Annotated in this window: 73 protein-coding genes and 2 tRNA genes (1 of these 75 only partly in view); 47 read left to right on the forward strand and 28 right to left on the reverse strand. The window is 50.8% G+C overall.

The features are described from left to right. The coding region (locus tag KIS29_02745) for a hypothetical protein (GenBank protein ID MBX8639240.1) at positions 1–460 on the reverse strand (460 nt) is incomplete at its 3' end. Next, a complete protein-coding gene (locus KIS29_02750; GenBank protein ID MBX8639241.1) occupies positions 457–771 on the reverse strand; it encodes a hypothetical protein in 315 nt (104 codons plus the stop codon). The genes KIS29_02745 and KIS29_02750, both read right to left, overlap by 4 nt. A gap of 165 nt (positions 772–936) precedes the next feature. Here KIS29_02750 and KIS29_02755 point away from each other — a divergent pair, with 165 nt between their 5' ends. Next, positions 937–2,580, forward strand: a complete 1,644-nt coding sequence (locus KIS29_02755; protein ID MBX8639242.1) for a DUF262 domain-containing protein — start codon at positions 937–939, stop codon at positions 2,578–2,580. A gap of 389 nt (positions 2,581–2,969) precedes the next feature. On the opposite strand, the gene KIS29_02760 is transcribed toward KIS29_02755, so the two are convergent. Together KIS29_02760 and KIS29_02765 are read right to left on the reverse strand one after the other, a co-directional pair. After that, the gene (locus tag KIS29_02760) at positions 2,970–3,371 is read right to left on the reverse strand and encodes a type II toxin-antitoxin system VapC family toxin (protein ID MBX8639243.1); all 402 of its coding nucleotides are present in this window, start codon (positions 3,369–3,371) and stop codon (positions 2,970–2,972) included. Beyond that, a complete protein-coding gene (locus KIS29_02765; GenBank protein ID MBX8639244.1) occupies positions 3,368–3,574 on the reverse strand; it encodes a hypothetical protein in 207 nt (68 codons plus the stop codon). Before KIS29_02765 ends, KIS29_02760 begins: the two co-directional genes overlap by 4 nt. 429 nt (positions 3,575–4,003) lie before the next feature. Here KIS29_02765 and KIS29_02770 point away from each other — a divergent pair, with 429 nt between their 5' ends. Both KIS29_02770 and KIS29_02775 read left to right on the forward strand, forming a co-directional pair. After that, complete coding sequence (locus KIS29_02770; GenBank protein MBX8639245.1) at positions 4,004–4,237, forward strand: antitoxin; 234 nt, start codon at positions 4,004–4,006, stop codon at positions 4,235–4,237. Next, positions 4,224–4,616: a type II toxin-antitoxin system VapC family toxin gene (locus tag KIS29_02775; protein MBX8639246.1), complete on the forward strand. Its 393-nt coding sequence runs from the start codon at positions 4,224–4,226 to the stop codon at positions 4,614–4,616. The genes KIS29_02770 and KIS29_02775 overlap by 14 nt, the downstream gene beginning before the upstream one ends. Before the next feature lie 219 nt (positions 4,617–4,835). On the opposite strand, the gene KIS29_02780 is transcribed toward KIS29_02775, so the two are convergent. From KIS29_02780 to dapA, 6 genes are all read right to left on the reverse strand, one after another. Continuing rightward, the gene (locus tag KIS29_02780; protein ID MBX8639247.1) at positions 4,836–5,279 is read right to left on the reverse strand and encodes a PIN domain-containing protein; all 444 of its coding nucleotides are present in this window, start codon (positions 5,277–5,279) and stop codon (positions 4,836–4,838) included. A 365-nt stretch (positions 5,280–5,644) separates the two neighbouring features. Next, on the reverse strand, positions 5,645–6,610 hold the full coding sequence (locus tag KIS29_02785; protein MBX8639248.1) for a Dam family site-specific DNA-(adenine-N6)-methyltransferase: 966 nt from the start codon (positions 6,608–6,610) through the stop codon (positions 5,645–5,647). A gap of 579 nt (positions 6,611–7,189) precedes the next feature. Further along, complete coding sequence (locus KIS29_02790) at positions 7,190–8,653, reverse strand: hypothetical protein (GenBank protein MBX8639249.1); 1,464 nt, start codon at positions 8,651–8,653, stop codon at positions 7,190–7,192. Between the two features lie 408 nt (positions 8,654–9,061). Further along, positions 9,062–9,976, reverse strand: a complete 915-nt coding sequence (locus KIS29_02795; GenBank protein MBX8639250.1) for an NAD-dependent epimerase/dehydratase family protein — start codon at positions 9,974–9,976, stop codon at positions 9,062–9,064. A 33-nt stretch (positions 9,977–10,009) separates the two neighbouring features. Next, a complete protein-coding gene (purC, locus tag KIS29_02800; GenBank protein ID MBX8639251.1) occupies positions 10,010–10,915 on the reverse strand; it encodes a phosphoribosylaminoimidazolesuccinocarboxamide synthase in 906 nt (301 codons plus the stop codon). A gap of 162 nt (positions 10,916–11,077) precedes the next feature. Next, positions 11,078–11,962, reverse strand: coding sequence for a 4-hydroxy-tetrahydrodipicolinate synthase (gene dapA, locus KIS29_02805; protein ID MBX8639252.1), 885 nt, complete (start codon positions 11,960–11,962; stop codon positions 11,078–11,080). A 90-nt stretch (positions 11,963–12,052) separates the two neighbouring features. On the opposite strand from dapA, the gene KIS29_02810 reads away from it, so the two are divergent. The 5 genes from KIS29_02810 to KIS29_02830 are packed head-to-tail and all read left to right on the forward strand — an operon-like array spanning position 12,053 to position 14,861. Further along, positions 12,053–12,307 (forward strand): MoaD/ThiS family protein, encoded by a 255-nt coding sequence (locus KIS29_02810; GenBank protein ID MBX8639253.1) that lies wholly within the window; start codon positions 12,053–12,055, stop codon positions 12,305–12,307. Between the two features lie 2 nt (positions 12,308–12,309). Further along, positions 12,310–12,735, forward strand: coding sequence for a molybdenum cofactor biosynthesis protein MoaE (locus KIS29_02815; GenBank protein ID MBX8639254.1), 426 nt, complete (start codon positions 12,310–12,312; stop codon positions 12,733–12,735). Next, positions 12,729–13,169, forward strand: coding sequence for a cyclic pyranopterin monophosphate synthase MoaC (gene moaC, locus KIS29_02820; GenBank protein ID MBX8639255.1), 441 nt, complete (start codon positions 12,729–12,731; stop codon positions 13,167–13,169). Before KIS29_02815 ends, moaC begins: the two co-directional genes overlap by 7 nt. Further along, positions 13,156–13,656 carry a molybdenum cofactor biosynthesis protein MoaB gene (locus KIS29_02825; protein ID MBX8639256.1) on the forward strand — a complete coding sequence of 167 codons (501 nt, stop codon included), beginning with the start codon at positions 13,156–13,158 and terminating at the stop codon, positions 13,654–13,656. The genes moaC and KIS29_02825 overlap by 14 nt, the downstream gene beginning before the upstream one ends. Further along, on the forward strand, positions 13,653–14,861 hold the full coding sequence (locus KIS29_02830; protein MBX8639257.1) for a molybdopterin molybdotransferase MoeA: 1,209 nt from the start codon (positions 13,653–13,655) through the stop codon (positions 14,859–14,861). Before KIS29_02825 ends, KIS29_02830 begins: the two co-directional genes overlap by 4 nt. A 24-nt stretch (positions 14,862–14,885) precedes the next feature. On the opposite strand, the gene KIS29_02835 is transcribed toward KIS29_02830, so the two are convergent. From KIS29_02835 to KIS29_02845, 3 genes are all read right to left on the reverse strand, one after another. Beyond that, the gene (locus KIS29_02835) at positions 14,886–15,308 is read right to left on the reverse strand and encodes a UPF0179 family protein (GenBank protein MBX8639258.1); all 423 of its coding nucleotides are present in this window, start codon (positions 15,306–15,308) and stop codon (positions 14,886–14,888) included. A 270-nt stretch (positions 15,309–15,578) separates the two neighbouring features. After that, the gene (locus KIS29_02840; protein MBX8639259.1) at positions 15,579–15,830 is read right to left on the reverse strand and encodes a hypothetical protein; all 252 of its coding nucleotides are present in this window, start codon (positions 15,828–15,830) and stop codon (positions 15,579–15,581) included. 36 nt (positions 15,831–15,866) lie between these two features. Beyond that, positions 15,867–16,619, reverse strand: coding sequence for an APC family permease (locus KIS29_02845; GenBank protein ID MBX8639260.1), 753 nt, complete (start codon positions 16,617–16,619; stop codon positions 15,867–15,869). Positions 16,620–16,681: 62 nt separating this feature from the next. Here KIS29_02845 and KIS29_02850 point away from each other — a divergent pair, with 62 nt between their 5' ends. Further along, positions 16,682–16,948 (forward strand): hypothetical protein, encoded by a 267-nt coding sequence (locus tag KIS29_02850; protein ID MBX8639261.1) that lies wholly within the window; start codon positions 16,682–16,684, stop codon positions 16,946–16,948. Between the two features lie 653 nt (positions 16,949–17,601). Here KIS29_02850 and KIS29_02855 read toward each other — a convergent pair. From KIS29_02855 to KIS29_02870, 4 genes are read right to left on the reverse strand one after another with little or no spacing between them, the layout of a single operon-like run. After that, complete coding sequence (locus KIS29_02855) at positions 17,602–18,669, reverse strand: NAD(P)-dependent glycerol-1-phosphate dehydrogenase (GenBank protein MBX8639262.1); 1,068 nt, start codon at positions 18,667–18,669, stop codon at positions 17,602–17,604. Between the two features lie 39 nt (positions 18,670–18,708). Further along, positions 18,709–19,035: a 4a-hydroxytetrahydrobiopterin dehydratase gene (locus KIS29_02860; protein MBX8639263.1), complete on the reverse strand. Its 327-nt coding sequence runs from the start codon at positions 19,033–19,035 to the stop codon at positions 18,709–18,711. A 36-nt stretch (positions 19,036–19,071) separates the two neighbouring features. Beyond that, on the reverse strand, positions 19,072–19,353 hold the full coding sequence (locus KIS29_02865; protein ID MBX8639264.1) for a hypothetical protein: 282 nt from the start codon (positions 19,351–19,353) through the stop codon (positions 19,072–19,074). Then, a complete protein-coding gene (locus tag KIS29_02870) occupies positions 19,350–19,805 on the reverse strand; it encodes a transcriptional regulator (protein MBX8639265.1) in 456 nt (151 codons plus the stop codon). Before KIS29_02870 ends, KIS29_02865 begins: the two co-directional genes overlap by 4 nt. A gap of 101 nt (positions 19,806–19,906) precedes the next feature. On the opposite strand from KIS29_02870, the gene KIS29_02875 reads away from it, so the two are divergent. The 3 genes from KIS29_02875 (at position 19,907) to KIS29_02885 (ending at position 21,737) form a co-directional block, all read left to right on the forward strand. Continuing rightward, positions 19,907–20,341, forward strand: a complete 435-nt coding sequence (locus KIS29_02875) for a hypothetical protein (GenBank protein MBX8639266.1) — start codon at positions 19,907–19,909, stop codon at positions 20,339–20,341. A gap of 68 nt (positions 20,342–20,409) precedes the next feature. After that, on the forward strand, positions 20,410–20,640 hold the full coding sequence (locus KIS29_02880) for a hypothetical protein (protein ID MBX8639267.1): 231 nt from the start codon (positions 20,410–20,412) through the stop codon (positions 20,638–20,640). A gap of 149 nt (positions 20,641–20,789) precedes the next feature. Continuing rightward, a complete protein-coding gene (locus KIS29_02885) occupies positions 20,790–21,737 on the forward strand; it encodes an HNH endonuclease (GenBank protein MBX8639268.1) in 948 nt (315 codons plus the stop codon). A 190-nt stretch (positions 21,738–21,927) separates the two neighbouring features. Here the strand turns inward: KIS29_02885 and trxA are convergent, their stop codons facing one another. Next, entirely contained in the window at positions 21,928–22,275 is a 348-nt protein-coding gene (gene trxA / locus KIS29_02890) for a thioredoxin (protein MBX8639269.1), read from the reverse strand. A 62-nt stretch (positions 22,276–22,337) separates the two neighbouring features. After that, positions 22,338–23,390 (reverse strand): deoxyhypusine synthase family protein, encoded by a 1,053-nt coding sequence (locus tag KIS29_02895; protein MBX8639270.1) that lies wholly within the window; start codon positions 23,388–23,390, stop codon positions 22,338–22,340. Between the two features lie 199 nt (positions 23,391–23,589). Between KIS29_02895 and ribA the strand changes: the two genes are divergently transcribed. Continuing rightward, positions 23,590–24,288 (forward strand): GTP cyclohydrolase II, encoded by a 699-nt coding sequence (ribA, locus tag KIS29_02900; GenBank protein ID MBX8639271.1) that lies wholly within the window; start codon positions 23,590–23,592, stop codon positions 24,286–24,288. Here ribA and bcp read toward each other — a convergent pair. Further along, positions 24,279–24,731: a thioredoxin-dependent thiol peroxidase gene (gene bcp / locus KIS29_02905; protein MBX8639272.1), complete on the reverse strand. Its 453-nt coding sequence runs from the start codon at positions 24,729–24,731 to the stop codon at positions 24,279–24,281. The genes ribA and bcp overlap by 10 nt on opposite strands. A gap of 105 nt (positions 24,732–24,836) precedes the next feature. Here bcp and KIS29_02910 point away from each other — a divergent pair, with 105 nt between their 5' ends. The 6 genes from KIS29_02910 (at position 24,837) to KIS29_02935 (ending at position 31,499) form a co-directional block, all read left to right on the forward strand. Then, the gene (locus KIS29_02910; protein ID MBX8639273.1) at positions 24,837–27,617 is read left to right on the forward strand and encodes an FAD-binding protein; all 2,781 of its coding nucleotides are present in this window, start codon (positions 24,837–24,839) and stop codon (positions 27,615–27,617) included. Between the two features lie 57 nt (positions 27,618–27,674). Then, positions 27,675–28,157 (forward strand): HAD family hydrolase, encoded by a 483-nt coding sequence (locus KIS29_02915; GenBank protein MBX8639274.1) that lies wholly within the window; start codon positions 27,675–27,677, stop codon positions 28,155–28,157. Positions 28,158–28,470: 313 nt separating this feature from the next. Next, complete coding sequence (locus KIS29_02920; protein MBX8639275.1) at positions 28,471–29,268, forward strand: glycosyltransferase; 798 nt, start codon at positions 28,471–28,473, stop codon at positions 29,266–29,268. Positions 29,269–29,300: 32 nt separating this feature from the next. Continuing rightward, the gene (locus KIS29_02925) at positions 29,301–29,984 is read left to right on the forward strand and encodes a glycosyltransferase family 2 protein (protein ID MBX8639276.1); all 684 of its coding nucleotides are present in this window, start codon (positions 29,301–29,303) and stop codon (positions 29,982–29,984) included. A 116-nt stretch (positions 29,985–30,100) separates the two neighbouring features. Then, the gene (locus tag KIS29_02930; protein MBX8639277.1) at positions 30,101–30,649 is read left to right on the forward strand and encodes a TATA-box-binding protein; all 549 of its coding nucleotides are present in this window, start codon (positions 30,101–30,103) and stop codon (positions 30,647–30,649) included. 1 nt (position 30,650) lies between these two features. Beyond that, positions 30,651–31,499, forward strand: coding sequence for a TatD family hydrolase (locus KIS29_02935; GenBank protein MBX8639278.1), 849 nt, complete (start codon positions 30,651–30,653; stop codon positions 31,497–31,499). Between the two features lie 4 nt (positions 31,500–31,503). On the opposite strand, the gene KIS29_02940 is transcribed toward KIS29_02935, so the two are convergent. Then, the gene (locus tag KIS29_02940) at positions 31,504–31,791 is read right to left on the reverse strand and encodes an acylphosphatase (protein MBX8639279.1); all 288 of its coding nucleotides are present in this window, start codon (positions 31,789–31,791) and stop codon (positions 31,504–31,506) included. 60 nt (positions 31,792–31,851) lie between these two features. On the opposite strand from KIS29_02940, the gene truA reads away from it, so the two are divergent. From truA to KIS29_02955, 3 genes are read left to right on the forward strand one after another with little or no spacing between them, the layout of a single operon-like run. After that, a complete protein-coding gene (gene truA, locus KIS29_02945; GenBank protein ID MBX8639280.1) occupies positions 31,852–32,640 on the forward strand; it encodes a tRNA pseudouridine(38-40) synthase TruA in 789 nt (262 codons plus the stop codon). A 7-nt stretch (positions 32,641–32,647) separates the two neighbouring features. Beyond that, on the forward strand, positions 32,648–33,184 hold the full coding sequence (locus KIS29_02950) for an AAA family ATPase (GenBank protein MBX8639281.1): 537 nt from the start codon (positions 32,648–32,650) through the stop codon (positions 33,182–33,184). After that, on the forward strand, positions 33,175–33,807 hold the full coding sequence (locus KIS29_02955) for a CDP-alcohol phosphatidyltransferase family protein (GenBank protein MBX8639282.1): 633 nt from the start codon (positions 33,175–33,177) through the stop codon (positions 33,805–33,807). Before KIS29_02950 ends, KIS29_02955 begins: the two co-directional genes overlap by 10 nt. Here the strand turns inward: KIS29_02955 and KIS29_02960 are convergent. The 3 genes from KIS29_02960 to KIS29_02970 form a co-directional block, all read right to left on the reverse strand. Further along, positions 33,764–34,846 (reverse strand): DNA primase large subunit PriL, encoded by a 1,083-nt coding sequence (locus KIS29_02960; GenBank protein ID MBX8639283.1) that lies wholly within the window; start codon positions 34,844–34,846, stop codon positions 33,764–33,766. The genes KIS29_02955 and KIS29_02960 overlap by 44 nt on opposite strands. A gap of 65 nt (positions 34,847–34,911) precedes the next feature. Further along, the gene (locus tag KIS29_02965) at positions 34,912–35,178 is read right to left on the reverse strand and encodes an elongation factor 1-beta (protein ID MBX8639284.1); all 267 of its coding nucleotides are present in this window, start codon (positions 35,176–35,178) and stop codon (positions 34,912–34,914) included. Between the two features lie 9 nt (positions 35,179–35,187). Further along, positions 35,188–35,358: a DUF1610 domain-containing protein gene (locus tag KIS29_02970; GenBank protein ID MBX8639285.1), complete on the reverse strand. Its 171-nt coding sequence runs from the start codon at positions 35,356–35,358 to the stop codon at positions 35,188–35,190. A 280-nt stretch (positions 35,359–35,638) separates the two neighbouring features. Here KIS29_02970 and KIS29_02975 point away from each other — a divergent pair. The 4 genes from KIS29_02975 to KIS29_02990 all read left to right on the forward strand — a co-directional run bounded on the left by KIS29_02975 (position 35,639) and on the right by KIS29_02990 (position 38,394). After that, positions 35,639–35,746, forward strand: a tRNA-Lys gene (locus tag KIS29_02975). A 239-nt stretch (positions 35,747–35,985) separates the two neighbouring features. Then, a complete protein-coding gene (locus KIS29_02980) occupies positions 35,986–36,909 on the forward strand; it encodes a branched-chain amino acid transaminase (GenBank protein MBX8639286.1) in 924 nt (307 codons plus the stop codon). A gap of 185 nt (positions 36,910–37,094) precedes the next feature. Then, complete coding sequence (locus tag KIS29_02985) at positions 37,095–37,418, forward strand: ribbon-helix-helix protein, CopG family (GenBank protein MBX8639287.1); 324 nt, start codon at positions 37,095–37,097, stop codon at positions 37,416–37,418. A 13-nt stretch (positions 37,419–37,431) separates the two neighbouring features. Continuing rightward, positions 37,432–38,394, forward strand: coding sequence for a cell division FtsZ family protein (locus KIS29_02990; GenBank protein MBX8639288.1), 963 nt, complete (start codon positions 37,432–37,434; stop codon positions 38,392–38,394). 3 nt (positions 38,395–38,397) lie between these two features. Here the strand turns inward: KIS29_02990 and KIS29_02995 are convergent, their stop codons facing one another. After that, on the reverse strand, positions 38,398–39,099 hold the full coding sequence (locus KIS29_02995) for an RNA methyltransferase (GenBank protein MBX8639289.1): 702 nt from the start codon (positions 39,097–39,099) through the stop codon (positions 38,398–38,400). Between the two features lie 216 nt (positions 39,100–39,315). On the opposite strand from KIS29_02995, the gene ftsZ reads away from it, so the two are divergent. The 6 genes from ftsZ to KIS29_03025 all read left to right on the forward strand — a co-directional run bounded on the left by ftsZ (position 39,316) and on the right by KIS29_03025 (position 43,739). Beyond that, positions 39,316–40,425, forward strand: coding sequence for a cell division protein FtsZ (gene ftsZ / locus KIS29_03000; protein MBX8639290.1), 1,110 nt, complete (start codon positions 39,316–39,318; stop codon positions 40,423–40,425). 74 nt (positions 40,426–40,499) lie between these two features. Then, positions 40,500–41,036 carry an NUDIX domain-containing protein gene (locus KIS29_03005; protein MBX8639291.1) on the forward strand — a complete coding sequence of 179 codons (537 nt, stop codon included), beginning with the start codon at positions 40,500–40,502 and terminating at the stop codon, positions 41,034–41,036. A 272-nt stretch (positions 41,037–41,308) separates the two neighbouring features. After that, positions 41,309–41,920 (forward strand): hypothetical protein, encoded by a 612-nt coding sequence (locus tag KIS29_03010; protein ID MBX8639292.1) that lies wholly within the window; start codon positions 41,309–41,311, stop codon positions 41,918–41,920. 182 nt (positions 41,921–42,102) lie between these two features. Beyond that, entirely contained in the window at positions 42,103–42,360 is a 258-nt protein-coding gene (locus KIS29_03015) for a protein translocase SEC61 complex subunit gamma (GenBank protein MBX8639293.1), read from the forward strand. A gap of 41 nt (positions 42,361–42,401) precedes the next feature. After that, positions 42,402–43,241 (forward strand): transcription elongation factor Spt5, encoded by an 840-nt coding sequence (locus tag KIS29_03020; GenBank protein ID MBX8639294.1) that lies wholly within the window; start codon positions 42,402–42,404, stop codon positions 43,239–43,241. A 24-nt stretch (positions 43,242–43,265) separates the two neighbouring features. Further along, complete coding sequence (locus KIS29_03025) at positions 43,266–43,739, forward strand: 50S ribosomal protein L11 (GenBank protein ID MBX8639295.1); 474 nt, start codon at positions 43,266–43,268, stop codon at positions 43,737–43,739. Between the two features lie 377 nt (positions 43,740–44,116). Here the strand turns inward: KIS29_03025 and KIS29_03030 are convergent, their stop codons facing one another. Then, positions 44,117–44,743 (reverse strand): hypothetical protein, encoded by a 627-nt coding sequence (locus KIS29_03030; GenBank protein ID MBX8639296.1) that lies wholly within the window; start codon positions 44,741–44,743, stop codon positions 44,117–44,119. A gap of 306 nt (positions 44,744–45,049) precedes the next feature. On the opposite strand from KIS29_03030, the gene KIS29_03035 reads away from it, so the two are divergent. The 5 genes from KIS29_03035 (at position 45,050) to KIS29_03055 (ending at position 48,313) form a co-directional block, all read left to right on the forward strand. Then, the gene (locus tag KIS29_03035; protein MBX8639297.1) at positions 45,050–45,688 is read left to right on the forward strand and encodes a 50S ribosomal protein L1; all 639 of its coding nucleotides are present in this window, start codon (positions 45,050–45,052) and stop codon (positions 45,686–45,688) included. Positions 45,689–45,696: 8 nt separating this feature from the next. After that, the gene (locus tag KIS29_03040; protein ID MBX8639298.1) at positions 45,697–46,548 is read left to right on the forward strand and encodes a 50S ribosomal protein L10; all 852 of its coding nucleotides are present in this window, start codon (positions 45,697–45,699) and stop codon (positions 46,546–46,548) included. 38 nt (positions 46,549–46,586) lie between these two features. After that, positions 46,587–46,895 (forward strand): 50S ribosomal protein P1, encoded by a 309-nt coding sequence (gene rpl12p, locus KIS29_03045; GenBank protein ID MBX8639299.1) that lies wholly within the window; start codon positions 46,587–46,589, stop codon positions 46,893–46,895. Positions 46,896–47,136: 241 nt separating this feature from the next. Beyond that, positions 47,137–47,415, forward strand: coding sequence for a hypothetical protein (locus KIS29_03050; protein MBX8639300.1), 279 nt, complete (start codon positions 47,137–47,139; stop codon positions 47,413–47,415). Next, a complete protein-coding gene (locus KIS29_03055; protein MBX8639301.1) occupies positions 47,351–48,313 on the forward strand; it encodes a transcription initiation factor IIB in 963 nt (320 codons plus the stop codon). Before KIS29_03050 ends, KIS29_03055 begins: the two co-directional genes overlap by 65 nt. Before the next feature lie 9 nt (positions 48,314–48,322). Here KIS29_03055 and endA read toward each other — a convergent pair whose 3' ends face one another. After that, positions 48,323–49,387 (reverse strand): tRNA-intron lyase, encoded by a 1,065-nt coding sequence (gene endA, locus KIS29_03060; protein MBX8639302.1) that lies wholly within the window; start codon positions 49,385–49,387, stop codon positions 48,323–48,325. A gap of 97 nt (positions 49,388–49,484) precedes the next feature. Here endA and KIS29_03065 point away from each other — a divergent pair, with 97 nt between their 5' ends. From KIS29_03065 to KIS29_03100, 8 genes are all read left to right on the forward strand, one after another. Beyond that, on the forward strand, positions 49,485–49,766 hold the full coding sequence (locus KIS29_03065; GenBank protein MBX8639303.1) for a hypothetical protein: 282 nt from the start codon (positions 49,485–49,487) through the stop codon (positions 49,764–49,766). Between the two features lie 23 nt (positions 49,767–49,789). After that, complete coding sequence (locus KIS29_03070) at positions 49,790–50,128, forward strand: Lrp/AsnC family transcriptional regulator (GenBank protein ID MBX8639304.1); 339 nt, start codon at positions 49,790–49,792, stop codon at positions 50,126–50,128. Positions 50,129–50,333: 205 nt separating this feature from the next. Then, positions 50,334–50,588: a UPF0147 family protein gene (locus KIS29_03075; GenBank protein MBX8639305.1), complete on the forward strand. Its 255-nt coding sequence runs from the start codon at positions 50,334–50,336 to the stop codon at positions 50,586–50,588. 4 nt (positions 50,589–50,592) lie between these two features. Beyond that, a tRNA-Gly gene (locus tag KIS29_03080) sits at positions 50,593–50,663 on the forward strand. Between the two features lie 128 nt (positions 50,664–50,791). Beyond that, positions 50,792–51,022 carry an antitoxin gene (locus tag KIS29_03085; GenBank protein MBX8639306.1) on the forward strand — a complete coding sequence of 77 codons (231 nt, stop codon included), beginning with the start codon at positions 50,792–50,794 and terminating at the stop codon, positions 51,020–51,022. A 1-nt stretch (position 51,023) separates the two neighbouring features. Continuing rightward, the gene (locus KIS29_03090; protein MBX8639307.1) at positions 51,024–51,407 is read left to right on the forward strand and encodes a type II toxin-antitoxin system VapC family toxin; all 384 of its coding nucleotides are present in this window, start codon (positions 51,024–51,026) and stop codon (positions 51,405–51,407) included. A 307-nt stretch (positions 51,408–51,714) separates the two neighbouring features. Beyond that, a complete protein-coding gene (locus tag KIS29_03095; GenBank protein MBX8639308.1) occupies positions 51,715–51,981 on the forward strand; it encodes an AbrB/MazE/SpoVT family DNA-binding domain-containing protein in 267 nt (88 codons plus the stop codon). Then, positions 51,941–52,414, forward strand: coding sequence for a PIN domain-containing protein (locus tag KIS29_03100; GenBank protein MBX8639309.1), 474 nt, complete (start codon positions 51,941–51,943; stop codon positions 52,412–52,414). Before KIS29_03095 ends, KIS29_03100 begins: the two co-directional genes overlap by 41 nt. A gap of 220 nt (positions 52,415–52,634) precedes the next feature. On the opposite strand, the gene KIS29_03105 is transcribed toward KIS29_03100, so the two are convergent. Continuing rightward, a complete protein-coding gene (locus KIS29_03105) occupies positions 52,635–53,084 on the reverse strand; it encodes a glyoxalase (GenBank protein MBX8639310.1) in 450 nt (149 codons plus the stop codon). 450 nt (positions 53,085–53,534) lie between these two features. On the opposite strand from KIS29_03105, the gene KIS29_03110 reads away from it, so the two are divergent. Together KIS29_03110 and KIS29_03115 are read left to right on the forward strand one after the other, a co-directional pair. Continuing rightward, complete coding sequence (locus tag KIS29_03110) at positions 53,535–53,771, forward strand: AbrB/MazE/SpoVT family DNA-binding domain-containing protein (protein ID MBX8639311.1); 237 nt, start codon at positions 53,535–53,537, stop codon at positions 53,769–53,771. Then, on the forward strand, positions 53,758–53,772 hold the 5' portion of the coding sequence (locus tag KIS29_03115; protein MBX8639312.1) for a PIN domain-containing protein. It continues 372 nt past the right edge of the window; the window shows 15 of its 387 coding nt (coding positions 1–15); its start codon is at positions 53,758–53,760; its stop codon lies off the right edge, out of view. Before KIS29_03110 ends, KIS29_03115 begins: the two co-directional genes overlap by 14 nt.

A 53,772-nucleotide genomic window follows, 5' to 3' on the forward strand; every position in this document is an offset into this window, starting at 1 on the left:
CAATCATGTCGTATTCGCCGTCAACCGTGCCGTCTATCTGCAGTACCCATCTGCCGAGCAGCTGTTTGAGCCTGTCGCCGCCCTTCTCATGTATGTTTGCAAAGACTTCAAGCGCTGTGCTGGAGAGGCGCCTGACATGCCTCTCCGATATGCCTATATCCAATGCGCGTGCAATCTCACTGCAGCTGCGGCCGCCAATGAAGCGCATTGTCGCCGCTGACGCCATCACATCATTGGCATAGGTGCAGTGCCCGTTGACAATGTTTTTCAGCCTCCCGGAACGGAAGACAATGCGGGGGTGGCCATTCCCGCATTGTCTCATGTGCTCGACAGCGACGAAGCAGCCCATATCCGCCGATCTGACGTTCCTTCTCTTCGTCTTGTACGCCAGGAGTTCGGACGAGCACACCGTGCATTCAGTGGACTCCGTGGTGAAGTGCAGTTCCACCAACAGAATCACTTGAATCTGAGCAGCAGCTTCTTCAGTTTCATGTCATTCTCAATGATGATCTTCGTGATGGGCCACACATCTGTCTCCACGCCCATCTTCTTCAGTATGCGCTGCATCTCGACATCCGTCAGTTCCGTGTCTATGAGCCTCCGCACATACGGGAGGAGCTGCTCGGGTGTCAGCTCCTGTATGGACTTCGGACTCTTTCCGAGATAGCCCACATATTTCATCACGACCTTGCCGCCAACCCTCTTTGCATCCCACAGTTCGTAGTACTCCCTGCCTGCCTTCGTCCTTCTCTTCTTCGGATATACGGTCATAACAGTAGTATATACTACTAACTATTTAGACTCTTCGGTCCGAGCACACTGGCAATTCAAAAATCGAATCAAAAACGCTTATTTTCCTAACCCTTTATGGCCGCCATAGGTGTCGACATAGGGTTGAAATACTCGATCAGATGCTCAGAGATGATTGCGATGACGATCAAGCAGCCCGAGATTCAATCTAAGAAGTATCATCACTTGATTTCAGACATAGAGCAAGGTTACCTGAAAATCCCCAAATTCCAGCGCGACTTCGTTTGGAAGGTTGACCAAGCAGCATCCCTGATTGACAGTGTGCTAAAGGGCTATCCGATCGGTACGTTCATTCTTTGGAAGACTCGAGAAGAGCTTCGCCATTACAAGGAGATCGGAAAAGCCAAACTCCCCGAAGTTCCGAAAGGAGATGCAGTCACGTATGTCTTAGACGGCCAGCAACGTATAACGGCCCTCTTTGCAACTCGCATGGGTCTGAGAGTGGACCGCGAAGGAAAGAAGATAGACTTTGGCTCAATCTTTGTCGACCTCTCGCTAGACCCCCAAACCAGCGATTCTCTTACCACGACTGAGCATGACGTGGGTAACCTCATTTCCGTGAAGGATCTCTTGACTGGGTCTATATCCGACTTTGCTGGTTCTTATCCGAAGCGCGATCTTGAGAGGATCGACCTCTACAGATCCCGTCTCACTGGTTATGACTTCTCGACAGTTGTAATATCTGACCACCCGATTGATGTTGCGGTCGATGTGTTTACCCGCATCAACACTGCCGGCACGGAGCTCACACTCTTTGAGATAATGGTCGCCAAGACGTATGATGAGACCAGACGTTTTGACTTGGCGGAACGGTACAACCTTCTGGTTGAGGGCGATGGATTCGAGACCAAATGTCTCAGGGACGCAGGATTCGAAACTATCCATGACATAACCGTACTTCAATGTATTTCGGTTTGTCTTTCCAAAGAGGCTCGCAGGGAGACCATCCTCAAACTCGAGAAGACCAAATTCATAGACTCTTGGGACGATGTTGTAGATGGAATATTCTCGGCAGTGGACTACATTTCGACCAAGTTTAGAATTCCCGTCTCTGGCCTTCTTCCCTACGATTCACTATTAGTTCCATTTACCTATTTCTTCACACAAATGAAAGGAAATCATCCATCTGCGGCCCAAGACAAGCTCCTCTCTCAATATTTCTGGCGAGCTGCCCTGTCGGGGAGATTTACATCAGCCACGGAAACCAAGTTAGGGGCTGACGTTAAGAGAATGGATCTTATCCTCAATGAAACGACTCCGGACTATTCGGACTATGATCCCATCGAGATCGATGTTGATTCTCTCAAACAGACCTACTTCTCGGCGGGGGAGAGTTTCTCCAAGGCGATCTTATGTCTTTACGCCTATTTTGAGCCAAAATCATTTCGTAACGACTCGAAGGTCAAGCTTGACAACTCTTGGCTAAAGATAAGTACGAGCAAGAATTTCCATCACTTTTTCCCTAAGGCTTTCTTGAGAACGCAAACTTTACCCAGTGGGAAACACTGGGACGACTGGGAAATGAATGTCGTCCCGAACATCACCTTAGTCGACGATTATCTTAACAAGCGTGACATTGGCGCCAAGCCCCCAAGCAAGTACATTCGGGCCTTTGCCAAGACTAACCCACGCCTCGAATCAACACTGAAGAGCCATCTTATCGGTGACCTTGGGGAGTTTGGAGTCTTGAATGATGACTACGAGAAGTTTCTTACAAAGCGGTCAGAGTTAATTTCAGACGCACTGAATGCGCGAATCAACCCTCCGTAGTCTGCGGAGGCACTGTCCATACTCGTTTGCAAACTCACTTACATGCCATACCATCAAATAGGCTGAGTCATCCTTACTTCGGATCTTTGTTTACAATGAAGAAGGAAAAGAGTTTTGAGTCACGCTACTAGTCATATGGAGAAATGGGATAAATAGCAGGCCATGCACTATCCGGCCTCAATTGAATTCTTTATCAACGGACGTAAACGCACCAAAGGGGCCGAATCCCTCCACGCCCGCCATGTTAAGGCAGCTGTCGACCTATTGGTTCCGCTGCTGTTTTGAGTCAAGGGTTCCAGCCCTTTTGATCCCACGTCTCCATTCCACAACTTGACTTGGGAAAGGAGCGAGCACTGCGTGCTGACAAAATATGAGCTGTCCTGATACCGTCAAAAACTCAGCATTTCGAGATTTGTTTCCTTTTCAATGACTGCAAAGTGCCTGATGTCGTTGGTCAATATTACACATCCGCTATTCAGGGCCTGTGCTGCTATGAGTATGTCCATATCGGGAACTCTCCCGCCCTTTAATGAAAGCCTTGCCATCATATCAGAAGCAGTTCTTGAGTCGTCATGAGTAAAAGGCAATGTTGCTGCATTGTTGAAAAACGCGCTAACCTCCTTATAATGGGATTTCAGGCTTTTCCCTTCTGAAAACCTTTCGCCCATCAATACTTCGTATGCGCATAATGAGCCAGTATAGATCTCGTCTGCCTTTTCAATTGCAAGAAGGACCTTGGTGTTGTTGGCAAACAACTCTATTATAGCCGAAGAATCGAGAAACAGTTTCACAGTCTCGCCTTGAGACCACTTCTTACCTTCAACACTGCCTTATGCAGTTCCAGAGCTTCATTCCTGTCGATCAAACCCGCGAATTTCAAAATGGACACTTTGTTGGTCTGCTTTGTGCTATCAGCCAGCTCAGAGAGAAGTTCGGAAAAGCTCTTGTTTCCCTTGATTCTAATGAGTTTTTCGTAGGCCTGGTCGTTGATCATAATTGTCTTAATATTACCACCTTAGTGTTATATGTATACAATCTGTATACAGTCTGTATACAATCTGTATATTTAGCTATCCCTCTTTATTCCCGCAAAACAGTCCTCTTCGAAATTCGGAAAGAGGGGAGGAGCCTGAAAGGATACGATGTAAACGCGCTTCTTGAGTCGAGTCCCACCACGCCCGCTCTGTTCAGGCGCGCGCCCGTTTATTTCTTCGATTTCCCCTTCGAGTCGAAAGGCATAATTCAGTCCTTACTTTCCGCTTAGGAGAGTCGTCTTCTAAAAAGATTGGATGTTGCCTGTTTCGATCCTGTCAGTAGTCTTCTGTTGCCCAAACACAGAATCCAGCCTGCCAGAAAACCGGACCGTGCGTTCGGCAGGCCCATGCCAAGTGATATAAGTGTGTGCACACATACACATACTTGTATGGCAACGAAAAATATCTCCATCACAAATGAAGCATACGAGTCACTGAAACGAGAAAGGAGGGGGAATGAAAGTTTCACTGAAGTCATCCTCAGATTGGCCCATACGAGGGGCAGCCTGTCAGATTGCTTTGGGATCTGGAAGCTGACAGATCATGAGGAGACCAAAATCAATATGGAGCTGTCGAAGGGATGGCAAGCGATGAGGGAGAGGATCAGGAATGAAGTGCCTTGACACAGACTTCCTGATAGCCATCCTGAGAGGGAAACCTGAGGCAAGGGGCAAGCTCAGAGAGCTGGATGACGAGGGTAGGCAGGCAACCACGATAGTAAACTCGTTCGAGCTCTTCTATGGCGCTCACCGCTCAAGGGATAAGAAAGGAAGCGTACGGAAGGTGAAGAATCTTCTGGAAAGACTTGACGTACTTCCACTGAGCATGGAATCTTCGGAGCGGGCGGGAGAAAACTCGGCTTACCTGGCTTCACAGGGGGAATCTGTCGACTTTCGAGATGCCATGATAGCTGCTGTTGCAGTATCGAATGGTCTTACGCTGGTAACAAACAATAAGAACCATTTCTCACGCTTCCAAGACTTGGAACTTGAATCATGGTGAAGGACAATGAGCGGAAGTTTCTCCACGAGAAGTGTTCACTTCATTCACAGACTTCGGCTCCGCTGGACAAATGCATCTCAAGCGTGACACTGTGTAAACGCATTAAGAGAACCGAATCCCGCCACGCCCGCTGGGCAATGTACGGAGTCCGGGATTCGACAGACTGCTACCTGGCCAATTGCAGCGATCTGTACAGAAAACAGTATGGAATCGATACGGTCAAAACAAGAGGCAATGATCTTCAATCTGCTCTTGCCGTTCCGGATGCAGTTTATAACCCAGTGTCCTGAAATCGGAATCGAATGCGAACACGTCAGTTATCCCGAGAGCGTCCATGGCTACTGAACTTGAGCAGTCTGCAAAACTCAGCATCCTGTCTTTGAATCTGAGGAGCTTTTCCAGTGCGAGGGAAAAGTCGTTCTCGCCAATCCGGAGGGTCTTCACGTTTGAGCTCTGAGCGACAGACCCGGCAAAGCGCGCGGCCAATTCCGTTCCCTTCCTGATCCTCAACAGGGTATATGTTTCTGCAAGAACGTAATCCGTTGTGATCATCTTACCGAATTCGCCGGACGATATGGCTTCGAGGAAAGCTATTGCAGGAGCATGGTTGATGTTGTCGGCCACGGCGAGAGCATACCATGCGCCAGTGTCGGCGAATATCATTTTTGCAGCCGTAAATTATGATATCATTATCAGTCGATGTCTTTTCCTTCCTGCCTGCCTTTCCTGTCATTGGAAACGCCCTGAAAAATGGATCTTTAACATCAACATTGTCTGAGAGCAAATGCGATTTCAGTGCTTCTCTTATGACTTCCTGCAGGGTCTTGTGCTCGTCAGTGGCCCTCTTTTTCAGGAGAAGATGCTCCGCTTCTGGAATCTCGGCCTGAACTAGTTTCATAATTAATGAACCATTTTCCACATATCTCAATATATTGGAGTTACTGAAAAACCGGCTGCCAAAGCACCGGGCCGGTTTGCAATTTTCAACATTGTTTGCCTTCCAGTCGCACAGGGATTGTGCCACCTTATCAGAAATTGCGAATCAGAAGTTCAAGAGCGCCGGTCCGGCCGGAACCGTTGCAGTTTATTGCACGCAGGGCCTTCAATTTTTCATAGTAATAATTATGTCCCGCAGGTCTCGTCCTGTCGAAGAGCCTTTTGACGAAAGCCGAATCAGCATTGCTCACAACAACCTTGCAGCCTCTTTCCGTTAGTATGCTGACAATCTCAGCAAGCCTTGCCTGATCGGCTCCGGTAAACAGAGAGGCGTTGTAACCTGTAAAACCCCTGTTGCTGTCAGAGTAGTAAGGCGGATCGAGATAAACAAAATCGTTCTTTCCTGCATTCTGAAGAAGTACTTCGGCATAATCACGCCGAAGCAACTCGATCCCCTCCCTGTTCAATAGGGCATGAATATTCCTGAGGTTCTTTTCATGGAACAGTGTAACGTCCGGGTAGTCCCCGTAAGGGACGTTGAACTCCCCTTTGCTGTTGACCCTGTACAGGCCGTTGAATGAGGTCTTATTCAGGAAAATAAACCATGCGGCCCTTTCGACAGGACTGGACTCAAGACCGGGCGGTAGTGAGCGGATACTGGTATAGAATAATTTTTTGTCTGATCTGCTGTTACGAATAGCCCTGAAATCCCTTTGAAGTCCTGTGAGCTGCCCGATGAGGTTGCCCAAATCATCGCGTATCACCTCATATGCGTTGATCAGATCGGCATTCAAATCAGAGACTGTTGCCTTCAGGGATGGTTTCAGGTACGCCAGGTGAAAAAAGACGGATCCGCCACCCAGGAAGGGCTCAAAATAGCGATTGAAGGATTTCGGAAAATAGCACTCCAGGCGCCTGATGAGCTGAGTTTTGCCCCCTGCCCACTTTACAAACGGAGTGCACTTCGGCACATCATGAGGAATGCGGTGCGTCGCCCTGCCACGGCGGCTGCTCATTGCCGGGACCGAAGCATGGAGCAATCTGGTTCCGCCTGACATCGAATCTTTACTCCCCGGGATAACTCGCACCGTCCTCAGGAAACTTTTCGGTATATTCAGTCTTATCCCTGACTGCGGTTTGCGGCATCGGCAGCAGGAGCGGCCTGCCTCTGTTCCTCAAATATCATATTCCGCTCAGCCGGTCTCCTGCCGCCTGGTATTACCGTTCAACACCACCGGACAGACTCGTTCTGCCTGAATGCATCCCGACAGTATGCCGTTAAACCATGGCATCGTGCATCAGCCCGTCGGAGAACCGGACATGCTCGCACCTGCAGAACGCGGGGAATTGCCCGCATGTGGGGCAGGCTCCGACGCTGTCCGTGGGCCTTCCGCACTTACAGAACCTGGCATGAGGCATTTACCGCACCGGCTTTGCTGTATCTGTTAATGGCCTTTCGAAATGATTAACTTTTTCGTTCTACCTGCATTGCCCCTTAATTAGGCTGCTTCCCGTTTGCAGGGCAAAAACAATGCTGTGAAAATGATCTGCCGAATTTCAGAATAATGCCAGTCCGGAAGCGAAACTGCAGAGGAGCACGGCCATGTCAGGCTGCTGGGGGCAAATGACGCAGCATGTCAGTCCATCAGGACATAAAAGTCGAGAAACCGGTTTGGGCTGGAAAAGAGCGGAAGCGGCGAATACTCCCATGAATGGTTTCTTGACCTCATTATGAAGACGCGCATCTCATCTGCCGTGTTCAGATTGCTGTAGGCAACCCGAAGCGCTGCCAAAAGCGACTCTCTCTTCTCGGCGAACAGCCTCTTCAGCGAAGTGAACGGAAGGGCAAGTCTGTTCTCGAAGCAGGACTTAACCGTCTCCACCGCATCCGGTCCCCGCGTTGAACCGTTCATGACATCCATCAGCAGCGGGTAATGCAGTGAAATGTAGAAATTGTTCTCCTCACAGAGGAGCGCAGCACGATAATCCGGATACTGCCTGAACACTTCGGAATTTAGCAGGAGCGGAGTTCCGATTTCGCCCTTTTCGGGATAGTCGAGGCTCTTCACAAAATCGTCATATGCAGCAACAGCCGAACGAAGCGAAGGAAGCAGGAGCGTCTGCGAGCCATGCCGTTCAGAGAATTTCTTCACGACGGCCGCCATAATCTTCCTTCTGCGTATTATGTCCGACTTCATCGATGCGGCCTGATCGTCGGGAATGAACTTCAGCAGGCTGTTGAGGTTGAAAGAATTTGCATGCCTTATCAGTGTGCACTCCATCAGTTTACCTGAAGGCAGATCCGCTCCGTTCTTCAGCCTGACGGAAAATTCCTCGTTTGACACGGCATCGGTGAAGAGGGCGCTATTTTTCCTGAAACGTGAAATTGTGAAGAGCGAATTTCTCTGGTTCAGGACGCTTTCAAAGATCGGTCTCACCCTGTCGCTCATGAGCCGCCTGAATTCGGCAAAATACCATTCAGGCGGAAGAAGCTCGACGGCAGGAAGGACAAACCTGGAATTGAACCACTGGAGAAATTCCATTTCCCTGACAGCAGGATCGGCAAGAGCCCTGACCTGCTCCTCCCCGGAATACATACCGTCAAACCTCTTTCCGGCGCTTTCCGCAGTTCCCGGGAAAACAAGGGAGGAGGCCCTGTAAATCTCCGCTTCGGCCTGAAAATGACTGTTTATGGAGGCATAGATGCTCCTTTCCTTCAGAATTCTCGAATAGCTGTCGAGAAGCATCGGCCTGAATACAGGATAGTTCCTGATTACCATCTCATCCAGGTATCTGTGGCCCTTTTCGGATGCTTCATTCAGGAGATCCAGCAGCTTTTTAAGGGCTTCCTTCGCAGCCTCCGGAGAAAAAGAGTGTTTCTGTATCTTCGTCCCGAAAAGTAGCTTTACGAGATTGTCTGCGAGTGTGTCCCTGCCTGCAGGCGTATAACCGCTGTCCAGCGCGTTTTCAACGGACGACCTGATTTCATTTTCAGAAATCTTCTGTGTGTTCTGAAAATACACGTAGAGCACAAACTCTGCAAGCAGCAGGGGATCTGCGGAAAGTGCAGCGTCAAGGTCGGCCGGCTTTTCCTGAGGCATGATACAACATGAGGGCCAGTTTGCGGTCATTAATTAACATTTGCGGAGAAACGGCTGCAGAATGCACGCCCTGGATTGAAGGGGAATAAATTCCCATGCCCTTATGTGCCTGCGTTCCGGCCTGCGTGTTTGACTGCCTGCAGCAGCGTGCAGGAGTCGGCCATCAATGCGGAGGCACAACTGCGGCCATCGCTTTGCCATGGGACGGGACGCTGTCTATGCACAGTGAAATCAGCGCAGAACTCACTCAATTGCACAGGAAGAGCATTTCGGACATGAAAGGCCTCCTTCCCGGCCTGCACGTGAATGCAGGCCCGTGAAATAACATGGACCTGCGGCGGGTGTCGGATTCCGGATGCCGGAGCGCATTAGAAAACTTGCGGCCGGATCGTGCAGAGTTCCGGGCGCTCAGCCGCTCAATTCACTTATCAGTTTCCTGAGACCCTCTTCGACAGTTGTTTCTGCTGTAAAATTGAGCTCCCTCTTTGCTCTGGAGGTGTCGGCGAGTGTCCTGAAGATGTAGTTCCTGATAGGGTTCTTCACATACTCAGGCTCAAGTTTCCTGCCCGTGGCCTCCGAAATCATGGATACCATCTGGTTAAGCGATGTCTCCCTCCCCGTTCCTACGTTGTAGACGCCGTTGACAATCTTCGATCTGGCAGCCGCTATGTTTGCCTTTGCAATGTCATCGGCAAAGATGAGATCTCTCGTCTGTTCCCCGTTTCCGTAAATCAGGGGCCTTCTTCCCTTTCCGTCAAGCTCAAGCGCGTCCCAGAGAAACTGCGAAATCATATTGGCTATCTTTCCCTTCTTCCTCTCGCCGATGCCGTAAACGCTGAAATAACGCAGGAATACTATGCCGACGCCGGTGACAGCAGAAAACGAATTTCCGAGATTTTCCATTGCCAGCTTTGATGCGGCGTACATATTCGGTGCGGCTGTTATGAACTGATCTTCCCTTGAAGGGAGCGGCAGACTCCCGTAAATGCTGGAAGTGGATGCTGCCACAACCTTTGAAACATTTTCGATCTCCGCGTTCCTGAACACGTTGATGCTGCCTATGGTATTGACAGCGACGCCCTCTGTCGGATCGGGATAGAACATGGGCGAAGATGATGCTGCCGCCTGATGGAAAACGTAATCGCACCCGCCGATTGCCTTTTTTAGCGCCTTGGGGTCCATAATGCTCCCCTTCACGAAATCGACATCCGGATCGTCGCATCTCACTATGTCGATGCCGGCTACATCCCAACCCCTCTTCCTGCAGGCTGCTGCAATACGCGCGCCTATAAGTCCGGATACGCCTGTGACCAGTGCCCTCATATTTTCACTTCCTTTTTTTATTCGTGCGGCGAATCAGCTGAAGGATTCGCCTGTTATTCTTTCAAACATGTCGGTGTACAGTTGCGTTGTCTTCTTAACGATGTCCCCGGGGAGAGCAGGTATAGGCGGTTCCGGTTCATGCGCCGATCTCGATGCTTCCAGTTTCGAGTAGTAGCCCGTGTTCCTGTAATACTGCCTGACGAATTCCTTGCTGAGTTCCTCTATCTTCCCCTGCGCATATGCATCAAGATCCCACCATCTGTCTTCATCGCAGGTCCCGAAGGTGTCCACGAGGACGGGATTCCTCACCCTGTCGAGGGCGAATTCCTTTTTGCCGTCGACATGTATCAGGCCCCTTTTTCCCACTTCCTCCTGAACTGCAGTGTCTATGTTCAGTATCAGAGTGCGGATCTTATCCAGCTCTTCTGCAGAAAGGCCAGATATTGACTTTGCCTCTTCAAAAGAAAGATGCCTGTCCGTTTTCTCAAACTTGGTCGTGAGTTCAAAATAGGGCTGAGGGAGTTCTTCACCGTAGCTGACTGCATGGCCCGGCGGAAAGCCGAGTTCAGCCGCCTTCACTTCTCCCTTTGCGACACGATCCATCAGGCTGCCGGCTGCGTAGTATCTCATCACGAATTCAAGCGGTATAAGATAATGTCTCGTTTCGCCGTTGATCTTTGCATAATCGGTTATGACATCGAAGCGTCTCACGCGCATCCTGTTGGATGCGACGAGTTCGGTAAAATGTGTGTTGACGCCCATATCTTTGACGAACTGAAACCAGAAAGCGCTGGTCCTGCAGAGCGACTCACCCTTATGGGGCACCGTCACTGGTATGATCTTGTCGAATACAGATATCTGATCCGTAAAAACGAACTCAAGCGTCGAAGAGTCCACTGCATATACCTCTTTGACTTTGCCCTTTCTGAGAAGCTGCAAATAATTCACCGCCTTTTTGAGGTTCTTTCAGCGTCCATAAAATTGGTGCTTATTAACTATTGCCTAGAAACAGCGGACAGCGGTTCTTCCGCGAAGTCTGTGCGCGGCTGACGCAACGGCAAACGCAGCATCGGCTGGCTTGCATTGCAGCGCAGAATGATTTCAGATGGCACCCTGTGACTTGAGTTCACGTTTCAGCCTGGCGGTTTCCTTTTCGGTCATGTGCCTGAGCGGCGGCCTTACGAAACCGGCATTCACGCCTTTCAGTTTCATAGCCTCCTTAATCGGCTGAATGCGCGGATCTGTCAGGAGGGCCCTCAGCCCGGAAATCCTTGACTGGATTGTCATTGCCTTTGAAAATTCGCCGTCCTGGAAAAGTCTGTAAAGGTGCACGTAGCTTTCAGGGAATGCATTGGAATAACCGCTCACGCATCCGTCCATGCCTGTGATGAGGCCGGGAAGGAAGTAGTCGTCCGTGCCGCAAAAAACTATCCTGCCGTCTGGCTTTCCGTAAACAAGCTGCTGAAGGTTTCTGAAATCGCCGCTGCTGTCCTTTATGCCTATAATGCTGGAATGTTCCTCCATGATTTCAATCGCCGTCTCGGGACTCAAATGGACGCCCGTCATCGGCGGGATGTGATACATGAACATGGGCAGATCGGTAAACGAGGATATAGTTGAGTAATACTTCATTACCGCCTCCTGGTCAGGTTTGTAATAGCTCCCTGGAACGGCCGCAATTGCGTCTACGCCCGTCTCCTTTGCATGGAGCGAAAGTTCCTTCACATCTTCAATTGCGTTGGCTCCGACATGGACTATCAGCGGTACCTTGCCGCTGCACCTGTCCGCACATATCTCAGCCAGTCTCTTCCTCTGCCTGACCGACATGGAGATGCCCTCCCCCGTTGTCCCGGCAGCATAGATTCCGTCTATTTTCCTCGATATAAGATAATCAAGCACATCGACGAGTCCTGTTTCATCCAGCTCGCCTGACAAGGTGAACGGGGTTATCATTGCAGTAAACACACCGGAGAATTTTTCTGTCATTAAAACCGGTTTCTGAATGCAGTTATCATATTAATCTTATTTCCCTTAAATCGGTCAAGCTTGATAAACAAACAGGTATTAATCCTCTGCATGAAGATGTCAGTGATGCTGTTTGCACGGTTCAGGGAGCTTGCACGATCTGATGCAATACAGGTGGAGATGCCGGGAGACGGCAGCTGGACTGTGGAACTGCTGAAAAAACAGATCTCCATCCAGCACCGGTCGCTTTCCGCGATGATGGATTCATGTCTTGTGGCAGTCAACGAAGTATTCGCCGGGAACAGCGCAAAGATCTTCCCGGGAGACAGCATTGCGCTGATGCCGCCGGTGAGTGGTGGACTTTGAGAGTGGAACTGCGCGACGGTCCTATCACGGAGCGGATGGCGCTCGGAAAACTCAATACGGCAGGGTGCGGATCAACCGTACTGTTCACGGGACGTGTCAGGCCTTCGGAAAACGGCAGGAGAATTGATTCCCTCTATTATGAGTGCTATCGGAGCATGGCAGAGAAACTGATTTCGGAAATACTGGAAAATGCGATCAGAAGATACAGGCTGTCTGATGCTGCCGTCATTCACCGAATTGGAAGTGTCGGTGCGGGAGAGCTCAGCATCGTTGTAGCCGTTTCGTCAGTGAGGAGAAGGGAAGGCTTCAGGGCGTGCGCCGGGATCGTGAAGAGTATCAAGGAAAAAGTACCGATCTGGAAAAAGGAGATCGGGGAGGTTGAGGAATGGCAGTCAGAAAGGGTGCAGGAACCGAAACATCGATGGTGAACATCACCTCGAAACCAGTCGTGCGAAGGGTTGCAGTGGCCGAAGGGAGGATAAGGCTGCGGAAGGCAAGTATCGCATCGATTCGCGGGAAGAACAGAAAGGGGGATGTCCTGACGGTGGCCGAGATTGCAGGCATAGCAGCCGCAAAAAGGACATCCGAACTGATACCGCTGTGCCATCAGATACCGCTGACGGGAGTTCAGGTGAAATTCAGGATAGACAGCGCAGGCGTCCGCTGCATGTGCAGGGTTGAGGCCAGATGGGGCACCGGCGTTGAAATGGAGGCGCTTGCAGCGGTGAACGCGTCGCTGCTGACCATCTGGGACATGGTGAAGAAGACGGAAAAGGATGGGGAGGGGCAGTATCCTTTCACGTGCATGAGCGACATAAGGGTTGTGTCGAAGGAAAAGGAGGGATCCGCTGGCAGTCCATGACCACAGGGAAACTTCGCCGCAGAAGGTTTTGTTCGGCATCGTGACGGTCAGTGACAGCAGGACACACGAAACCGACAGTTCGGGCACAATCATAGAAAAACTTGTCTCCGCCGCGGGCCACAGTGTTGCAGTGCGCAGCATCGTGAAGGATGACGGCCGGGAAATACTCTCCGCGCTGACTGCATCGATTGACGGAGGAGCGGAGGCTGTAGTGTTTACGGGCGGCACAGGCATAACATCCAGGGATGTGACTTATGAAACGCTAAGACCGCTTATGGAAAAATTACTCGACGGATTCGGTGAACTGTTCAGATATCTGAGCTACATGAAAATAGGAAGCGCTGCAATAATGAGCCGCGCATTCGCCGGCGTAATCAAGGGAAAGATTGTTTTCTGCCTTCCGGGCTCACCTGAGGCTGTGAGTCTTGCGATGGAGGCCATAATACTGCCTGAGATCGGTCACATAATAAGGGAGATCCGCAGATGAGCGGCAACTGGAACTACAGAACACTTGAACAGGCGGTGAGGACGGCTGTAGCACATACCAGGGGCATCGGGCGGTCGGAGTTTGTACACATCGATGACGCCCGCGGGAGGATACTGGCACAGACTGTGAGGGGCAGAATAAACGTGCCGCCATGGGACCGGTCGACGGTCGACGGGTATGCAATAAGGAGCGCTGACACATCTGACGGAAGGATGGTCACGCTTGGGATCATCGGCCACGTGAAGGCGGGCGACTCCTTCAGAGGGAGTGTCGGAAAGGGGGAGTGCGTCGGCATCGCAACAGGCGCGCCGATGCCTGAAGGTTCTGACGCTTCGGTCATGTTCGAGCGTGTGGATGAAAACGCGGATGAGGGAAAAATCTCCTTCTCATTCAGGGTGCAGAGGGGAGAGAATGTTTCGTTCAGGGGCATCGATATAGCAAAGGGGGATGTTGTTGCGGCGAAAGGGCAGAGGATAACGGCAGGAATCCTCGGTGCGCTCGCGTCACAGGGCATGGCAAGAGTGAGGGTGACGGCAAGGCCTGTCGTAGCTGTAATACCCGGGGGTGACGAGGTTTCCCCGGTGGGACGGAAGACGCGCAGGGGACAGATATATGATGTCAATTCGCACACCATAGCATCCGTTGTTGAAAAAGCAGGAGGGAGGGCCTTCATAATGGATACTGTGGCAGATGACAACGATGAGGTACGCAAAGCGCTTGTTTCAGCGCTTAAATATGACGCCTGCGTATTTGCAAGCGGAAGTTCGGCCGGCCAGAGGGATTTTGTTGCCGGTGCAATCGAAAAGGAGGGAAGACTGCTTTTCCATGGCGTGAGAATGAGACCCGGAAGACCTACGATGTTCGGCGTTGTAAGGGGCAGGCCCGTGTTCGGACTGGCGGGCCATCCGGTCTCCTCCTTCCTCGGCGCACACTATCTGGTCGCACCAGCCGTCAGAAAAATGTCGGGGGCAGGAAACAGCCAGCCTGCCATTGTGATTACGGCCCCATTCTCGGGAGAGAGCAGAGGCGATAACGCCACAGAGCGGCTCATACCGGTGAAGGTGGTTGATGGCCGATGCATTCCGGTTTTCAAGGAATCGGGTGCCATAACAAGCATCTCGATGGCTGACGGAATTGTCAGGCAGCCTGCGGGAAAGGATATCGGCAACGGTGACATTGTGGGCGTTGAACTGCTGAACTGCTGATGGAAGACACCGGCGGATCTTCAGCTACACCTCTATCATCCTTAGTTCTTCGCCTATCCTGCATTCCACCGGTCCGAGGTCGCGTATTATCTTGAATTTCTGTTTCTGCACGCCCTGCGGAAAACAGCACCTGTAACTGGGGCAACCGACGAAATTGCAGCTCCTCCTGTCCGGAACTATGACCGATCCCTCTACAACCTGCTTCCTGCGTACGGCTATCCTGTGTGTTATCTCTTCGACCCTGACAACCCTGACACCGCCTTCATGAATCGCGCAATCGTCGTGATGCTTCGATCTGACTTCAACTACCCTGTAATGCTGTCCCGGTTCAAGATTCAGGCAGGCTACCTTGAGTCTGCAGTCACGGCATTCAGGAGAGGGCCCGTTGAAAATGAATGCACCTCCCTCCCTGGCGATATGTTCACCAATCAGCGTAATTCCGGGCATCCTTTTACCTCAGTCGCTTCTCCAGATCCGACTGTAAGACATACACGGAGGGGCAATAGCAGACTGACGCATATTATATGTTTGCTATCCGTAAACCTGCAGACCGGATTCAGTGGAAATGCCAGTCAGCACCAGCCTGTCTGGCGCACACCAGCCTGCGCATATAGAGACAGCACATGTCAAACTTTGGAAACCAGGAGGAAACGGCTATAGACGTGTCCGGTTGACGGATACGGTATAGTTTGATGTGTCATGAACCGGCAGAACACATCAGGATTCTCTCCCGGATGTTGAAAGACTGCCGATGTCTCCGGCATTCCTCGGAAGGCGCGAAACCACCTGTTTCAGCACATCGATCGAGACGGTATAGAATTGCTCCGGATCCCTTTCCACCCACCCCGGATAGCGTGTTATAAGGGGAGAGGGATAGTCCTTCTGCGCTGCCGCCACTACACGATATGAATCTCCCACTGCGAGCGCCTTTACAGAGCTTGTTCCCACATCCAGGCCGATCGAATACATCTGACTCACCCGGCAGCCTTCGGGCCGGAAAGCATTTCAGACAGAGAACTTACCTGCCTCCCGGATCAGTTCCGGATTTTTCCTTATCTGGTATTCTATAATGATAACGCCCAGAATTACATAGACGGGAAAGATGAGTGCGCCGTAGAGCAGAATGCCGGAAGGCAGGGGGACGAATGTGGCGTAAACTATCACAACTGTCATTGCAATTACGACCAGCGGGATGATGACATGGAAGAACCAGTGAACCCTGCCGAGGACTCTCCTGGCGAAAATCGGTACCCCGGCGGAAGTGGCCATCTTGACAACTATCCAAGAGAGCGTGGAGGTTATTGCCAGCGATATTGTGACATTCAGGGGACCCAGGAGAAGGCCGGCTGTCAGCGTCACGACTGTTCCTATGACAAATGTCAGTATCAGTACCCTGTGGGGCGTGCTGTACTTTTCATGTACCTTTGCCATAGACTTTGGAAATACCATACCGTCCCTCGCCATGGAGTACCACATCCTGCTCACGTCAGTCATACCGGCCACGCCGCAGGAGAAATAGCTGTTCATTATGAATCTCGCCAGTATGATGCCGCCCACCGGGCCGAGGTACCTGTCCCAGACAATCTGGCCAGGATTGGAAAATGTCCCGAATGTTGCCATGTTCGAAATGCCCCATCCGACTGTGAGCGCGTAGGATGCCACAATAAGAGTGATGCCTCCCACCAGAATACTTCCGAAAAACGCCTTCGGCAGGTTTCTCTTCGGGTCCTTTATCTCCTCCCCAGACTTGCGGGCGATATTGCACCTGTCATTGAGTCGGCGGCGAAAAGAAGACCGAAGAAGAGCGGGAGCACAAGGTCATGCGTCGGCGCAAGCGTGAAAACTGTCAGCGTATTTCCGCGGCCGACATCGAAAATTATCAGCAGGCTGGACGCCAGAAGGAAAAGAGCTTCCGCCCCTCCGGTATACAGAACATAGCGCAGCGAAGGCTTGATTCCGTAATAGGCGAGCAGGAAAATGGCTATCTGCGGTATAAAGAAGAAGCCGACCCAGAGATATGGTATGGTCTGGAAAAAAGGAAAATAGAGATAGAGCGTGGTCGCAAAACCCAGGGAGCCGAAGAGTGAATATGTATAGAGCTCATGGAACTGCTGGAACCAGGCGCCATATGCGGAAGCCCCCCTTGCGCCCAGCCCGTGGGGAATAAAGGTGTAGTAGCCCCCGAGCTTGCGACATTCTTGGAATACGAGTAATTTGTATTACCGACCATCAGATACAGCACGACGCCAAGAACCATCGCCAGGGGCATAGCGCCGTAGGCGACAATCGCCACGCCTATCAGAAGGGATGCAACATCCGCTGCAGGAGCGGAGTGCGAAAAACCGAGAAATATTGCATGCCAGGGACCTACGCCATTGCGCATAAGACCCGGCTTCCCATCTTCCGACGGGTGGCCGGAATGCATTCCAACTGCACCCGGGCACTTTCGATATCGACCGTTTCAGCCTGCATATTAATCCCCGGCGGGCATTTGAGGTCATATTAATACCTTTTTCCTTACTGCCGGGCAGCTGAACGAATCAGCTGAAATGTGCGGACAATTTCTTCGCAGATGATATTTTATTCATCTAAATCTTCACAAATTAGATTTTGTTTTAACATTCCTGCGAGAATGAAAAAGGAGCAGTCATGCGGGGCGGCCGGCATTCCGGAGACCGGGAAGGAGCGAAGCAGTCCATTCCGTTGAAGCATCCCGGGTTATGCGCCGCAAACGGCATATTCAGATTACGCCTGTCTTCTTTGCAAGCTTCCGCGCCGAATTCAGATCAAGTCTTTTCAAATCAAGTATTGTATAGCGGTCATTCCGCACAGTTCTTGCAGCCACAAGTGCACTTATTATGTCCTTTTCAGGAATACCGAGTTCGTCTGCTGATACCGGGCAGCCCAGTGTGATAAGTGTGTCCCTTATCTTCTCCCATCCGCCGCCATGAAGTGCCATCATCATTATGGCACCGACGCCGCACTGCTCGCCATGGAGCGCACCTTTCTGCGTGATAGCATCGAGTGCATGCGAAAAAAGATGTTCGGAACCGCTGGCAGGTCTCGACGAACCTGCGGCACCCATCGCGAGTCCCGACGCTATTATCGGCCTGACGGCAAGCCAGGCCGATGTTTCATCGTTTTCCCTGATCCTCCGCGCTGATGCCATGATTGATTCGCAGGCGTACCTGGACAGGGACGCAGCCGTGGTGCTGTAAATTCCGGCACCCTTCTTCACGGCAAGTTCCCAGTCGAGAAGGGCAGTCGAATTGCTGACCACATCAGCACAACCGGCCGCGAGCATCCTGTAAGGAGCCTTTGATATTATGACTGTGTCTGCAACGACTGCCATCGGCATTACGCCTTCCATCGACAGCGGCCTTCCTTCCTTTTTTATGGAGACACGGGGAGAAGCGATTCCGTCATGCGATGCCGAGGTCGGCACACTTATGAAATCTGAGCCGCATTCCTTCGCGGCCATCTTGCCGAGATCGATTTTGCTTCCGCCCCCGACACCGAGAATAACCTCGGGCCGGAATTTCCTGGCGGAGGCGCAGACTGCATGCAGGTTTTCCAGTGTTGCATCGCCGACAATCTCGGTCCTTGTCCGGAGACCGAGTTTTTCGACCATGGAAGCTATCCTGCCGCCTGCTATTTTGAAGGTGTGGTCGCCTGTTATGACGAGACACTTCCTCCTGTAACCGAGTTCCTCAATGACAGCCGGAAGTCTCCTTAGGACGCCATGGCCCGCAAGCACTTCCCTCGGAAATACCATCGCCTTGTATTTTGTGAAGTGGTCTGCCATCATCCGTTCTCACCCGATCAAAACAGCCCGGTGCGGTCCCGATTACTTCAGCCTGTAGCCAGATGCTACGGCATCGATGCGTTCGGCGAGCTCGAAATCCAGGAGGCTTATGCCGCTCGACACGGTGCCGTCAGGATTCCTGATTTTATGTGTCGAGAGCCTGATTTCCACCCTGCTGTACTCATTCCTTATTTCAGGATGATGATCTATTTTTTCAATTTCCAGGGCGATTCTTGCGATGAAGGAGAACGCATCCTCGAAATTACCGAATGTCATTACCCTCAAAAGTTTCCCCTCTTCCATCTTCCAGCCATGGAGGGAAGCCAGTTTTGCCGATATCTCCCCGTCGCCGAGTTTTCTGTTCTCCATATTCACCACATCACCGTGACCTGGACAGGCTTCCGTTCACCCGTAGAATGCCGGTTTGACTTCCTTGGACTCCTTCTTCTCGGCCTTCTCCTGCTTCACTATGTCCACATAGAAAACGGAATTGCATGGAAGCAGACGGACTGTTCCCTTGTCCTCTCCATCGCTTATCCTGACAGAAATGGCGCTCTCATCACCGAAGGGCACATACCCGAGGAAAATCCCCTCTGTCTCAAACTGCTTGTCAGATCCTGCCGCGCTTACAATCCTGTATACCGATCCTTTTACCAGCGAAAAATTTTCACTGTCATCATTTTTCATTTATGTGCCTCCGAAATATTCTGAATGTGATCCACTGTCTTCCTGTATGATTCCATCGCCGCCTGAACATTTGATTCGGTGAAATTCCAGGCCTTGCTTATATTTCCGTACCTTATCCTGTATCCTTTCTTCCGCTGACCGTCCTTTTCTATATAAACTTCCTCAAGTATGTCCAGGCTCTTCAGCTTGTTCACGTGCCTGTACACGGTGGCCTTGGTCGCACTGATATCCGCTGAAATTTCCTCCACAAGCCAGGCCCTGTCAGATCTGCGCAGGAAGTAATCCCTGAATATACGGAAGGGAATGCTGTTTTCGACAGCCAGCGCATCATTTCTGGGTGTATAACCAGGAGGCAGGTAACCTATCTGGGACAGGAATATCGACAGGATTTCATCCAGATCCTGCAGTGGTGTAAGCGGAGTATTTGAAACGACAGAAATTTCAAACGACATCTATAATCGATAGAGCATTGACATATAAAAATTTAATACAGTCGAATCACTACATGCTGCCGGCCGCTACGGACTGATTTGCTGAAGGAAGGCAGAGACAGTTGCTGAAAATGGTATTGATCGGTTTCAGGACAGAATCAGTGGATGCAATGGTCCTGTTCTATTCTGCCGTCCTTGAACTGAAACTGCTGAAGAGGGATGAAGAAAGTGCACTCTTCGACAGCGGCGGAGTTACGCTGGAAATCAGAAAAGGCAAACCGGAGGCGGTGCAGGAATTACGGTTTGAAACCGACGATATAGACGGGGAGGTAAAAAGGCTCAGGTCAAAGGGAGCTGACCTGGAACTGTTCGAGATAGGGCTGAACTCCAGAGGCGACGCAGTACTGTCGGAGATTGCAGAAACCTTCTGGGGAAGATTTGCATCACTGAGCGACCCTGACGGAAACAGGATTGTTGTGTCCGAGCATGACGATGAGTGGTTCCCCTACTTTCCGCAGTGGTACCGCAGAGAGGACTATCGTCCGACAAAAGGATGACAGAAAAGTGGTGCAATCAATGAGCTTATAAATGTGAAATGACGTTACCCCTGACGGGATGCACTTTGATGGCTATCAAAGGTAAGGGTGACGAGTGGGTATACGTCTATGCAATAAAAAGCGAAACGCAGTCGCATGTCAGAACTGTCAGCATAACCGGCGAAAAAATCTTCTGCGACTGCCTGGCATATGACAGGCTTGGGACATGCGAGCACCTTGAGAGAGCCTGGAGACTTCACAAGCGGGAGGAATCCAGGAACAAATTCACCGGCCTTGAACTGATACCGAAGAAAGACTGAAGCGCAGGACTGCGGCACTTCATGATTTTGCCCGGTGTTCGGCATATGCTGCAGGGCGGAAGCAGTGCTGCTGCCTGCCATTAACATTGCCTAAAGGAAGCGGGCATTTCGGGAATCATATTTAGATGCAAAGCCCATGCCCTCTTCAGATGGTTGATCCTCTCAGCACAATCGGCAGCCGGAAACACCGGGAAGCGCTCGCTGCGCTAAGGGACATCATGGGGACCGTGAAGACAAGCAGGGATCTGCGTAACATGGTACCCGGTTTTCGGACACAGAAAGGCATCTACAAGCCGGGCGATTCCAGTTATGCGCTCTGGATCAGACATACGGAAAGAGGAACATACGAAGACAGCGGGCTGAATGTTCAGCCTGACGGCTCATGGTCGTACAGGTACATGCCGGAGGCACGAAACGGGAAAACAGATATGTCACTGAGCACCAACAGGGCACTCTGGAATTGCATGAAAGACCGGGTGCCTGTCGCCGTGTTCCTTCAGAAGAACGTGCCTGATCTTGAGAGAAGCTATGAGATAATGGGACTCGCATACATCGACGGTTTTGACGGGACCCATTTTACCGTCAGAGGGGAGGCAATAGATGTCGATGCGAGTCCCATGGACAATGAGGAGCCTTCGCCGTTCCAGCCGTTCGAAACCGGACCGCCGGATTTATCGGCGGCTGTCAGAAGGTTGAGGGAAATCAGATTTGGAATCGCCGTGAGAAGAGCATATCATGAACGCTGCAGTCTTTGTGAGCTTGGCTACAGATTTCACGGTGAGGCGATCGCGGTAGAAGCTGCCCATGTGATTCCGGTCGCGGATCGGGGAACATCGAAGGACATCAGGAACGGAATACTGCTCTGCCGGAATCATCACTCGCTTTTTGACAGGAATCTCTGGACGTTTGACGAGGATCTCAGGGTGATTGTTTCAGAGGATGAATATTTCCGGAAATCAGCCGCAAACAACTGTGTCCTCAGGACCGAGGGAAGAAAACTGCCCAACCTGCCTGAAAATCATTATGACAGGCCGGCGACCGAAGCAATCCGGTTCAGGCTCGACAGATTCTACAAAGCAGATGCGCCGAAGGTATAATCAGCCGCAGTATTATTCCGGCAGCTGTTCCGGTCCCTGCGGTTTGAGATCAGATAGAGTCAGGCCGACCCCGAGGGCCGCTGATAGACCGCTGATCATGACATGATTGGACATGACTGGAAAAGGCTGAGCGGCACATGCATCAGGGCTACGCAGAAAGAAAGGGAAGGTATCGGGCAGCGGATTTGCTTCAGTTGGGGGTCATATGCCTGCTTATGGCTTCCTTTATCACAGACTTTGGAACGGCACCTATGATTGTGTCCACATGACTGCCGTTCTTGAATATGAGAAGCGTCGGTATGCTCATTATGCCGAATTCCTGTGGTACGTTCGCGTTTTCGTCAACATCAAGCTTCCCGAAAACAACTTTTCCCTTCAACTCCTTTGCAAGTTCCTCAACAGAAGGAGCAATCATCTTGCAGGGCTGGCACCAGCCGGCCCAGCAGTCTACTACTACCAGAGGATATTTCTTTACCGTGTCATGAAATGTCCTGTCGTCGACAACAACCGGTTTATCGGGACTCCCGTTATCAGTCATTCTGTTCACTCCGTATTTTGAAGCGCGGATGCTGGTAATTAACCTTTACGTCACCGTTTTGCCTACGAAATCACGAGCTTTCCCTGCCGGTCCCAGTCGAAACTGAGCCTCTTCCTTCCGCGATGGAGCCTCTTCTCGATAACATATGCCGCTATCAGCGGAAGACCTATGCTTGCCTCGACATACGCCGTTGCAGTCGTTGCCTTCTTCTGTATTTTCCCCCAGGATCTTGCCTCGTCGAGCGTGCTGCCGCTGAGCCCTCCCCAGTGCGGGGAATCTGTCGTTATCTGCAGAGCGTAACTGTGTCCCTTTATCTCGGTATTGAAGGCATAGCCGGCCATTACCTCTGCATCGTTTATCCAGTTCTTCGGCGTTCCTCCGCCCACATAAATTACACCCGTCTTCCTTGAATTGAGTATGACTTCGACAATCTCGTAGTTGTCCTTTATCGAGTCGAGGACGAAATGCTCCTTCATCCCCTTCTGCCTGGCATGCAGCAGAGTGAGTCCGATGCCTATAGAGCTGTCGTTCAGCGCCGGGCTGAACACCGGCACACCCCTCCTGTATGCGGTATAGAGTATCGAATTGCTGTCGCTGAGCTTTGACGAAAGGGAGGACATGACCTCACGCGAAGAATAGGAACCGGGAGGCATTTCATTGATGATGGCTGCGATATACCTGTCTGTTTCCTCGAATTTTATCTCGTCAACATATGTATCGTATATCCTGTCGATGGAAAGATCCCTGAGAACACTGTCATCTGCCTGGGGACTTCCGACGTAATGCTTGAATCCCCGGGCCTGGTAGAGATCCTGGTACAGAACAGCTCCGGTGGAGACAATCACATCGACAAGGCCAAGATCCACGAGATCCCTTATGATCTTCCTGAGACCGGCAGCGATGAGCGGACCCGACAGCCCGAGAATGACTGTCGGCCTGTCAGCATCGGTGAGCATGTTTTCGTATACATGGGCGGCCTGTCCGATGTTGCGTGCCTGAATGGAAGCGCCGCTGAATGCCTCAACAAGATCCGATATGCGTCTGACTTTCATCAGATCAATGCTTTCTACCTGCTTGGAAAGAAGGGATCGCCTTGTTACCTTTTCCTTTGCCATGCTACCGCAGATGCAATACTTTTAATTAAATAAATAACTCCGCAGGAAACGGCTGCCTGCAACGCAACCGGTTTCGGCATGGAGCGCCGGAAGCGGAGTGAGCACAACCACGCTTTCGGCGAATGACATGCTGAGGAAGTCTCACATAAAACAGAAAACTAAATAACAGGAAACATACAAGCGGGAAACGAGGAATTTATTGAAGAGCAAAAGCAAAACGGTCAACAGGGATGCTGCGGTGTCAGGTAAAGCGGATCGTTTCAGAAGAACCGCCGAAGCGAGACTGCCTACCTCATCAGGAAATTTCAGGGTCATCGCATTTGAAGATATGGAATCTGAAAGGGAGCATCTGGCAATAATCAGCGGGAACGTAGCCGGGGGTGAACGGGTACTGGTTCGGATACATTCCGAATGCCTGACCGGAGACGCCCTCGGATCGCTCAGATGCGACTGCGGAGAGCAGCTGAAGAAATCACTCGAAATAATAAGCAGGAGGAGGAAGGGAATACTGCTTTACCTGCGGCAGGAAGGGAGGGGAATAGGCCTGATGAACAAACTGATGGCCTACCACATACAGGATCTCGGAGCGGATACCGTCGAGGCAAACCTGATCCTCGGTTTTGAGCCGGATGAACGCAGTTATGATGCTGCTGCATTCATTCTCAGGGATCTTGGCGTAAAATCTGTAATGCTGCTGACCAACAATCCTGACAAGATCAACAGCATGAAGTCTCTGGGAATAAAGGTGGCGGGCAGAATCCCGCTGGTTGTCGGCCTGAACAAAACAAACATCATGTATGTTGCCACAAAAAAAAGGAAAATGAATCATATGATAGACGAAAAACAGCTTTCGCTCGGGAACGCCGTTAAAAGGAGCTTCAGGAAAGGTCAGAGGTAACGGGCTACCTCTTCGGAATGTCCCTCCGGATTCACCCTGGGAAAGATCTTTTTGATAATTCCTTTCTCGTCGATTACAAATGTGCTTCTCTGTATTCCCAAACTCTTTCGGCCGTACATGTTCTTTTCAACGAGGACTCCGTAATTTTTGCAAACGCTGCCGTCCTCATCTGAAAGCAGAAGAAAATTCAGTTTGTATTTGGATTTGAACTTCCTGTGAGAATCCTGACTGTCGCGGCTTATACCGACGACTGCGGCACCGCGGGAAAGGAGACCTGACATTGAGTCCCTGAAACTGCACGCTTCCACCGTGCATCCCGGCGTATCATCCTTTGGATAGAAATAAACAACGACCTTCTTTCCGCCGAAGTCACTGAGCTTGTGCACCAAGCCATCATCCCCCCTGAGGGAGAAAGCGGGGGCAGCGTCTCCTTCTCTGAGCATATGGGGATGAATAGCATAACTGTACTTTATAGTTGACTGAATTATAATCGGCTGAAAAATAGAGCGCATTAAATAGATGATTGACGGAATTCACAGACGGCATTTATGGCAGGCGCAGTGTCGGCAGGCATCGTCGATCTGTGGAATTCGCACAGGACGGAACTCGAGAAGAGCATTACAGGGAGGGTGGCAGACAGCCCCATCCAGACACAGACGTATGCCTCGAACGCGGGAATTTTTGAATTGCGCCCGCTCGCTGTAATAACGCCGGAGCATGAGGAGGACGTTGCCTCCATTATGAAATTCTGCTCCAGGTATGGACTGCCCGTTACCGCAAGGGGAAGCGGCACAAGCGTTACAGACGCGGCGGTCGGGCAAGGAATAATAGTCGATCTGGGCAGAAAAATGAACGACATAACATCGGTAGACCTTGACAGAGACGAGGTCGAGGTTCAGGCTGGAATGACGATAGAGGCATTGAACAGCGAACTCTCGAAATACGGAAAAATGCTCCCGCTGTACCCGGTGAAAGGAAGGGGCTGCACGGTAGGAGGATGCATTGGAATAAATGCAGGCGGATTCCTTTCGGCCGGATACGGCAGCATTGACGGTATGCTGATTTCACTCAAGGTGGTACTGCACGACGGCACAGTGACCGAATGCGGCACTGGCAGTTTCGCCGGCGGTTCACGGCTTCTGGAAATGGCCGTCAGCGTATCAGGCGCCGGTTCCGCAGTCCGCCTGTTTGCCGGAAGCGAGGGAAAAATAGGAATCATAGTTTCGGCCAGACTGAAAATGGTCGACGTGCCCCGGGAGGAGAAGATTAGTGCCTATTTTTTCAGGAATCTTGAGGACTGCACGGCGCAGGCGGTTGCGTCGAAATTCAGCGGATGCATTTCGGCCATGTTTGCAGACTCCCTTGTAATGTCATCGCTCACATACAGACTTGGAGACTTTTCTTTTCCGAAGGAAGCCGACGGGTGCATCATTGCGGTTATGCCCGGAAAAGGCAGCCTTCCGGATCCGGCAGTTCTCGGGGCGATAGAGGCAAGAATGCTGAATGTCAGCAGCGAACGCCTGTTTGCCGCCATTGCAGACAGCATTCATACGCTGTCGAGGCCGGTTCCGAACGGCCGCTATGTTGTCATGATTGAAGGTTTAAGAATCGGTGCCGGCGGAGCGAATCAGTTCTGCAAGTTTCTGCTTAACACTTCAGACGAGGAAAATACCCGGAAAATAATATTCGGTGATGCAGTTACCGGAACCGTTTACTTCAGGCCGTTCCTCAACATGACTGATGAGAGGGACAGAAGGAAACATGAAACGATGCTCAGGAAGGCTGCCGGATATGCCCATCGCCTTAATGGCAGCGTTACCTCAGAGAACGGGCTTGGCCTTCTGCTTTCGCCCGGATTCAGGGAAAATGATTCCGCCTTCCTGAAGAGAATCCTTGTACTGAAAACTGTGATGGATCCGGGTAATCTGTTGAATCCGTCTGCACCGGAGGCAGACGCTTCAAAAGCGCCATATCGTGCCGCGGCCACGCACGCGGAGGAAAAGAAGGATACGCTTCTGAACTGGAACGTTCCGGATATACAGTCGGTAACGGGCCGGGGATTTCTGAACTTTGAGGAGGAGGTCAACGCCTGCCACGGATGCGGGGAATGCAGGACAATTTCATTCATCGAAACGCAGTGCCCCGTCTACAAGGCGATAGGGGGTGAGATAACATCGCCGAGGGGAAGGAACAATCTGGTAAGATTGGCAAATTCAGGTTCCGCTGCGCCTGGAATAAAAATTGATTCAGATGAGTACGCAACATCCGTATTCGATTACTGTGTGCAGTGCAAGATGTGCGTCATAGAATGCCCGAGCAATGTGAACACGGCGAAAATAATGATGGAAGCGCGGGCGCAGTATATCAGAAAGGCCGGTGTTGGGCGAATCGGGAGGGCGTCAAAATTCTTTTCCGATTATGAATTCTACACTATTGTGGCTTCGAGCGTTGCAAGCCTTTCCAACAGGCTCATAACCTCGGGAAAGGCACGTTCGCTGCTCGAGCATGCCTCCGGCATTGACAGGAGAAGGAGAATACCGGAATTTGACAGTCAGACCTTCTCCGAATGGTTCAGCAGGCATGAAGCAAAACCGGGAAGGAAGGGAGTGGTCGCCTACTATTCAGACATTTATGCGAACTATTTTGACTCGGCGGTCGGGATAGCGACAGTCGAACTGCTGGAAAGGGCAGGATACAGTGTCATCTATCCAAAGCAGCGATTCACGGGACTGCCTCTGATATATCTCGGCATGATAAGGGAGGCGAGGAGATATGTGTTTGACAACGCGAGCTTCCTGTTTCCCTATACTTCGAAGGGAATGAAAATTGTATGCTCGTCCCCTTCCGCAGTAATGGCCCTGAGACATGATTATCTCAGCATTCTCGCGGATGACAGGGCGATGGCCCTCTCGAAGTCTGCGACAGACATAATAGAACTGTTACATGACGACATTCAGGGCAGCAGGCTGCAGTACAGTTTTGCTCCCCTCAGGCAGAAAATATACTACTTCCCCTCCTGCCATGCCAGGGCACTGGGCAATCATACCAGGACCAGGTCCCTCCTTGAACTCATTCCGGAGACAGAGGTGGAGATGCTTCAGGAGGGGTGCTGCGGCGCCGGCGGAAGTTACGGTTTTGCAAAGGAAACATTTTCAATGTCTATGGACATGGGCTCCCATCTCTTTGGCGTGGTTTCATCCAAACTGAAAAATGGAGGAATACTTGTGACTGACGGAGAGGAATGTGCCCTGCACTTACGTCAGGGAACGGGCATAAGACCGGTGCTGGCGGTGACAGTTCTGGCGGCACAGCTGTCCAGGGCGTCCTGATTTCCGGCGGCCTGAAATCCGGGCTGAATGAAGAGCAGCGGACATAGGAGCATCGTGATGACAGGGAAGGCAGTTTTCATCGACAGGGACGGCACAATAATCGCCGACTGCCCTTATTGCAAATCGAAGGATCAGGTAAGGGTCATTCCAGCCTCAGCTGAAGGCATAAGAATGCTCAACAGACTGGGCGTCCTTGTCATAGTCCTGACAAACCAGTCCGGCATCGGGCGCGGTTATTTTACGGTTGACCAGATGAACGAAGTTAATGATGAGATGACAAGGCAGCTGAGGGAATACGGCGCAGAGATAGATGCTATTTTTCACTGCCCGCATAAACCGGAGGACGGCTGCGGCTGCAGGAAACCTGAAACCGGCCTCATAGAAAGAGCCAGAAGGGAATTTCACACGGAGGACGAATTTGTGATCGGTGACAGGGATGACGTCGACGGCGAGCTTGCAAGACGTGCGCATCTCAGATACAGCATAGTAGGGGACAGGACAGTAAAGGACATAGTGACGGAATACCTGAAACCGGCATGAAAACCGGCCTTCCTGATTTATTGCCTGCGGCATTGACTGTGCGTCTGCGTCAGCCGCAGGTTTCGGTGGCCGGACTGTTTCCGCACATGATCCCAAGATCTGTTCAAGCATGTGAATTCGGGATCATCATTTGAAATTCCTGGTAGTGCATTGGAGTGATACGCAGACGGCGAGCAAATCAGCCCATGTCGGCTGTTCCGGTCGGAACCGCAATGAGGATCATTCCGATAGTTTTATTGCTACAATCAAAGTTTGAGCGGACCAATTGCACCTCATCTCTTGTCCGTAAACAAAAAAAGGGGATTGCCCTCAATTGGATGCAAGCATTGTCGTTACTGTCAGAAACGAGGCTAGGAATATAGAAGGACTGCTTGACAGCCTCGTCAGGCAGACGGGCGACAAGGAAATAGTGGTTGTCGATGCATTCAGCTCGGACGGAACTGCAGAAATAGCAGGGAAATATGCCGCCGCTTACCCGTACATAAAACTTTACCGGTGGCCTGGAAAGAGAGGGGAAGGAAGGAATTACGGCGTATCGAAGTCCTCGGGGGATTACGTTGTCTTTATCGACGGCGACTGCATTGCGTCCGAACACTGGCTGTCTGAAATAATCTCTTCGCTTCGTGTGTCGGATGTGGTGGCCGGCAGGACCGTCTATATCGGCAGAGCCGCATACCTCGGATTCGAAAGGGTTGAACTGTACAGGAAAGGAATGGATGTCACCTATCCTTCGTGCAACCTGGCCTACAGAAGGAAGGTTTTCACTGAACTTGGCGGTTTCGACAGATGGTTCATAACTGCCGAGGACATCGACCTCAACATCAGGGCTGTAGACAGCGGGCATGCAATAAACTACAACGATCTCGCTGTCGTAAGAAGCAGGACAAGAGACAATATTTACGGTTTCTCAAGGCAGGCCTTCTGGAACGGCGCCGGGAGAAAGCAGCTCACGCTAAAACACGGCAGCCTGTGGAAAAACTACAGACCGCTCGACATGTTCAGGAGGAAGATGAGCTTCCATGGCCTGCTGCGTGTGTCAATGGCGCTGCTCGGTTACCTGGGATACAAACTGTTCGGCGAAAAAAGAACAGCTTCCACTAAAAAGAATTAATAACCCAGCAATCTTAAACTCGGCAGGATCAATTGATTTCAATCGTTATTCCTACAATAAACGAAGAAGATTCCATTGCGGGAGTCATTGACAGGATCAGAGAGAGCATGAGCTCTGTTGACGAGCCGTATGAAATATTAATCATTGACACGAATTCCAGCGACAGGACAGTGGAGATAGCAAGAGAACGGGGCTGCAGGATCATCAGGGAGTCGGAAAGGGGTTACGGCAGGGCATACAAGACCGGCTTCGCGGCTTCGGCAGGAACAACCATAATAGCCCTTGACGCTGATGCCTCATATCCGCCTGAGGCAATACCCGCACTTTTTTCCGTTTTTAAACGGGAGGGGCTGGACTTCCTTACAGCAAACAGATTCTCCTCCATGAACAAGGGGGCAATGAGCAGGACGCACCGTTTTGGAAACTGGATTCTGAACGTTGCGACAAGATTCCTTTTCAGTGTTTCGGTGAGGGATTCGCAGAGCGGCATGTGGATACTGAAAAAGGATGCTTTTGAGCGGCTGGATGTACGGAGCGACGGATTCCCCTTTTCCGAGGAAATAAAGATAAAGGCTGCAAAGAGGCTGAAGTTTGCAGAAGTTCCTGTTCATTTCATGGAAAGACAGGGAGAAAAGAAGCTGAATACCTGGAAGGACGGCTGGAACAATCTGAAATTTCTTCTGAAACTGCGATTTTCGAGACGCCTGCGCAACTGAGAATCGATTCGTTTATCGGAAGCAGCATACGATTAAAGCAATTCCCGGTTTACTATAATGGTATTTAAATAGTTATTTAAGCACTCATGAAATTCCTTAATCCGCGGTGTTAACCAATGCCGAACATCAAAATCGAAAATGTCGTTGCATCAACTTCACTCGGTGAAGAGCTGGATCTGCAGGCAATAGCGCTGGCGCTCGAAGGCGCGGAATACGAGCCGGAACAGTTTCCCGGACTCATCTACAGGCTGAAGGAGCCGAAGACGGCAACCCTGCTTTTCAGGAGCGGAAAGGTTGTATGCACGGGTGCAAAGAGTCTCGAGGAAGTAAAGCTCGCCATAAGCAAGGTTTCAAAACAGATTGAGAAGGCCGGGATTATAATAAAGATCGAGCCCAAGATCGAGGTGCAGAATATTGTTGCATCGTCTGACCTGGGCCAGGAAATCAACCTGAATGCCATCGCAATAAGTCTCGGCCTCGAGAAGGTTGAGTATGAGCCGGAACAGTTTCCGGGGCTTGTATACAGGCTCGACTCGCCGAAGGTTGTCGTCCTCCTTTTCGGGAGCGGAAAGCTTGTATGCACGGGTGCGAGGAAACCATCCGATGTCGGTGACGCCGTTCAAAAGATAATGATAGAGCTCCAGGGCGCGGGCTTGCTGCACTGAGATGAGCTATCCGGTATTCGACAATCACGTACATCTGCGCAGGGAAGGACGTTTCATAGCCGCTGCAGATGAATTCAGGCGCAGGGGCGGTACGGGAATGATGCTTGTAAATCTGCCCCCTGCGGTCCCGGTTACTGAGAGTTCATATTTCGAGATAATGTATAGCGCTGCTGAGAAACTCAGAGATGAAGTGAAGAGCACGCTGGGGCTGACGGTTCTCCTTGCAGTGGGGCCATATCCCGTCACTCTGCTGGAGATGGCGGAAAAACTGGGCATTGAGGAAGCGGAGGGAAGGATGACTTCGGCTGCAGTGCTTGCCGCACGCCATGTGGTGGAAGGCAGGGCGGATGCGATCGGTGAGGTGGGCAGGCCGCATTTCCCCGTTCCGGAGGAAATCATGGAGGCAAGCAACCGCATACTCCGGGCATGCATGGAAGAGGCAAAAGGGGCCGGATGTGCGGTGATAATTCATGCTGAAGATCCGAGTCCGGAAAGCATGTCGGATCTCGCGCGCAGGGCTGACAGGGCGGGACTGGACAGGGGAAGAGTTGTCAGGCACCACTGCACTGATCTCATACTGCCAGGGGAAAATCATGGCCTCTTTCCCTCCATAACCGCAAAGAGGGATACTGTGGCGCAGGCTGCGAAAAAGGGAAGCAGATTCATGCTGGAGACAGATTATATCGATGACCCGCGCAATCCGGGTGCGTTCCTGGGCATCGGAACGGTGCCGAAAAGGGTGAGGGAACTGGTCGACGCGAGCGGTTCGGACGATAAAATTGCCTGGAAAGTCGGATTTGAGAATCCGTCCGCGGTTTACGGCAGCGACAGGTTTCCGTCCGGCAGATAGCTCCCTATCTTATTGTGAAGCACTCCGGCGAATCTGTGCACGCGATCTCATTGGCATCGATGCGTGTTATCCGCGCGTACGGATTTCCCTTCCTGCACAGTTCGAGGACAGCGTACACCGCGTCCCTTCTTCCCTGAAAGACAGCCTCGACACTGCCGTCGCTCAAGTTCCTGATCCATCCCTTCACGCCGCCGCCGTCGGCGAATCTCTTTGCATATGCACGGAATGAAACACCCTGAACGGTTCCATAAAAAACGGCATGCAGGCATATATCCGCTTCTTCCACGTGCATGTCTTTGACAGGGCAGTAGTTAATTATTTCTCCGCTGCGCATTAGCCCATGTCGTGTCCAATGACGAGAATCGCGCTGAAATTCGGCTATGACGGCAGCTGCTTCAGCGGTTACCAGAGACAGCCGGCGAAGAGGACGGTAGAAGGGGACATAATACTGGCTCTGCAGCAACTCGGAGCAATAAAGGATGTGGAAAGCTCCGGATTCCAGAGCGCAAGCAGGACGGACACTGGCGTTCATGCCGTAGCGAATGCAATGGCATTCACAACCGAATTTGATCCGCTCGAGCTGATCAGCGCACTTAACGCAAAGTGTGAGGACATATACTTCCATTCATACATTGAGGTTCCGGCCACATTCAATCCGAGGAGGGCGCGGATGCGCCATTACCGCTACCTCCTTCCGGAACATCTGGACGAAACGAAGCTACAGCAGACCTTTGATTTGTTTGTGGGAGCGAACGATTTCAGGAATTTTGCCAAGAGCGACGCTTCCGGCCGATACAGAAAAATTGATGTCATAACGGTGGCCAAAAGGAACGGATGGACAGTGGTTGACTTCATGGGAAAAAGCTTTCTTCACAACATGATCAGGAGAATAACCGGAGCGGCGCTCGGCGTAATGGACGGAAAGACAACACCTGATGAAATCAGGGAGGCGCTGAAGGGGGAGAAGGTTGAGAGCTTCGGCCTGGCGAGGCCTGAGTTCCTGATACTGATGGACGTGGATTACGGAATGATGTTCCACCCCGCTGCCACATCGGCGAAAACAAAAAAGCAATGGATTCAGAGGCTCTACAGGCTCAGGGCACTGGAATATCTTTATAGGGAGTTCAAACTGGAAGTGTAATGCGATGATGCGTGTTGTTGCACTTACCGGAACGCCTGGGACCGGCAAAACAACCGTGGCCGGAAAGCTCTCCGGCATGGGTTATTCGGTTGTGCAAGTCGATGAACTCATACGTTCACTTAATGTCCGCACGACCGCAGAGAGGGGGAAGTCCTGCATCGCAGTTGATGTCACGGATCTGAAAAGAAAGGCGACCTCGCACTGGAATGCTGTCCGGGAAAAGCAGGTTATAGTGGCAGGACACCTTTCGCATTACGCAGGTGCCGAAGGGGCGGTGGTGCTGAGGTGCGCTCCTTCAGTTCTGGAAAAGCGGCTCGAGGCCAGGAGATGGAGCAGAGAGAAGATAATGGAAAACGTTCAGGCGGAAGTCCTGGACGTCATACTCGTCGAAGCTGCCGAAAGCCTGGGCTGGGTACGCGAAATAGACACAACACGATCCACGCCCGCGGAAACCGCCGCCGCAGTAAGGGAAACGCTTGAGGGGAAAATGAATAATCATCCTGTTGCGTCACGTTGGTCCGGTGAGATTGAAAAATGGTTTTAGACAGGGCAAGGGAAGCTTCCGAAAGACTGCTCTCCCCTGTTGCAGTGCGCATGAGCAAGTGGAATCCAAACAGGATCAGCTGGTTCTCTTTCCTGCTTGCTCTGTTCGCCTCTCTTTCGATAGTGGGATCGTCCGCACATACCGCGTATCTTCTTCTCGGAGGCATTATTTTTCTGGCGGCAAGCGGCATACTGGATGCCCTCGACGGGCTGGTTGCAAGGCTTTCAGACAGAAGCGGCCCGAAGGGAGACTTCCTCGATCACATACTGGACAGGTATTCGGACATTGCTCTCATTCTGGGTTTCACATTCAGTTTCTATTCCGGCAGCGTTGCGCTGGGCATCTTTGCACTGACGGGCATATTCATGACGAGCTACCTTGGAACACAGGCACAGGCTGCGGGGCTGAAGCGAAATTACGGCGGAATCCTCGGGAGAGCTGACAGAATCGTTTACATGCTGGTTGTCCTGCTGCTCGAATACATTTACGGCGGTACACACTATGGAGCACATGGAGCGACATTCCTGTTTCTTACTCCCTTTGACTGGCTGCTGCTGTTCTTCGGGGTGGCGGGAAACATCACTGCTGTCTGGAGGGCCCTTTCTTCGTGGCGACAGCTTTGAATTCCCTGCCTTTGGTTATATAATATGTCATAGGGTGCTTCATCCATTCTTTGGCACAGAGAGAATCCGGATTGAAACAGATGCCGTACGACTTCATCGTGCTGCATTCAGGCACAGAATATTCTGTGGAGGAGATGCGGCCCGTTATGTGCTCTATCTGGTATCTTGTTACATCGGCCCTGAAGTCAGGCACTGAGCTGAAAAGATCGAATATCTGCTCGGCTGTCATGCCTATCGCATGCAGAAATGTCACGATGGCGAATCTTCCCATCTGCGGCACGTTCTGTGATGTCCGGATCTGGTTCAGTATGGCCTTCATGCAGGGGGGGTAGCGTCTTTCGTCGATTTCGCCAAGATTATTTTTCTGGAATTCCTCCTTCATCTGATTCAAGGCGATGACAACCTCCCTGATTTCTGCATCCAGTGCGCTTCTGATCTCGTCCGTGTATGCCGGAAGCCTTTCGGAGAGGCGATCCGTTACGGCCTGCTCGATAAGCCTGACAAGACGCTGCCTGTCTACGGCAACATAACCCCTGTGCAGTTTCTGATAAAGCAGTTTCCATTCAGGCGATCTCATTTTGGAGGATAATTTCAGGAATGATGTGAAGTGTATGGTGTACACGCCATCATCCCGGGTCTCGCCGACAACGATGCCGAACTCCTTTGCAAGCCTGAAGAGCACGGAATTGTTCCGTCCGATCAGCTCACCCGCCCTCTTTCCTTCCGTAACCGCTACACGGTTTACAAGGAATCTGTCGCCTATAACAGAGCAGATCATTCTGGAAACTGCAAATGAAAGTATTTCCTGGTTGCACTGCTCCTCGCTGGACAGGAGTGCCTCGGGAATTTTCATCTCACGCAATGAAGAGAGGACTCGTTCCTTCCCCCTGACTCTTACCATTTCATAAACAGGGCTCCTGAGTATTTTCGGGAGATCGAACTGTTCCTGTCTCTTTGAAATATAATCCCTTACATCGCTGATATAAGGAAAAAGAGCCATTGTCCTCAGATCTACCATTCCGGCCAGCATTTCAGCCACGGAAGAGAGTCCCGGCGTTATAAATAGTGCAGCCCGGATGACCGCAAGCCGGTCCGCAACCGAGTTCAGAGAAGAGTAATTTCCACAGATTCAACGCTCTGTATCCCGCCGATTGAAGCCAGTGCCCTTTCCACCTCATCGGTAGTGCCTTCCCTGTCTTCCGCCACAATCATTATTTCGTAAGAACTGAGACCGAACGCTATCGGCACCACCCTGCTGTCGCGGAGTTCGGCTCCGTTCGGCAGTCTCCTCGCTATTTTCTCATCAATGCCTTCAAAATTAAATTTCTCAGAGTCTGGCATGAGCCTGTAAGTCATTACAACCTTTCCCATCAGAACACCTCAGGGTCCCGAAAATCCGCAGGAGACGCAGGTATACCTGACGCCCTGATCACGGCACTGGGCACAGCGCCCTATCCTGGTCTGTCCGCAGCTTGGGCAGAGAAAAGTGACCGTGCCTGTGCCAACGAGTCTTATACCGCACGAACTGCAATTTGCATCCTCGTCTGTCATAAACGGAATTCTGAAAGTTTACACATATTTAAGCACATGGAGAAGCGGGGGCTGCCCGATGGGAAACGGCTGAACTGAAAAATCAGGCATATTTTTGCCATCGCATCATGCGCCGGATTATCCCGGACGGATTATCGGCGCACAGTGGCTTTGTGCAAAAAAGTCCGTAACCTGTGAAAAAACCTCCGACCTGTGAAAGAAGTGATTGAAAACAGATGTTCTTTCACAAGGCTGCGCACAGGCTAATCATTTAATAATGACTGGTCATTGGCGATGTCAAGGGGCCGTAGCTCAGCTAGGTAGGGACAGTATCCCCTGGAAAGAGCAACTGGCTTTTAACCAGAAGGTCCGGGGTCCGAAAGCTATGCCGGAAATCCCCGCGGCCCCGAATATATCCGCGGATGCATAAACGGTGGAAGATGATCGCTGAAAAAGAATGAAAGCGGGGCTGCCAGTCTTTATCATCCCAACATGAAAACTGCTTTCACGGCGCTTCTGAGCAGCGTAAAAATGATTCGATTGATCATCTGACCGCAACACGGCAGGCGATTACGGCAAAGCGGAAGAGGAAATTGCCGGATAGCATTAAATCACAACAGTTCATCCCAAAGGCAGAGAGATGATAACTTGGCGGACAGCAAGGGAGTTATACTCCATAACGGCAAATATGTTGAGTGGAAGGACGCCAGAGTCCATGTGTCAACCCATGGGCTGCTTTACGGGAGCGGTGTTTTCGAGGGCATCAGGGGCTATGCCGGAAACGACAGTGCCCAGGTCAATGTATTCAGGCTCAGGGAGCATGTTGAAAGACTTTACAGAAATGCTTCGATCCTAAGACTGAAACCGCCTGTTGACAGTGAGAGTTTTGCCAGGCAGGTGGTCGAACTTCTCAGGAGGAACGAATTCCATGCTGACGTTTATATCAGGCCCATGATCTACTTCGGCGAAGGAGGAATAGGCATAAAACCGACAAATCACTCAACCGATTATTTCGTATTCGCCACCAAGTTCGGAAATTATTTCGGCGAACCGAAGGCACTCAATGTGGCAGTCAGTTCCTGGGTCCGTTCGAGCAACAGCGCATCCCCTCCCAGCGCGAAGATAAGCGGCGCCTACGTCAACAGCATGCTCGCTTCGGTTGACGCAAAGGAGTCGGGTTTTGACGAGGCCATAATGCTGACCCAGAACGGTTATGTATCGGAGGGATCGGGAGAAAACATATTCATTGTGAAGAAAGGGCAGCTTGTCACACCCCCTGTCTCTGCCGACATACTTGAGGGCATTACCAGGGAATCTGTAATGGCACTGGCATCGGATGCAGGCATACCGGTAATTGAAAGGGACATAACCAGGACCGAACTCTATACATGCGAGGAGATGTTCCTGTGCGGAACCGCTGCCCAGATAACCCCCGTGGGAAGTGTCGACAGACGGACCATATCCGGCGGCGTCATAGGGAGGATAACCTCAGGACTCATGAAGTCCTTCGAAAATGCGGTGAGGGGAAGAGACAGAAAGCACATGGACTGGCTGACACCCGTTTATGAGTGACTCTGCCCGGCTTGCATGAATGTACTGTCGGACGTTCGGCAGCCATGGACGGACTTTCCCGAACATGGTACAGGGATATGCGTATGTGAAAACGGGCTTCCCGTGCATAATGATAAATAGCACTCAGGCGATAATACTGTCAGCCGATACAAGGGCGTTCGTCAGACAGAGAACAACGAACGGAGGTGTTTGAGACGGTTGAGTCCGAAAGGGTTACGATCAGGCTTGATAATGAAAGTCTAAATGCGCTTGAAACGCTGGTTTCCAGCGGGAAATATTCCAATATTTCCGAGGTGATGAGAGCAGCCATTGATCAGTTCATAGATAGAAATTTTTCGCCAAGGCACATTGAGAAGATAACAGTGGAACTGCCCAAGGGAAATGCAGTGGAGCTGCAGCGTCTCGTAAGAAAGGGCGATTCCGTATCCGTAGACGATGCGATAAGAAATGCCGTGCGCGAGTATCTCAGACGGAGACTGTCTCCTAAAGTTCTGGAGAAGAAAAGATAGCCAGCCGGATGAAATGAAGAATCCATTTTGGGAAGATGCCGGGTATCCGGCAAAAGACGGGCTCAGCATAATGGCCGTCGGTTGCGGCGGAGCCGGAAACAACACGATAGACAGCCTCTCGAGGGGAGGGGGTGTCATTGCAAGGACCCTGGCTATCAACACCGATGCGGCCCACCTTCTCAGAATTTCAGCAAACAGGAAACTCCTGATAGGGAGGGAGGCGACAAAGGGCAGGGGAACCGGGGGAGACGTGGAGCTAGGCAGGCGCCTGTCGGAGCAGGCGAGAGAGAGCATAGCCGCTGAACTCAGAGGGTCGGACGTGGTGTTCATTATTGCAGGCATGGGAGGCGGCACAGGCACGGGATGTTCGTCGGTGGTTGCATCTGCCGCAAGAGACATGGGAGCTCTTCCAATTTCAATTGTCTCCATGCCGTTCAGTTTTGAAAGGGCGAGGCTTGCACGCGCGAAGGACTATGTCCGGGAGCTCATATACAGCTCGGAAAGCACCGTCCTGCTGGAAAACGACAGAATTGCCTCGGTCTTCCCTGAGCAGAACATATACAATGCATTTGCCGTGATGGATACGCTTGTCTCGGGCCTGATTGACAATATCACCGGCACACTCCTCAGGCCATCGGTGATGAATATCAATTATTCCGATCTCCGTTCTGTCATGCGTTGCGGAAAGACGGCAACGATGATTTTCGGGGAAAACAGCGACGCATCGTCACTCGTCAGTGATTCGTTAAGGAGACCGCTGTTCCAGAATTCAATAAGCGATGCCAGGGGTGCCCTGATCCATCTTTCGGGCGGGAGGCGTATGACGCTGGAGAAAGTTCACAAAGTGCTGGAACAGGCACATAACGCATTCTCCGGATGCCGCAACATAATTCTTGGCGCAAGAGAGGACGGAAGGGATGATGACGTAATGAGCCTGACAGCAATCATCACGGGCATAACAGCGGACGGTTTTTAGCCTTCATTTTTCGCTCAGCGCCCGCAGTGTCTTGGAAAGGACGCCCATCATTATGAAGAATTCCCACTTGGACATGTTTGCCCGCCCGATCAGCCTTCTGAACATCAGCCTTGCCTTTTCCCTCTTATGGGGAGGGTAGTCAACAGCATCCAGCAGAAGGGCGAAATACTCATTGACCTTCTTCCTGTCCAGCTCGACCGATCTCTTTATTGCATACGGCTCATATCCGCTCAAAAAAAGCTCATACAGTATAACGGAAACTGCATGGGAAAGGTTCATTACAGGATATTTTTCGGAAGTCGGTATGCTTATGAGCATATCACATGAACCGAGTTCAGGGTTTGAGAGACCAAGCCCTTCCGGACCGAAAAGTATTGCAAAAGTCCTGCGTTTGTTCGCAGCATATTGCGCAAACCCGTGCGGCGTCTCGAAATTTCGAAGAAAACGTCTCTCCCCCGTATTTCTGATGCCGGTGGTCCCCACTACTGTGTCACAGCCCTTCAGGGCGTCATCGAGCTGCGTGACGATGACAGCGCTGTCGAGGATGAAATTGCCATGCTTTGCCCTTTTCCTTCCCTCGTCCCCGATTTTCACGGGGGAAACGAGGTAGAGTTCGGACATGTCGAAATTCGCCATCGCGCGTGCGACTGCACCGATGTTACCCTCATTTTCGGGCCTTACCAGAACGATCCTGAATCTGGGCATTGCAGGGGGATTGCTGACCCATATGTTAAAACGTATTGCGGGGAACGGACACATCCAGTGTTTCTGAAAGATTCCGAGCGGCAGCACGCGGATGGCAACAGGAAAGGCGGTCCGGTGAGTAGAGCATGCCGATAGAAACATTAAAATGAGGAAATTCATTAAGGTGTAACAGCACTGATTCGCTCGGTGCGACTGATGGGATGCGAGGTTGAACTTATGAAATCTTTAGTGAATGATGCCATATCGAGAGTTCCTGCGGATGAAATGGAGTCAGTGCAGTCTTACACTGAGGAAAGCTACAGTGCTGAAGATGACGAATTAATCAAAATACTGTCTGGTCTCAGGACAAACATCAAGATCATAGGCTGCGGCGGTGGCGGCACAAACACCATCGACAGGCTTGTCGAAACTGGAATTACGGGTGCGGAAATGTATGCTGCAAACACCGACGCCCAGCACCTCCTTATCATCAGATCGCCTCATAAGATACTTCTGGGAAGAAGGAGCACGAGAGGGCTAGGTGCCGGAGCTCTCCCGCAGGTGGGAGAGGAGGCCGCACGGGAAGCCGAAGACGACATAAGAAAGTCGATTCAGGGCGCGGATATTGTTTTTATAACTGCAGGACTCGGCGGGGGGACCGGAACAGGGGCCGCTCCTTTCATAGCACAGCTGGCGAAGGAAATGGGCGCGCTGACGATAGCCATATGCACCTCCCCGTTCAAGGCCGAGGGTGCCATAAGGGCTGAAAATGCCGAGTGGGGACTTGAAAGGCTCAGGAACGTCGCGGATACCGTAATTGTCATTCCGAACGACAAGCTGCTTGAACTCGTACCCAGGCTCTCGCTTAATGCAGCTTTCAAGGTTGCCGATGAGGTACTGGTGAGAAGCATAAAGGGCATCACGGAGGTTATCACAAAACCCGGCCTGGTCAATCTGGATTTCAATGATCTAAAGACAATCATGAAGGGCGGCGGCGTCGCGATGATTGGACTTGGAGAGGGAGAAGGCGAAGAAAGGGCAAATGATGCGGTAAACGAGGCCATCAATTCACCCCTGATAGACGTGGATATATCTGGTGCGAACGGTGCACTTGTCAACGTCGTCGGCGGAAACGACATGACAGTGAGCGAGGCTGAAAAGGTTGCTGAGATGATACAGACAAAGATCAGTCCTTCCGCGAGGATAATCTGGGGAGCGGCAATTGACCCTACACTTGAAAAGAAGATGAGAGTCATGGTAGTCCTGACGGGTGTCAAGTCGAAGCACATTCTGGGACCTGCCGACAGTGTCCAGACCAAGAGCATCGACATGGACTTCATAAAATGAGCTGAAAGAGGCACAACAGCCGGAAGCAGAATCAAAACAAAAATCAGATATAGTCTCCGGATGTAAACGCCGGCATGACAACCGACAGAAAATTCTGTGCCTTTGCAAGAGATTCCAGAGGAGGGCTCGGTCTGAGCGCCGTACCGGAGAGCGGATTCTGCATTTCAGCCTTCCTGATAATACGTCCGAATGCCGGCGGGCACGGCGTCCTTATGGGCCACATCAATCCGGAAGGGCCGTGGGATCATATCGGTGCTCTGGATCCTGACAGGATCGAGGCGCACAGACACGGCTGGATGCTTCCATCGAGCCATCTCATTTACGGCGAATCGCCTGACGAATGCGCCAGGAGAATTGCGCGGGAACAGCTCGCCATGGATGACATGAGATTCGAGGGACCCGCCATATACTCCGAGGTTTATGAGCCGCGGAGACATCCCGGCAGGAAGAACCACTGGGATCTTGAGTTCATGTACACCGGACAGACAGATCGGGAAAGACTCCATCCTCCGCGCGGCATATGGGCTGACCTGAAATTTGTTGATCCTTCGGCCGTTCAGACCGGCGATATTGCACGCTCACATGAGGATATACTCGCACGTTTAAAGTGATGAAGAGCCTGCTGTGATGTCTGGTTCGTGGCCTGTGGTAGAAGCCGGGAACGGAACGGCATCTGCCCTGAGCCCTTAACCCGGCAAAGATTAAGTTGGGGCTTTGCTCCCAAAATACCGAAAATAGCTGAATTTAGGAACAGATGGGTTTCAGAGGGGAATTCCTTTCCAGCAAAAAGTATAAGGCTGCACTCGCAGTATTAGAATGTCCGGCATGGCAATTATGTCCTGAATTCGAGTTTTGTGGAGCAGTATGGTTCGGAGGCACAGTTTTGATTAGGGGCAACAGGAAAGCTTTGAAAGGCATTACGGTAGTTGTGGTCGTTCTCATTATGGTGGCCGGCATTTATGTAATCGGTTTCACCGGCAGGAAGGGCACTGTCCATGTTATATATGCAAAGGGGCAGAAGCTGTACGGACTGAGCAACCTGCTTTCCGAATATGATATAATAGTAAACGTGACAGGCGGCAGCACGGTTGAAGGGACATGGTCATCACCATGGCACATAATGCCATCGATGGATCTGAATGCGTGGTTCACCGGCAATTCGACAAGTAACATTAAAGCCTATCCTATTATCAACAGGACCGGCCCTCGACTTGCCGCTCTTTCATTCAGGGAGGCGCCGCCACCGTCTGCCTTCCCGACCAATGGTTCTTTTGTAATCCGTATCACCTTCCTGAAGGATGGCCGGTTCACTATGTCGGGACATTATACATACATATTCAACCAGACCGTATTCTACAATGCAAGTCTCGCACTTCCGCCGATCGCATTGAAATACGGACTGCTGCTTGACTTCGTCTTCATTTATCCGACAAACAGCACGCTATCAACACCATACCTGCTCATCGCCAGGAATTTCATCATTATTTCAGGATAACCGCATGCAATGATGCCATTCTGGTCTGTTTGGCTTTGCCCCTGAAATACCAAACGCAGAGGGATTCAGGAGCAGAATGGGTTTTGGGGGCAAAGCCTTAGTTGGGAAAAGAATATTAAGCAGAATGCTTGATGCATTGAGCAGAAAGCGTAAGCGCTACAGGCAACGGAAAGGTGAATAATTTGGATAACACCAACTCCTCGTTTGACTTTACCGAGACGACATACGAAGTCCAGCGCAAACTGGAGGAGCGTTTCAGAAATGTCGGAAAGGGGAAGTATGGCAGAATATTCAAGATGGCCAAGAAGCCGACAATGGATGAATATGTCAGGGTGGTCAAACTGGTCGCGCTTGGATTGATCCTGATTGGCGCCCTCGGGTTTCTGCTCTACTGGCTCTGGACCTACTTCCCGCATTACGTTCCGGGCCTGTTCGGCTGAAAGGGGTAATTGTTTTGACGTCATTTGATCTTGAATCGAAGATGACTGAAGGTCAGGGAGGAAAACACTTCAGGGTAGATACTGACAGCCCTGCAGAGGTTGTTGCTCCGATCGGTGTGCAGTCTGAATTCATTTACAGAATTGAGGTGGAGAGCGAGAGCCAGTTTACAATAGAGGTCAAATCGGAGCTCAGTTCAGATGTGGAAGGTTCCCCCGAATGGCAGGTGAAGCTTTACCTGGACGGCATACTGAAATGGGACAGTCTCACCAATCTTCCGAGCGTGTTTGAAGCGAAGCTCGGGCAGGGAAGGCATTTTGCAACCCTTCAGGTATCTGTTGCATCCGGCGCCTCTTACGGTGACAGGACAGCGGTTTCGCTGACTGTATCCTCGAAGGGAATCACCGAAACAAGAAATTTCAGGGTGGCTGTGAGACCGTCAATCCTGGCGGTGAAGGCGGCGATAGGACAGGAGAGAGAAGTTGCCGATTCCATAGCAGCAAAGGCGAAGACAGGGAATCTTGGCATCTATTCGGTTCTCCTGCCGTCCACAATAAGAGGATACGTTTTTCTCGAGGCGATGAACACAGACAAGATTGAAAATGCGGTGAGGGGAATAAGGAAATCGCATGGCCTCGTCAAGGGGGAGACATCGCTTGACGAAGTAAGTCATTTCCTGACGCCGAAGCCGACCGTCAGCGGTATTGTCGAAGGGGACATAGTCGAACTCATATCCGGACCGTTCAAGGGCGAAAAGGCAAGGGTGCAGCGTATCGACAACGCAAAGGAAGAGATAACGGTTGAACTTTTTGAAGCGGTGGTTCCCATACCGGTGACGGTAAGGGGAGACCATGTCAGGGTTCTTGAAAAGGAAAGGCAGTAATTGTGCTATTTGAGGTAGAGCAAGATGGCAGACAGAATAAATGTTCTGGTTGATGCAGGAAAGGCAACACCTGGTGCACCGCTGGGTCCGGCTCTCGGGCCGCTTGGCGTGAACGTGGTTAAAATCGTTGCAGAGATCAATGAGAAGACGAAGCAGTTCAGCGGAATGAAGGTGCCGGTAACAATTGAGATCAATGCGGACAAGACGTTTCAGGTTCAGGTGGGCACGCCTCCGACGACGGCCCTCATACTGAAAGAGATAGGCGCAGAGAAGGGCTCTGGAAGTCCAAAAGGCACCAAGGTGGGAAATCTCTCACTTCCGCAAATTCTCAGGATAGCCGAAATGAAGAAAGAGGCGTCGCTCGGCTCTAGCACCAAGGCAAGGGTCAAGGAGGTTGTCGGCACATGCGTTTCGATAGGTGTCACGGTTGAAGGGAAGGAACCGAAGGCGATCATTGACGAAATCAACTCCGGTTCATGGGACAGCAGGCTGAAATAGCACACACGCCGTTTAACCTGAGGTGTTCCGGCTTGCATGAAGCGGGGGAACGGAACAAATTGTATGTTCCATTTATCCCTGCAGGGGATGACCTCAATATTCAGGCATTATTTCATCGCCGGTAACGGCCCGGCTGGCTGTACCGACACGCACGGCTGACAGCCGGTCATATCCAAAAGATGCAAATCCGCAGAATTCGGTAAGGGGGCTTCCGACTTTGGGAGCAGAATACATTTCAGGAGCAAAGCCGGTCACTTGGCTTTGCCCCTGAAAACCATACTACTCTTAAAATCAAGTTTTTGCTTCTAAATTCTGCCGTTTCTGAATCTTAGGAAAGAAATACTCGAAAACAGAGCACTGCACTCACTACGATCTTCTCAGGAGCGAACGACAGCGAAAGCCTGAGTGACGTTAAGATAGGGTGTAGCAAAATTCGTCGTATTCATCCAGGCCGGGGCATAGACGAATACAAACGAAAAGAGGAGACCGTATTTGAGTTCGGCGTGCGGATATATTATATCCGGATTGAACCTGTAGACAGTCGGTCCTGCAAGTGTGCAGTAGCCTGACAGTCTGAAGCCCCCACCGGCAACAAAGGTAACAGTGATGCGAAACGATCCGTTTGTCGGATAGTATGACGGCGGCGGCGGAAAATGATTCGCAATCAATTCAACCTGTGCGGGCCCTGTGTGATTCACAAGCGGTACCACTTCAGGAGGACTGGTTGTGCTGTTTACAATCAGCGTATTTGGACCAGCATCTGGCATGATGTGCCAATCCGTGGACCATGCTCCTTCCACGGTTGAGTTCGAACTTATATTCACCACAAGGTTGTACGCGGAAGTCACCTGTGAGTTCAGCCCGTAGAGTTTGGTTTTCGCAGGATAGATTACCTCACTCTTTACGGCTGCAGGCTGGAGTCCTGCGTATATGACGACAGTGATCAGCATCGCGGAAACTGCTGCTGCGGCCAATATCAATATCGGTGACCTAACTCGCCCCATGCACCGTCACCTATCCGCCAAGCTGTTGCGAATATTTCCACTGTATTGTACCATGTCGTAATTGATTTGAAGGCACATGCATCATATAATAATGCCTGGATATGCTGTCTTCTACTTTTTGCTGGAAAAGACTTTCCCTCTCAAACCCATTCTGCTCTTAAAGTCAAAAATCTGCTCTTAAATTTTCTCCGTTTGGGTATTTCAGGAGCAAAGCAGGCGACAGGCAAAGGTTTAAATTCATCCATTGCTAACCTCTTTTCACTGTAGGAGAACCGAAGGTTCGCCGCACTACAGGTGTGTGATTGTCTGGCAAATGAAGAAACAGTTGAAGCTGTGAAGAAGGCACTCTCGTTAGCGCCGCAGAGGAAATTTGAGGAAAGCGTTGAGATTGCCATTAATTTGAAGGATGTTGATCTTTCAGTACCGAAGAACAGAATACAGGAGGACATCATTCTGCCCAGCGGCAGGGGAAAGGATGTCAGGGTATGTCTCTTCGGCGGGGCGGAGATGGCGCTGAAGGCAAAAAACGTGGCTGACCTGATCATATCTCCTGAGGATTTCAACAGATACATGGATGACAAAAAGGTGGCAAAGAAACTCGCAAGGGACTACGACTATTTTGTTGCAGAGGCGCCGCTGATGGCCACCATCGGTAAAAGGATGGGAGTTGTCCTCGGCCCCAGAGGGAAGATACCGAAGCCGCTTCAGCCGGGCATTGATCCGGCACCGGCAATAACTACACTCAAGAAAACAACGACTGTCCGGTCGAGGGAAAAGAGGACGTTCCAGACGCTTGTCGGAACGCGCAGGATGAAACCCGAGGAAATAGCCGAAAACGTGGATGCAGTACTGAACAGGGTCATCGGGAAGCTTGAAAAGGGGAAATTGAACCTCGATTCCGCATATGTCAAAACGACGATGGGGCCCGCCGTGAGAATAATGTAGGTGAAAAAATGGCACATACCAGGGAGTGGAAGGAAAACAACCTCAGGGCGCTTTCCAGCACCATCAGAAATTCACGTGTTGTTGGCATCGCAAGCATCAGGGGGCTTCCTGCATCGCAATTCCAGCAGATCAGAAAGAAGCTCTACGGCGTCGCTGAAATTCATGTTTCAAGAGGATCAATACTGAGACGCGCGATTGAGGACGCGGCAACCGAGAAGAAGGGCCTCAAAGAGCTTGAGAATGAAATATTCAATGACCAGACGGCAATAATTTCGTCGCAGGAAAATCCCTTCAAGCTCTTCAAAACACTTGAAAGAAACAAGACACCGCTGGCTGCCAGGGGCGGTGAAACAGCGCCATCCGATATCGAGATAAGGGCCGGAGAAACTTCTTTCAAGCCCGGGCCCATTGTAGGTGAACTACAGAAAGCTGGCATCCCTGCCGCAATAGAAGGCGGAAAAGTTGTCATAAAGAAGGACAAACTGCTTGTAAAGGCGGGGGAACAAATCTCGCCCGGCATTGCTTCGGCACTTACAAAACTTGAGATTTATCCATTGATAGCCGGCCTTGACGTGAAAGCAATATTCGAGAACGGGCTGGTATTCAGAAAGGATGTTCTGAATGTGGATGATACAAAGACCATGCATGATATCGCAACAGCTTATTCCGGCGCGTTTGCGCTCGCGGTCAAAGGCAGGTATTTCACAGGCCAGACAGTCGCGTACCTTATCGGGGAAGCGCATGGCAATGCAGTCGGCCTTAGTCTTTCCGCAGGCATTCCAACGAAGGAAACAGTTGGCCTGCTGCTGGCCAGGGCTGCGTCCGAAGCCGTTGTGCTCAGGGATAAGACAGAAAAATGAATAAGTAACCTAAGAATTGATACGGAGAAGGATTTGAAATGGAATACATATACGGTGCTCTGCTTCTGCACAGTGCTGGAAAGGAAATAAACGAAGAAAGCGTATCGAACATAATAAAGGCGGCAGGCGTAGAACCTGACCCGGCCAGAGTGAAGGCTCTAACTGCCTCCCTGAGCGGAATCAACATAGAGGAAGCAATAAAGAGTGCGGCAGTATCCTCTGCGCCGGCACCTCAGCAGGCACACGCTCCACAGGAGAAGAAGGAAGAGAAGAAGAAAGAGGAAAAGAAGGAAGAGGCGGTTTCGGAAGAAGAGGCTGCTGCCGGACTTGGCGCACTGTTCGGCTGAATTCTGCGAATTCCTATCCGGCCGATATGCTTTCCTCTCTGCACGATTAGCTCATGCTCTTCCGGCAATAGCAGGGGCGGAGGAGCGCTTTTTTAAAGGCGGATTCGCGCCCCGCGCTTATGATTCTGCTCGAATGGAAATATGCATCCGAACAGGAACAAATACCCCCGGTCCCATATATTTTACAGATACATTTATATATGAGTGGCAAAGTGGTGGAATATAAACTTTTGGTGAACTGATGCGTCTCCTCGGTGTGAGCAGGTGTGCCTCTTCGGCAGCACGTATTGTTGTTGAGGCAAAATTTGTTCCTGATGAAAATCAGAATGTTTTCGACAGGCGGGGGAGAAGCATCGGATTCGTCAAAGAGATAATCGGAAGGGTTGATGCACCTTTCGTTTTGATCAGCACACAGAAAAATTTCGGCACCGGAAATCTGAGCGGCCTTGAAGTGTATGTTGAGGAAAGTGTTACGAATGGCAAGAGCAAAGGAGACAAGGGAAGGAACAGAAGAAGTTGAGAGATGCCCTGAATGCGGAAGCACCCATCTTGTGCGGGACTACGAGAGAGGGGAACTCATCTGCGAAGAGTGCGGACTCGTTATAGACGACCAGCTGATCGACCAGGGACCCGAGTGGAGGGCTTTCGACGTTGAGCAGGGAGAAAAAAGGGCGCGTACAGGAGCTCCGATGACTTACACCATTCACGACAAGGGACTGTCGACGGAAATATCATGGAAAAACAAGGACAGCTACGGCAAAAGCATTCCCACAAGGAACAGAGCGCAGCTATACAGACTGAGAAAATGGCAGCGAAGAATAAGAGTGAGCAATGCAACAGAGAGAAATCTGGCCTTCGCGCTCGGGGAGCTTGACAGGATGGCTTCAGCGATGGGGCTTCCCAGAAATGTCAGGGAAACAGCCGCAATGATCTACAGAAAGGCAGTGAACAACAATCTCATACGCGGCAGGAGCATTGAGGGAGTGGTCGCTGCATCGCTTTACGCAGCATGCAGGCAGTGCAATGTACCGAGAACGCTTGACGAAGTCGCAGGATCCAGCAGAGTCGGAAGAAAGGAAATCGGCAGAACATACAGATTCATGACCAGGGAGCTGAAACTTAAGCTCATGCCGACTAAGCCTCAGGACTACGTGTCGAGGTTCTGCAGCGAGCTGAAACTTAGCGGTGATGTCCAGGCCAGAGCCACTGAAATACTGAAAGAGGCGAGCAAAAGGGAGCTGACTTCGGGACGCGGGCCCACCGGTGTTGCCGCCGCTGCCATCTACATCTCATCCATAACGGCAAATGAAAGACGGACACAGAGGGAAGTGGCAAACGTCGCAGGCGTTACGGAAGTCACCATAAGGAACAGGTACAAGGAACTCACGGAAAAACTCGGAATCGAAGTCGAATTGTGAGTCCACAAGTCAGAGAACAAATCTCCTGAGTTCAAGATAGTCTACGGCCGAACCGCCGGTACGTGCGAAAAGTATCTCTTTCCTCACACCATGCGCTAGCCGTACAGTACCTGAAATGTCGGGCCAGGTTGATACGTAACCGGGGGGAACGGCAATGACCAGGTACTTCGCATGCGCCTTTTCCGGGTCATCGTCATACGCCCTGAAATGCGATCCGTACTTGAAGCCCGTCTTTACAATGAACCCCCTGCCTTTGAGATCCTCGTAAACTGAAACCTTCTGGCCGAATGCAGGATCCAGTCTTTGAGACAGGTCCACAAGAGAGTTGAGCGGAACATGCCGCCCGGTCTTTGCGCTCGTAAGTCTCAGGCATTTTGCCGCCATCAGATGGACAGCTTCTATAAGAGACAGCTGCAGCCCGCTGCCGAGTCTGTTACCGTAAAAGCCTTCGGCTCTCAGCGTGTCTGCGCCTTCGCCGTCTGGAATTATTACCCTGTCGGACAACAGTATGCCGGAAAATTGGCGGGAAAGTTTTTCAGCAGCGTGTGCCCGGGGCTTCTGTGTCCTGATTCTGTAGTAGGTGATATCGCCTTCCTCGTCCACAACTGACATGACAATCTCCTTTCCGGTGCCTTCGCTCCCCTTTGCGGCAGAAATAAGGAGGTCTATATCGAAAAGCTGCCGTTCGGATGCTACAATCACATAGGCTTCCGGAGATGCATTCTTGGGTGTGTCGCCCCTTCTGTAAAGGGTGAAATCAATTCCGTTTTCCTCATCCTCTGAAAGATTGACGATTACGCCGCTCCGCCTCATGTCGCTGTATACAATATACCTGACTTCGAAATTCCTTATCCTCCTGGAAGCGTATGTTACAAGTTCACCGAAGCCCATTGCCCTGCCTCCGGGACCGGCGATATTCAGCCTTTCGCTCTCGAAGAGATACAGCGCCTCAAGCAGGTTCAGCTTGAGAGAGCCTCCGCTCTGCGGCTCGCCAAAGCAGCCCTTGTTGTGTATCCTGCTTGCTTCCGACTCATCCTTTATCAGTGCAGAGTCCTTCAGGAATGTCGCGACCATTGAAAGTGCAGTACAGTGGTCACTGATAAATAGTCACTCCATAAGTTCCGGGCCGTGTGATGGAAACAAATTAAGCACCCATCGCTATACACCGGCTATGGCACACGATCAGGTTGAAAAAATAACGGCTAAAATAATGCAGGAAGTACAGGAAGCTGAAAAAAAACTGAGGAAGAGTGTTAAAGAACTGGAGGGCCTGTCCAGAAAGTCTGTCAAACTGCTTGAAGGAGGGAAGCCGATAGCCGGAGACCTGATGTCACTGGCGGATGCGATCGCAAAGGATATTGAGAAGACTGCCCCCTTGCTGGCCAGAGATCTCATTGAAGCCGAAAAGAAGGTTGTGGAGAAGACAAGGGAAAAGATGCGCAGAAAGAAGTAGACATCGTAACAGGGGTGAGTTTATTGACTGGAAATACAGAAAAGAATGATCTGGAGAACGTGATGAGCTCGTATTACGGGAACGAGACCGTGACTGCAATAGTGCAGCTGAAGGTGGACACAAAGGAGGCGGACACCATTGCGATGACGGTCGCAAAGCATGAGGCAATTTTTGATGTTTTCATGGTTACAGGAGACGCGGATATAGTGGTCAAGGCGAAATTCACCAACTATTCGCATGTGAAGAAATTCCTTGTTGATACCCTGGGCTCGATCAAGGGCGTCAAGGAGCTGAAGACTATGATGGTGGTAACAGCATTCAAGGAAAACGGAAAAATGGAGGATATCGGCGCAGTAAGATGAACTGGCAGCTATCAGAAGCGGCAATTCACTTCACATATCGGACAGTTTGCCGGCCGTATTTCCCGCCCATGCCGGTATGGCAACAGATTTAAATAGGTTCAGTATGGGAAAGGCACTGCAGGGCAATGCAAAAGTAAAATAGATAATTCGGGTACAATGAGACTGCAGAAACAGGACAGGATAAAAAATGGTTGGTGAACTGATAATGTCGAACGAGGAGAGAATGAAGCAGATTATTGATGTTTTGAACCAGCTTGCGGAAGACACTTCAGTTCCGCGGAACATAAGGAAGGGGGCGACCGACGCAATAAACAAGCTCATGTCAAAAAATGAGGCGCTTGATGTCAGATCTGCAAGCGCAAACATCATACTGGACGAACTTGCAAACGATCCGAACATACCGCTGCATGGAAGGACAATTATCTGGAATATCATGAGCCAGCTGGAAACGCTGAAGTAAACCGGCGGCTGTAGTCTAGTGGTAGGACTGAAGCTTCCCAAGCTTCAAACTCGGGTTCGAATCCCGGCAGCCGCACATTGTATTTCTGAGCACCAAACACGACCAGGTGACCGCGTCTCCACCCAAGTGGCTGAAGTGGGTTTGGACCTATAGCGGTGGTGGGTAGGGTCAATCTTTATAGCTTAATAAATTAATCTATATCCATGGCAAAGCTAATCGCGATTTCGGAGGATGTGTACAACAGACTTAGCAAACTCAAGGAAAGGGAGAAATCAAGGTCATTCACAGCAGTCATATCTGAACTTCTAGAGGCTAAAGAGAGAGATATCACGGATCTGTTTGGCGCTTGGAAGATGAGTGAAAAGGAAGCATCCGAACTAAATAGGCGGATCAGAAAAGAGAGAAGAGAGTCGTTTTCGAGAAGTGGTTTATAACATGACAATTTTCGATACTAACATTGTTATTGACTATCTGAGGGGGAAGCAGCAAGCTTCGGAGATTATGGCGGATAAACACTCCGAGATAGCAATTACAGTTATCACTGGTTACGAACTGCTCAAAGGTTACAGAACTAAGAAGGAAGAAACGACCGTCAACGAGTTATTAAACAGAGTCAGGATATACTGCATGGACAACAAGTCAATGCGCGTGTCAGGCAGCCTATACCGAGAATTGAAGAGCCGCAGAAAATTGAAGAATGAAGCGGATGTGTTGATTGCCGGCATTGTCCTGGCAAACAACGAAACTCTCATTACGGCAGACAGTGACTTCTCTGAACTTGAGGAAGCAATGGGTGAAAGCCTAATACTGCTGGAATAGGCAAATCCCAATTATGAAGCACAAACCCAGATTCGAACCTTAATGCGTATATCCGGGAGCCGCACACATTCAAAGATCGCAGAAAATTCGAACTTGGAGTGAATAGTTGCTCCCGTGAAGTCCTGATACCTGAGATTCTAAGTCGCCATATCTTGGAATGCGAATAACCTGAACGAGACGCTCCAATCACTGGTATGGCGTGAAATGCAGAGTCCGTTCCAGGCGCTGCAATCCACAACGAGTGTCGGATAAATTACCATTATACCAGCAGAAAGATTAAATGGCATTATGGTATATACATAGATCAATGGAAGAAATAGCCGGCATAGACAGGGCGGGTAGGATAGTAATACCGAAGGAAATCCGAAAGGCGGCCGGAATCGACGAAGGTGCGAAGATTCTTATCACGATCTCTGGAGGCGGTCGCATAATACTCCAGAAATTGGATGTGAAATCAATAGCTGCGCGCCTTGAAAAAGAACTGGAAGGCAAAGACATCGATGAAATAACCAGCCGTATCAGGAAGGACGTAAATGCGCTTATCAGAAAGGCCTATCCGGTCCTTTCTCCTTGATACAAACGTCTTTGTAGCTGCTGTGAGGCATCCAAGCAGGGAAACAGGCACACTTCGCTTCCTACTGGAAGTTATACAGAATGACAATTTGTCACTTGTTGGAAACGAATTTTGGGTAGAGGAGATGCTGCGTTATGCAGAGGAATTTCATTCCGAAACAGCAGCCTTGCTTGTTGAAGCACTACTCGGCAGGGCGCGTATGATACAGGTTGGAAACAACTTCGTTTCCATATGTACCAAATATATGCCTGCAAACGATCCGGCAGACATTCTTCATGCAGCTACTTGCCTTCAGGAACGTGCAATCCTCATCACCAATGACAAACACTCCAATCGGATAAGTGATGAGCACATCATCGAGGTCTGGAGCATAACCAAGGCCATCAGGTCCGGCATTGTAACGGCCAAAGCCGTCCATCATGCTAAAGACTGAAATCGACCGCTTAATGCAAAATGGCGCTGGTCATTTAAACGTGTTCTCTAAGCATGTACCATCCAATCTCAGATTCGAACCCTGATATGTATATCCCGGCAGCCGCACATAGTCCACACTGGCCTGAGATTCGAACCTAAAGTGAACGGAAAGTCTGGGGCCCCTTTCGCAATGTCTAAAATCAGGGCTACACACCCTACCAGAGAAATGCGACGCATTTTTACGGAGATTCCTTACCGGGTTCTCTCAACCATGGGGTATAAACAAGACCTAGCAGGATGCCTTCTGGGCTGAGAAATCTGGAGACGATCTGACCGTAAGGCTCCTTGTACGAGTCCAGGAGGAGTGTGTGACCCTTTCTTTTCATTTCTTCAGAGGCCGCTTTCACATCTTCTACTTCAAACTCCAGCCACGCCTGCGGTCTGGGGATATCATCCGGCCAAATCTTTCTTCCAAAACAGCCTTCTGCTGCCAATGAAAGTGGCCATATGGCAAACCCTTTGCAACCATCAACATTCTGACCGTGCATATACCCCCCCTCATATTCTTTGAATTCTATTTCAAGATCCTCCGAGTATAATTTCCTGGATAGGGATAAGTCATCAGTTACGGGTCCAAAGCCCGCTATAAACAATATTTTCATTGAGTTTGAAAGCTGGGTCAATGCCATAAGTCTTATTGTAATTGCAGCATTATAGGCTCAATAGCCTATTTCTTGAACCTATGAGAGATCGAACAGGTAGTCGGAGGACTCCCTCGTCTCTGATATCCCGTTTTTCATGGAGTAATCTCCTGAGAAGCAGCTTATGCCTTAGCCACTCATTAGCAGTTAGCCGATTGCGATGAGTGGGCTCCAATTCACACGTTTTCCGATGCCAAGTATGTTTTGTTTCGACACTGCTCGTCTTCTTTAAGGAAGACGAGCTTTATTTGAAGGAAGGAACTTCACACTCAGGTTGAAACAACAGGCGCAATTATCCTGTTTCCTTATGGAAGAGCATGGTCAGTAGACTTGTAGACTTTTTCACCATTTTTGTCGCCCGTCAACTTCTATGAGCTTACGTGTCAACCTTAGTAAATGAAAACACTAAATATATGAAAAATAATAATTGTTTTTGATATGTCTAGTAAAAGCAAAATATCCAGGGGATTCCTGACAGTCGTTCCAAAAGAGGTGCGCAGGAAAGTCGGCCTCAAAGAAGGTGATACAATTGAATGGACTGTCAATGGAGAGTCGATAAGAGTCCTGCCGCACAAGAAAGTGTGCATTGACGACATTATCGCCATCGCATCCCATGGCGGGGATGCGGTGGTTTCCAAGAAAGAAATTCAGGCGGGAAAGCGTGATCGTCGCTGAC

Source organism: Candidatus Sysuiplasma jiujiangense, from assembly GCA_019721075.1.
Lineage (GTDB): Archaea > Thermoplasmatota > Thermoplasmata > Sysuiplasmatales > Sysuiplasmataceae > Sysuiplasma > Sysuiplasma jiujiangense.

Coding starts and splice junctions, on each gene's coding strand:
- KIS29_02860 (MBX8639263.1), bottom strand. CDS start 19,035: ATGGAGAACAGAAAACTCGGCGACGGGGAGATATCGGCAAAACTGGCT.
- KIS29_02810 (MBX8639253.1), top strand. CDS start 12,053: ATGAAGATGTCAGTGATGCTGTTTGCACGGTTCAGGGAGCTTGCACGA.
- KIS29_03025 (MBX8639295.1), top strand. CDS start 43,266: ATGGCAGACAGAATAAATGTTCTGGTTGATGCAGGAAAGGCAACACCT.
- KIS29_03050 (MBX8639300.1), top strand. CDS start 47,137: ATGCGTCTCCTCGGTGTGAGCAGGTGTGCCTCTTCGGCAGCACGTATT.
- truA (MBX8639280.1), top strand. CDS start 31,852: ATGACGAGAATCGCGCTGAAATTCGGCTATGACGGCAGCTGCTTCAGC.
- KIS29_02990 (MBX8639288.1), top strand. CDS start 37,432: ATGAAGAATCCATTTTGGGAAGATGCCGGGTATCCGGCAAAAGACGGG.
- KIS29_02855 (MBX8639262.1), bottom strand. CDS start 18,669: ATGATGGCAGACCACTTCACAAAATACAAGGCGATGGTATTTCCGAGG.
- endA (MBX8639302.1), bottom strand. CDS start 49,387: ATGGTCGCGACATTCCTGAAGGACTCTGCACTGATAAAGGATGAGTCG.
- rpl12p (MBX8639299.1), top strand. CDS start 46,587: ATGGAATACATATACGGTGCTCTGCTTCTGCACAGTGCTGGAAAGGAA.
- KIS29_02950 (MBX8639281.1), top strand. CDS start 32,648: ATGCGTGTTGTTGCACTTACCGGAACGCCTGGGACCGGCAAAACAACC.
- KIS29_02840 (MBX8639259.1), bottom strand. CDS start 15,830: ATGTATTCGATCGGCCTGGATGTGGGAACAAGCTCTGTAAAGGCGCTC.
- dapA (MBX8639252.1), bottom strand. CDS start 11,962: ATGACAGAAAAATTCTCCGGTGTGTTTACTGCAATGATAACCCCGTTC.
- KIS29_02895 (MBX8639270.1), bottom strand. CDS start 23,390: ATGGCAAAGGAAAAGGTAACAAGGCGATCCCTTCTTTCCAAGCAGGTA.
- KIS29_03090 (MBX8639307.1), top strand. CDS start 51,024: ATGACAATTTTCGATACTAACATTGTTATTGACTATCTGAGGGGGAAG.
- KIS29_03075 (MBX8639305.1), top strand. CDS start 50,334: ATGTCGAACGAGGAGAGAATGAAGCAGATTATTGATGTTTTGAACCAG.
- KIS29_02870 (MBX8639265.1), bottom strand. CDS start 19,805: ATGTCGTTTGAAATTTCTGTCGTTTCAAATACTCCGCTTACACCACTG.
- KIS29_03095 (MBX8639308.1), top strand. CDS start 51,715: ATGGAAGAAATAGCCGGCATAGACAGGGCGGGTAGGATAGTAATACCG.
- KIS29_03005 (MBX8639291.1), top strand. CDS start 40,500: ATGACAACCGACAGAAAATTCTGTGCCTTTGCAAGAGATTCCAGAGGA.
- KIS29_03055 (MBX8639301.1), top strand. CDS start 47,351: ATGTTGAGGAAAGTGTTACGAATGGCAAGAGCAAAGGAGACAAGGGAA.
- KIS29_03100 (MBX8639309.1), top strand. CDS start 51,941: ATGCGCTTATCAGAAAGGCCTATCCGGTCCTTTCTCCTTGATACAAAC.
- bcp (MBX8639272.1), bottom strand. CDS start 24,731: ATGCTCAGAGAAGGAGACGCTGCCCCCGCTTTCTCCCTCAGGGGGGAT.
- KIS29_02775 (MBX8639246.1), top strand. CDS start 4,224: ATGAAGTGCCTTGACACAGACTTCCTGATAGCCATCCTGAGAGGGAAA.
- KIS29_02765 (MBX8639244.1), bottom strand. CDS start 3,574: ATGATCAACGACCAGGCCTACGAAAAACTCATTAGAATCAAGGGAAAC.
- KIS29_02885 (MBX8639268.1), top strand. CDS start 20,790: ATGGTTGATCCTCTCAGCACAATCGGCAGCCGGAAACACCGGGAAGCG.
- KIS29_03065 (MBX8639303.1), top strand. CDS start 49,485: ATGGCACACGATCAGGTTGAAAAAATAACGGCTAAAATAATGCAGGAA.
- KIS29_02965 (MBX8639284.1), bottom strand. CDS start 35,178: ATGGGAAAGGTTGTAATGACTTACAGGCTCATGCCAGACTCTGAGAAA.
- KIS29_02915 (MBX8639274.1), top strand. CDS start 27,675: ATGACAGGGAAGGCAGTTTTCATCGACAGGGACGGCACAATAATCGCC.
- KIS29_02830 (MBX8639257.1), top strand. CDS start 13,653: ATGAGCGGCAACTGGAACTACAGAACACTTGAACAGGCGGTGAGGACG.
- KIS29_02935 (MBX8639278.1), top strand. CDS start 30,651: ATGAGCTATCCGGTATTCGACAATCACGTACATCTGCGCAGGGAAGGA.
- KIS29_02880 (MBX8639267.1), top strand. CDS start 20,410: ATGGCTATCAAAGGTAAGGGTGACGAGTGGGTATACGTCTATGCAATA.
- KIS29_02865 (MBX8639264.1), bottom strand. CDS start 19,353: ATGAAAAATGATGACAGTGAAAATTTTTCGCTGGTAAAAGGATCGGTA.
- KIS29_02910 (MBX8639273.1), top strand. CDS start 24,837: ATGGCAGGCGCAGTGTCGGCAGGCATCGTCGATCTGTGGAATTCGCAC.
- KIS29_02930 (MBX8639277.1), top strand. CDS start 30,101: ATGCCGAACATCAAAATCGAAAATGTCGTTGCATCAACTTCACTCGGT.
- KIS29_03040 (MBX8639298.1), top strand. CDS start 45,697: ATGGCACATACCAGGGAGTGGAAGGAAAACAACCTCAGGGCGCTTTCC.
- KIS29_02795 (MBX8639250.1), bottom strand. CDS start 9,976: ATGAGGGCACTGGTCACAGGCGTATCCGGACTTATAGGCGCGCGTATT.
- ftsZ (MBX8639290.1), top strand. CDS start 39,316: ATGAAATCTTTAGTGAATGATGCCATATCGAGAGTTCCTGCGGATGAA.
- KIS29_02995 (MBX8639289.1), bottom strand. CDS start 39,099: ATGCCCAGATTCAGGATCGTTCTGGTAAGGCCCGAAAATGAGGGTAAC.
- KIS29_02835 (MBX8639258.1), bottom strand. CDS start 15,308: ATGCCCGGAATTACGCTGATTGGTGAACATATCGCCAGGGAGGGAGGT.
- KIS29_02780 (MBX8639247.1), bottom strand. CDS start 5,279: ATGATATTCGCCGACACTGGCGCATGGTATGCTCTCGCCGTGGCCGAC.
- KIS29_02770 (MBX8639245.1), top strand. CDS start 4,004: ATGGCAACGAAAAATATCTCCATCACAAATGAAGCATACGAGTCACTG.
- KIS29_02955 (MBX8639282.1), top strand. CDS start 33,175: ATGGTTTTAGACAGGGCAAGGGAAGCTTCCGAAAGACTGCTCTCCCCT.
- KIS29_02790 (MBX8639249.1), bottom strand. CDS start 8,653: ATGCCTCAGGAAAAGCCGGCCGACCTTGACGCTGCACTTTCCGCAGAT.
- KIS29_03030 (MBX8639296.1), bottom strand. CDS start 44,743: ATGGGGCGAGTTAGGTCACCGATATTGATATTGGCCGCAGCAGCAGTT.
- KIS29_03020 (MBX8639294.1), top strand. CDS start 42,402: ATGACTGAAGGTCAGGGAGGAAAACACTTCAGGGTAGATACTGACAGC.
- KIS29_03110 (MBX8639311.1), top strand. CDS start 53,535: ATGTCTAGTAAAAGCAAAATATCCAGGGGATTCCTGACAGTCGTTCCA.
- moaC (MBX8639255.1), top strand. CDS start 12,729: ATGGTGAACATCACCTCGAAACCAGTCGTGCGAAGGGTTGCAGTGGCC.
- KIS29_02940 (MBX8639279.1), bottom strand. CDS start 31,791: ATGCACGTGGAAGAAGCGGATATATGCCTGCATGCCGTTTTTTATGGA.
- KIS29_02970 (MBX8639285.1), bottom strand. CDS start 35,358: ATGACAGACGAGGATGCAAATTGCAGTTCGTGCGGTATAAGACTCGTT.
- trxA (MBX8639269.1), bottom strand. CDS start 22,275: ATGACTGATAACGGGAGTCCCGATAAACCGGTTGTTGTCGACGACAGG.
- KIS29_03085 (MBX8639306.1), top strand. CDS start 50,792: ATGGCAAAGCTAATCGCGATTTCGGAGGATGTGTACAACAGACTTAGC.
- KIS29_02785 (MBX8639248.1), bottom strand. CDS start 6,610: ATGTCAGGCGGAACCAGATTGCTCCATGCTTCGGTCCCGGCAATGAGC.
- KIS29_02850 (MBX8639261.1), top strand. CDS start 16,682: ATGCGTCGGCGCAAGCGTGAAAACTGTCAGCGTATTTCCGCGGCCGAC.
- KIS29_03105 (MBX8639310.1), bottom strand. CDS start 53,084: ATGGCATTGACCCAGCTTTCAAACTCAATGAAAATATTGTTTATAGCG.
- KIS29_02750 (MBX8639241.1), bottom strand. CDS start 771: ATGACCGTATATCCGAAGAAGAGAAGGACGAAGGCAGGCAGGGAGTAC.